Here is a 57,671-nt window from a genome sequence, read left to right as displayed (position 1 = left end):
GAAGCCGCTGCACAGTGACGCCTGTCTCGGGCCGACTCGTGCGGCCGCTCGGAGGGACCCGCCGCGCCGCGAAGACGGAAGCCGTTGCGAAGGCTCCTCGGGGCAAGACGCGGATGCGACGCTCAGCCGCCGGCCTTCCCGGCGTCGATGCGCCGACCACGCGAGGCATCCACCACGACGGTCTCCGATGCCGCGAGCGGCCGGCACCACGCGGGCGCCGTCGCGGACCAGGGCGACCGCCACGAGGGTGCCCTGGAGGTTCTCCAGAGGCATACTGAGTTCGCTGGCCGCGCGGACGTTGAGCAGGTACGAGGCGAATGGGAGCCGCTCATGGCCACCAGCGCCGTGTCGCGGGGCAGCACGTGCGTCGCGGAGTCCAGACCAGATCGTTCGAACGCGTTCAGCGTCATCTGGACGCGGGTGCCGAACACGGGCCCATCCGCCTCGCCGGGGGTGTCGGCACCCTGCGCCCCGATGGTTTCCACGGTCGTGCGTCGGATCCCTTCCTTGGGCTCGCCGTCCGTCGGTGTCCCACGGTTCAGTCGGTCATGAACCAGCCCCGTACCTGAGCCTCGTGGTCGGCATAGCGTTCGCCGGAGACGTCGACGACGACCTTGTCGATCGTGCCTCCCGTGAAGGGGAACGGTCCGTCGTAGCCGGGTGTGACCGGCGAGGCGTCGTCGCGGCCCACGCAGATCCCGTCGCCGACGACACAGAAGTTCCCGGGCTGGGTGACCAGGTCGTTGCGGCCCACCTCCTGGTCGTCGATGTACAGGGTGAGGGTGCCCGCGGCGCCGGGCATCGTGGGGTCCGTGCTGCGGCCGCGCGCCGCGAACTCGGCCGTGAGCACGTGCCTGCCCGGCGGGATCTCCCGGTCGCCGTCCACGACCTGGAGGTTGCTGCCGACCCAGTTGAACACGTAGTGCAGACGATGGTCCTTGACGTAGAGGCTGTGGCCCCCCGCCACACCACCGTGGGCGTACAGAACGCCCTCGGCGTCGGCGGAGTCGACGTCGACCCCGGCGGCGATGGTGTACGACCGTCCGCTGGTCACGACACCGGACTGCTCGGGCACCGAGGCGGTGTCGGGGTAGTAGACGTAACGGTCGCGCTCAGGGGTTCCGTGCGGGCGATCGGCCAGGACCTGTTCCAGGGCCGTGCGGTCGTCCAGCGGTAGCCCGTTGTAGATGCCCGCGTAGTAGTACCAGAGGCTCTTGAGGGTCTCCAGCCTGGCCGGTTCCCGCGCTGCCAGGTCCCTCGACTGCGCGCGGTCGGTATTGAGGTCGTACAGCTCCCACACGTCGTGCGTGAAGTCACCCCAACCGCTCATCGGCGGGTGAACCGTGCAGGCCAGCCAACCCTCGTGGTAGATGGAGCGCTGGCCCAGCATCGCGTAGAACTGCGTCTGCCGTCCCGGCGCCCCGGGGTCGGTGAGTGACCTCTCGAAGCTCTCCCCCTCGATCGGGTTCTGCGGATAGCCCTTGAGCACCTCGGGCGGCTCGACGCCGAGCAGGTCGTAGAGCGTGGGCACGACGTCCACCGCGTGGACGTACTGCTCGCGCACCTCCCCCCGGGCCTCGATCCCCGCGGGCCAGGCGACCAGGCACATGTCGGCCACGCCGCCCTCGTAACCAGCCCAGCGCTTCCAGTACGGGAACGGCGTGTCGAGTGCCCAGGCCCATCCGGTGTTGTAGTGGTTGTACGACGTCGGGCCGCCCAGCTCGTCGATGTGTTCCAGGGACAGTTCGGCCGGGGTGGGCAGGCCGTTGAAGAACCGCCACTCGTTGAACGTACCGTTCGGACCGCCCTCACCGCTCGCCCCGTTGTCGGAGACGGCCACGATGATCGTGTTGTCGAGCTCGCCCGAGGACTCCAGGAAGTCGAGCACCCGGCCCAGCTGGTCGTCGCTGTAGGAGACGTAACCGGCGAAGACCTCGGCCATCCGGACGAACAGCCGTCGCTCGTCGGCACTGAGTTCGTCCCAGGGCCGCACGGTGTCGAGCAGCGGCCACGGCTGGCCGTCCGGACCGCTCACCGTGGGCTCGCCGTGCGGGTTGATCGGGGAGAGCTCGGTGTTCTCGGGCAGCAGGCCGAGTTCCTTCTGGCGGCGCAGGATTCCCGGGCGGATCGCCTCGTAGCCCTCGTCGAAGACGCCCCTGTACCGGTCGGCCCACTCCTTGAAGACGTGGTGCGGTGCGTGGGCCGCGTCCAGGGAGAGGTACATGAAGAAGGGCTTGCCAGGGTCGACGACCTTGGCGTCCCGGATGAACTCGATGGCCTTGTCGGAGAAGTCCTTGGCGATGTGATAGCCCTCTTCGGGCGTGGCCGGCGGGTCGACCGGATGGTTGTCGTGGATCAGGTCCGGGTACCAGCAGCTCGACTCGCCGCCGAGAAAGCCGTAGAACCGGTCGAAGCCGCGTCCCAGGGGCCAGCGGCCCTTGTACGCGGCCATGTTGATCTCATCACCGGGGGTGAGGTGCCATTTGCCGACGCAGTACGTGTTGTAGCCGCGCTCGCCCAGGACCTCCGAGATGAAGCCGTTCTCGAACGGGATGCGGGTGGAGATCCCGGGAAAGCCCGCACTGAATTCGGCGATCGTCGCCATCCCGTTCGACGTCGCGTTCCGTCCCGTCATCAGCGAGGCCCTGGTCGGAGAGCACAGCGCTGTGGTGTGGAAGTTCGAGTAACGCAGGCCCATGTCGGCGATCCGCGACATGGCCGGCGTCTTCACCGGGCCGCCGAAACAGTCCATCGTCCCGTAGCCGACGTCGTCCCACACAATGAACAGCACGTTCGGGCTGTTCTCGGGCGCCCTGGGCGCGAGGAACGGAGCCCAGTCGGGCTGCGAGTCACGGACGTCGAGGGCGATCTTCCCCTTGAAGGGCTTGGTCATGACGTTCTCCTCGTTGCCCTGACTCCTGACCGGCCGCCTTCCACAGTGGCCACGGAAGACCTCTCCTGCCTCACCCGTTACGGGTGACACCGCTCAGGGCACGACACGCCGGCTCGCACCGTTGGCGTTCGGCGTCATCGCACGGTCATGCGCCGCCGTCGGCCGGCTTCGGGGACGGGCGCCGTCTCGCGCGGCTCCCGTCCCGTGGCCGTGGTCTCCTCGTGCCAGCGGCCGTACCGGCCGACGAGGGCGACGGCAGAGACACCGTGCGGGAGCACGCTCAGGCCGACGGTGACAGCGACTGCCCTGCCCAGCAGGGCCACACCGCAGACGTGCTCCTCCGGCAGCCGCCTCGGCGGTTCCCAGGGACACCCACACGACTCGGCCCGCGTCACCTTCCGCCACTGACGGCGTGATCGGGCTGCCGGGCTTGAGCCGACCGCCCAGCCGCCCTGTGCTCCCCCTCACAGAGCCGCCCGAGCCCTGCTTCTGAGGGCGTACCCGGCACAGGCAGGACGGGCTGGAGGGTCGACCGACCGGGGGAACTGCCCCTGCCGGCACCCGTGCCGGGGGGCGCGCCAAGCGGCCCGGGCGTCCATCCTGGGCCGATGAGCACAGTAGACCCGCCCGCCCCGACGGTGTGGCGCCGACCGTTCCATCTGCTGGCCAAGCCGGCCGGGGCGATCTGCAACCTGGACTGCACTTACTGCTTCTTCCTGTCCAAGGAGCTGCTGTACGAGGGCAGCAGATTCCGCATGGCGGACGAACTGCTCGACGCCTATGTGCGGCAGCTGATCGAGGCGCACGGTCCGGCGCCCGAGGTCACGGTGGCCTGGCAGGGCGGCGAGCCGACACTGATGGGTCTCGACTTCTTCCGGCGGTCCGTGAACTACGAGCGGCGGTACGCCCGTCCCGGCCAGCGCATCGTCAACACCATCCAGACCAACGGCACGCTCATCGACGCCGAATGGGCCCGCTTCTTCCGGGACAACGACTTCCTGGTCGGGCTCTCCGTCGACGGCCCTCGCGAGCTGCACGACGCCTACCGGGTCGACAAGGGCGGCAAGCCCACCTTCGACCGCGTCATGCTCGGGCTGGAGCACCTGCGCTCATACGGCGTGCAGTGGAACGCGCTGACCACCCTGCACGACGCCAACGCCGGGCACGGCCGCGAGGTCTACGCCTTTCTCCGCGACGACTGCGGCGCCACCCACATGCAGTTCATCCCGATCGTGGAACGCACCACCCCGCACGATCTGCCGCTGGCGAACGACGGCTGGGGCGTGCGCGCCACGGACCGGCCGCTGTACCAGCAGCAGGGCGACCGCGTCACCGACAGATCGGTGACCGCTCAGCAGTACGGGCGGTTCCTCATCGACATCTTCGAGGACTGGGTTCGCCATGACGTCGGCCGCGTCTACGTGCAGATGTTCGACGTGGCGCTGGCCAACTGGTACGGAGAGCAGCCTTCGCTCTGCGTCCATTCCCGGACCTGCGGCAGCGCCCTCGCCCTGGAACACAACGGCGACCTGTACTCCTGCGACCACTTCGTCGAGCCCGACCACCTGCTCGGCAACATCGGCGACCGGCACATGCTGGAACTGGTCGATTCACCGAAGCAGCGGAAGTTCGGCCAGGACAAGTACGACACTCTGCCCAGGCACTGTCTGGACTGCGACGTCCGCTTCGCCTGCCACGGCGGCTGTCCCAAGGACCGCTTCGACACCAGCCCGGACGGCGAACCGGGTCTGAACCACCTATGTGCCGGCTTCAAGGCGTTCTTCCATCACGTCGACCGTCCGATGCGCACGATGGCCGGACTGCTGCGACAGGGCCGGGCTCCCGCACTGATCATGCGCGAGTACGAGGCCGCCGACGCGGACCGGCCGCACAACGCGCCGTGCCCGTGCTGGGGCGGACGCAAGTGGGCGCGCTGCCATGGGCTGAGTTCGCCGTCGCGGTGAAGTCGGATGCGGAGGCAGTTCAAGGCGTCCCTGGCCGATGACGGTGTTGAGGTCGCCCATATCAGGATGCGCCCGTCGAGGCACGGTGCGCCTGTACACCTCCGAAGCGACCTGGCTGATGAGGAACAAGACCGTCCTGGCCTGGCTGTGGGACGACAACGCCGCGCTGACGCCATCCGACCAGCAGTTCGTGCGTGAGTAAGTGCCGTTACTGACTTCGGCTCGTCAGGGTGACGTAGGTGTGTACGTGTGTCGGACCTTGCCGGTAGCGGGCGGTCCGTGAGACTCGTCGCATGAGTGAGGAGAAGGCTTCCGGGGACTACCGGGAGAGGGCGGGGCACGTGATGCTGCTGGCGGTGGTGCTCGCGGTCCCGGCGCTCAAGCTGGCCTGGACACTTGGCGGCGGGGACGCGGCCAGGGAGGCACTGATCGCCATGGGGCCGGGCAACTGGGCCGACATCCCAATCGGCATGTTCCTGAACGAGGCCCTGTTGGCCACAGTGCTGGCCGTGGTCATCTCGCGCGCCACCTACGCCCACTTCGCAGCCAGGGGCGGCGCCCTCAGACATCGGGACACCCCCATGGCAGTGACCGCGGCCACTGCCGCCGTAGTTCCGGCCGCCCTGGGGTGGTCGTCGGTGCGTTCAACGGCCTGGGCTGGGGCCTGGCCACCGGCCTGGCCTCCTACGTACTGCGGGTGGGGGTGATGGTCGACTACAAGACCGGCCGCCGTGAGCACACCACGGGCCGCCGTACCGGCAACCGGGCCGAGACCGCCCCCCAGCGTGCCGCCGACGCCCTGTGGATCGCCGGACTGCTGCTCGGCGGCATCGTCCTGCCCGCCGTGGCGATCATCGCCGCCCTGGACGGACGCTCCTGGACCAGTGTCGAGACGTGCGACGTGAACACCGGCAGCGGAACCCACCGCGCCCGCCTGGTGGAACTGGCCCGGCAGGGCAACGGCATCGTCGGCTGGGACCTGGCCGGCTCAGAGGTCGTCCACGGCGTCAACTGCGCCGCCGACGACAACGAGACCATCCGACTCCCGTGGTGACGCGACGCCTGACAACAACTCATCCGGCTCCCGTCTGGACGTCGATGAACAGACCGGTCTCAGTGAGGCCCCTGTCTGTCAGAGGGAGGCCGGGGTGTCGAGGGTCAGGCCGGTACCGGCTATGAAGCCGTCGAGGGTGTCGGGCCGGTACTGGAGGCGTTTGAGGCGGTTGCGTACGAGCGTCTCGAGCCGGTCGAGGGCGACAACGGCGAGGTTGGCCAGGCTGCGCTTGACGTGCGCCCACACCCACTCCACCGGGTTCAGGTCAGAGTACGCGGGCAGCAGGAACACGGTCAGCCAGTCGCGCTCGGCGATCAGCTCACGCATGGCGTGGGAGATATGGGTGTTGAGCCGGTCCCACACCAGCACGATCGGTGCCTTGACGAGCTGATGGGTGCCGTCGATCAGCGCGATGAAGTCACGCTCGCCCATACTGCGGCGTCTGCCCTTGCCCGCGGGGTGGGTGCGCAGGCGGTGGCACAGCCGGGTGCGTGAGCCGGGACGCATCGCGATCAGCCCGGCTACCGACAGACGCCCCGAGCGCCTCCCGCTCACCGTCACTACCGGGGTGCGGCCGCGTCGGCCCCAGGTGCGTCCTGTGGGCGGTCGGCGGGTGAAGCCTGCCTCGTCCTCGAAGCAGATGTAGCCCCCGCAGGCCGCCCGGGCTCTTTTGCCTCCGACCAGGTCGCCTCCTTCCATGCCTTGACGGCCCGCTCGTCCCGCTCAGCCACCCGCCGTACGGGCACCTGCGGGCTGAAGCCGAGCCGGTGCATCAACCGGGTGGTACCCGAGACGCTGTAGGAGACGTGGAACTTCCGGCCGATCAATGTGACCACCCGCGCAGCGGTCCACACCTGGTCCTCCACCCAGCCGTGCGCGGCCGGCCCTTGTTCGAGATACGCGGCGAGTTTCTCCAGGCAGAACGGAGACAGACGGCACCGCGAACCGCTCGGACCACGGGACGCCAGGGCCCGCGCGCCGCCGTCGCGCCACATCTGATGCCACTGATAGGCCGATTTCCGGCTCACTCTCAGCCGACGGGCAACCTCCGACGGCTTGATCTTCTGCTCGAACAGTTCGGCCGCCTGCAGTCGTACCGACTCACGGCGCTGACGCCCTGCAGGGGTCAGCCCGCCTCCATCCGCATACCTCACACACCACGGAATAGGGCCACCACCCCGGCCTTGTCAGGGACTTCGCGAGAGATCACCCTCGAGCCGAAGTAGTAAGTGCACCAGTACGCCTGGGACGGCGGCTTCCACTCATCCGGTCCCTGGTCGCCCTGACGCACCCGCAGCTGCTGGCCGTCTCCGCTGCTTCCAACCGCAGCAAGCTCCTGCGTCCATGTGTTCGCCCCGGACCGCCAACCGTTCGCCAACGGCACCATGTGATCAATGTCAAGATCAGAGGCGTCCGTGAACGTTCTACGACTTTGGGAGCGATTGAGTTCGGGACGTATTGGCCTGGTGGGTTGGCTGGTGGGTGATCAGCAGGTGGCCCGGCGGGCGAGTACCAGTTCGGTGGCCGGCTTGCGGCGGGTTGCCCGCCGGGCGGATCGGTCGGAGACCAGTCCGGCGATGGCCTGGTGGGTCTCGGCGTAGGTTTCGCGGCGGCCGGTGAACCGCTGAAGGGGCCGCCATTGCTTGTATTCGGCGTTGGCGTGCTCCACGCAGATCCGCCGGGAGGACTGGCGTCGCCGTTGCTCACGCCAGGCACGGTGCTCGCCCAGCGGCGCGTCGCCCTTGAGCTTCTTCGGCGGGGCGCTGACCTGAGCGGGGAACTCGTTGGCCAGGCCCCGGTAGCCCTCGTCGACCTCCGCCTTGACCTTCGGGTGCCAGCGGAACTGTTCAGCGATGCTCTCGGTGCGTACGGCCGTCTGGTCGTGCATCCGGCCGGGCCGGACCACCCCGCTGAACAGGGTGCGGCCCTGCGCGTCGCTGAAGGTGGTGGTCTTGACCGTGTTCTGCTTCTTCTTGCCGGAGACGAACGCCTTGCGGCCGGGGCGACCCGCGCGTGGGCGGCGGACCTGCACCTCGGTCCCGTCGATCCGCAGGTCCACGCCTTCTGCCTCGGCGTAGGCGAACACGTCCTCCAGTGTGCGCAGCCGCAGCCCGGGCCGGTCAGGGACGGCGAAGCCGCGGGCCGCCAGCAGCGGGCGGACCTCACGGACCGCTGCGGAGACCGTGGAGCGGTCCACGCCGTAGAGCTGTGCCAGAGCGGCGTGCGGCAGCCCCAGCCGCAGGTGCACCAGCGTGACCAGGAGCCGGTCGACGAAGACCAGGCGTTGCTTGGGTCCGGCACCCACAGCCCGCTTGCGGTCCCCGCCCCGCCGCTCACGCAAGGCCGATTCACGGGCGGCCTGCCACTTGGGGGCGAGTTCTTCGAGCAACTCGCCGAAATATGCGCGGGAGAGCCCAAACAGGGCAGGATGGGAACAGGCCGCACGGGCCCAGGCTTGCGTCACAACTTGCCCAACCCGTGCGGACCTTGGCCTGTAACGGCCAAGGCGCCCGCCATGATCGTCATCATGGGGATGCAGATTGCACCGGCCGCGGTGGCCGACTTCCACCAGGTCCTGACTGATCACTCCCGTTACTGGGGCGAACGCGACCTTCGGTCGCTGCACCTTCTGGCCCTGGTACAGGAGTTCGGTTCCACCTGCTTGGTTGCCCGGACCGAGGACGGAATCCGTGGATACATCTTCGGGTTCGTCACCCCAGACGGCACCGGGTACGTGCATCTGATCGCCACGCGGGACGACGCCCGCGGCACCGGTCTCGGGCGTCGTCTGTACACGGCGTTCGCCGAGGCAGCGGAACGTCACGGTGCACGGAAGTTGAAGGCGATCACGTCAATCGAGAACACCGGCTCGATCGCCTTCCATCGCAGCCTCGGCTTCAGCGCGAAGATCGTCGACGACTACAACGGCGCCGGCCGGGCTATGGCCGTCTTCCACCGAGATCTGCCGTTCAACGTCTCGCGGCCCTGACCCACCAACCGTCACCGGTAATCGCTCCCCAGGTCGTAAGCGTCCTCACTGAACATGCCGGCCCGGCCCGCCTAGCGTGAAGGCTCCCGGGACATACCGTCCCCGTTTCGGTGAGGAGCAAGGCCATGCTGCGTGCGGTGTGGAACGGAAAGTTGATCGCGGAGGCTCCGCGCACGGTGATCGTCGAGGGCAGCCACTACTTCCCGCCCGAGTCGCTGCGCCGCGAGTACGTCACCGAGAGCGGCACCAGGTCGCTGTGCTTCTGGAAGGAAGTGGCCCGCTATTACAGCCTTGAGGTCGACGGGCTGACGAATCCGGGTGCCGCCTGGTACTACCCCAGGCCCAGCCCTCTGGCCCGGAAGATCAAGGACCATGTGGCGTTCTGGCAGGGCGTACGCGTGGAGGGCACGCCGGAGCCCGACGTGCCGGCGGACGGCAGGCAGTGACCGAGGCGGGTCAGCGGCGGGCCAGGTGCCGGAGGGCGATGACGGCCTGCAGGGCGGCGGCCGGACGCAGCAGGACGGGGCGGGGGCGGTCGGGCATGGCGCCGCGGCGCAGTGCGAGGCCGGTGACGGTGACGACGGGCAGCGTCCAGGCGGCGATGGCCGCCACCCGTACGGCGGGGTTGGGTTCGTGACGCAGGGTGAGCCACGTCCAGAACGCGGCGTCGGCGAAGGTGTCGGCGTAGTCGCCGAAGGGAGCTGTCGTGCCCTGGTGGCGGGCGAGGCGCCCGTCGGCGAGATCAAGGCCGACCGCCAGGACGCCGGAGGCGCGGCCGGTTCCGCCGGGCAGGGCGGGGAGGTTGGCGCGCAGCAGCGTCAGGATGTCTGCGGCGGTCAGGCGGGGGCGGTGTTCCAGCAGCCCCAGGTGCGAGGCGGCGAGGACCCAGCTGGCGGCCACCCAGCGCCGTCCGGGCCGCCTGCCCCGCGCCAGCCGGTACAGGACGGCGTGCACGGCGGTGAGCTCGGCCAATGCTCGGGGGCGGCGGGCGGCCTGGAGCAGCGACCGGTGTGCGGCCTGGCCGAGGAAGCACACGACGGCTTGCGGGGCGAGGCGGTCTTCTCGCAGCTCGGCCAGCAGCGCGTTCGTCGCGGCGCGGCTGTCAGCCATCGCGGATACGGGCTCCATGCTTTTGCGTCCTCCACCACTCGGGGTGGCGCTCAGGATAGGGGCCGACGCGCCGGGTGGGAGGTGAGCGCGCTCACTGATCGGCGGACAGACCCGGCCTAGCGTCGTACTGAGACAGGGACGGACGCATGGAGAGGTCGGGCGATGGCATGGATCGGTGCTCTGGGGGCGGTCACCGTGGCCGGCGTGGGCGCGGCGGCCGGATTTGTGGGGCTGGTGACCGGGGCACTGCCGCTGGATGTGGGGGTCGGGCGGCGCACGCGGCCGTTGGGGCCGCAGAGTGTCGACATCGCGGCGCCGCGTGAGGTGGTGTTCGACGTCATCGCCAGCCGTATCTAGGACGCGCTACCCGAACGATGCGCGAGAAGGTCACGGTGCTGGAACGGGGCAGTGACATGGTGCTCGCCGCCCATCGCACCCCTGTCGCGGGCGGGCGGCTGGCGGCGACGACGGTGGAGACGGTGCGGTTCACCCGCCCGGAAAGGGTCGACTTCCGCCTGGTACGCGGGCCGGTGCCCGCCGTCACCGAGTCGTTCACCCTCACCGAGCGGGAGTCTGGTACGCGGCTGGTCTACAAGGGCGAGCTCGCCACGGACCTGTGGCGTGCGGGACAGTGGTGGGGCGGCCTCGTCGCCCCACGGTGGGAAGCGACCGTCGCCACCTCCCTGGCCGCGGTCCGGCAAGAGGCGGAGCGGCGCTCGCGTCTGCGGTGAGCGGCTCGCCGGTACCGCACGGCGGGCCGACGGACGCGGTGGAGTGCGGGCGGCGTGTCTGTTCGCACCGCGAGGGAAGGCGGCGATGAGACATGGTGACGCGGCCCAGCGGACTGGCCCGGTGGGCCGGAACGCAGCAAGAGTTGAGACCGGCGCCGGACGGCGCGCCTGCGCCTGCGCCTGAGGAGGGGGCAACCTCCCGCGGTGCCCGGGGGCCGATGCGGGTGCGTGATCGAGTGGGCGACTGGCTGACCAGGGCGCTCACGCGGGCGGTGTTCTGCTGGCTGCCGCCTCCTCGCCGCTGACTCGGCCGAGGTCGTCCGCTCCGCTGTGGTGCGTCCGTGCCCCTGGGCGGTCAGGCGCCATGGACGAGGTCGGCGAGGGTGTCTTCCACGGCGCGGTGGAAGGTGGGGTAGGCGAACATCATGTGCCGCAGCCGGTCGTCCGGGATCTCCGTCTGCATGGCCGCGGCCAGTCCGTAGAGGATCTCACCGCCTGCCGGGCCGGCGGAGGTCGCCCCGATCAGGACGCCGCGGTCGGCGTCCTCGACAAGCTTGATCAGGCCGTCGTTGCCGCCTTGTGGATCCAGCCCCGTGCGGACGAGGGCACTCGCGCGGTGCCGGTGCGTACTCGCAGGCCCTGCTCGCGGGCGGCGTGCTCGGTCAGCCCGACGGAGCCGACCTCGGGGTCGGTGAAGGTGACCCGGGGCATCGCCCGGTACTCCGCGTCCGGTCCGGGCCGGCCGAGGATGTCGCGGACGGCGATCTCGGCCTGGTACATCGCGACATGCGTGAACAGGCCCCGTCCGGTCATGTCACCGACGCCCCAGACCCGTGGTGCGGCCCGCATCTGCCCGTCCACGGCCAGCGCGCGGGCCTGGGGGTCGAGCCCGACGCTCTCCAGGCCGAGCCCGGCCAGGTGCGGCCGGCGCCCGGTGGCCACCAGCAGGTGCTGCCCGGTGATCTCCTGTCCGCCCTCCAGGGTGAGCCGGAAGGCGTCGTCCGCGTGGTGGACGCCGGTGGCGCGGGCTGCGGTGCGTACGGTGATGCCCTCCTCTTCCAGCACGTCGGCCAGCAGGGTGCCGACGCCGGGTTCTTCCGCGGGGAGCAGGTGCTGCATCGCTTCGACGATGGTGACCGCGGTGCCGAAGCGGGCGAACGCCTGCGCCAGCTCCACGCCGATGGCCCCGCCACCGAGCACGAGCAGCGAGGCCGGAGGCTCCTTGACCGAGACCGCCTGCCGGTTGGTCCAGTACGGTGTCGCCTCCAGGCCGGGGACGGGCGGGATCTGCGGGCGGCTGCCGGTGGCCAGCACCACCGCGCGCCGGACACTGAACGCCTTTCCGTCGGCCTCCACGCGGCCGGGGCCGGCCAGGCGGGCACGGCCGCGGACGAAGTGGCCGCCCTTGCGGGTGAACCGGTCGACGGCCAGCTGTCGTTCCAGTCGTCGGTGGCCTCCTCCCGGATCCGGGACGCGACCGGCGCGAAGCTGGCGGCTACCTGGACGTCTCCGGCCATGCCGGGCACACGCCGAGCCTCGGCGAGCAGGTTGCCGGCGCGGATCATCATCTTGCTCGGGATGCACGCCCAGTACGGGCACTCCCCGCCGACCAGCTCCGCTTCCACCCCGACCACGTCCAGCCCCTCCTCGGCCAGACGCTCGGCGGCATGTTCACCGCCGACCCCCATGCCGATCACCACGGCATCGACTTCGTGCGGTACGTGCGCCATGAGGGACCTCCTTGAAGGACCGTGTTCGACGGTCACGGTCCGTGCGCATCGGGGACAGCGGGGTGTGTGGGTGCTGCCGCGTCGCCGGTGTGCCTCGCATGGCGCGGGCGCCGCGTGGTGCGGGCGGCCTGGGAGGTGCCCCAGACCAGCGTGCCGGTGAGCATCACCAGGGTGAGCGGGTAGAACACCGGGCGCAGGGAGATCAGGACCGGCAGGAGGGCGGCGGCGGTACTCGCACCGAGCACCAGCACGAAGGCCGGTACGCAGCAAGCGAGGCCGAGCAGGAATGACGGAAGCACGGCGAGGAGCCGGGTGTAGCGGGTGCGGCGGCAGGAGGCGTTCTGCCGGGCGGCGTGGGCGGTGACGGCGATGTTGCACCGACAAGTGCGGCCACGACCGCGCCGGGCAGCAGGTTGACCGGGCTGATGAAGACCGCGACGTGGCTGCTGGGGTGCCAGGAGAGGACCGGCTCGAACAGGTACGGCGCCCGCGCTGTGAACAGCTGATCCGGCGCGGCCCGCACGGCCGCGGCGCCGGTGAAGCGGCCCGAGCCCGATACCGCGAGGTCGCCGATGGAGAACAGGCAGACCACCAGGGTGAGGATCGCGGTGATCAGTGCCGCCCTGCGGTGGCGGCGAACGGCGAGGGAGGCACGCACCCGCCGGGGCGTGGCAGCGATCGCGGCAACGGTGCCGTCCCAGGCATCGCCGGTCTGGGCCAATGCGGTCAGCAGCCTGCTCATGTCCGCACCTGGCTGTTGGGGTAGAAGAAGTACCAGGCGAACCACATGGAGTCGAGGAAGTCCGCCGGCACCCACCGGTCCCCGTCGCGCTGCAGGACGAGGGCCGTGCCCAGCTTCTCGTCCCAGCGGGCCTCCACCTGCGTGCCGCCGACGTCCGTGCGCACGATGCGGTTCGCCCTCACGAGGTCCTTGTCGATGGCCAGGCGCCCGCCGCCGACGACCACGTGCTTGTCGTCGAAGCGGTCACTCGTGGCGAGAACGGGGAAAAGCGGGCCGCCCTTGACGTAGTAACCGCTGCGGCCCGGGTAGGAGCCGTAGGGGTCGCTGCCGTAGCTGCGCAGCGCACCGGTGTCGATGGACATCACCTCTGTGTCGGGGTGGGCGGTGCGCCACTGCTTCCACGTGGTCCACACCAGCGGCACGGTGTCCAGCTTCGTGCCCTTGAGCGGGCCGCTGACCGCGGTGGCGAGCAGCTGGGGCCACTCGGACCCGGTCTGCCGGTCGTACATCAGCAGATTGGAGTTGACCGTGCGACCGGTGGTGCCGAACGTCAGGCCCTGGACGCCGGACGGGGCGGAGAGTCCGATGACCGTGCCCGTCAGCGGGCAGTAGGTGACCGCGAGCGGCTCGCCGGCCACGGTGCCGTTGACGATCTCGTGCCGCACGAGGACCAGCTGCGGGTACGCCCTCACCTCGCCGCGATACTCAAGGCTGAAGACCGGATCGTCGTCGTCGAGGAACCCGGCCTTGTTCACCGGGACGAAGCGGGGCCTGTCGATGGAGGGGATGCCGTCCTTGCCCGGCCCGCCGGACACGGCGGCATCGGCACACCTCCACTGACGGGCCCTGGCCCGGCTGCACGGCCGTCACCGGATCCGGGCGGTCGGCGAGGGTCTACCAGCCGGTCACGCCCCCGCCCACGAGCAGGACGACGACTCCCCCGATCACGCCCGCGCCCTTGAGCACCTGCCGGTGCGGTGGGCGGGGAGACTGCTGACCGTTCGCCTGGCACCTCCCGATCCCCCGGGATGCGGGCTCGCGCGGCGGCGGACACCGCTGTCATCCCTTCGATCGTGCCGGGAGCGTGGATGGTGGTTCGGTGAGCGCGCTTGCAGTTCTCGCCGCGGCCCGGCGCATACGGTCGGATCATGCTGCTGAGGATCGTGCTCGGAACGGTGTACACGGCGATGGGCGTCGCCCAGCTCGCTTCCTTCGGGCACATGCCGCAGATTCTGTCCGCGTACGGGCTGGTGACCGGCAGCGCGGCAACCGTACTGGCCGTGGCGCTGATCGCCGGCGAGCTGGTGTGCGGGATCTGGTTCCTGGCCCGCCCCCGCTCGAAGGCCCTGGGACCGGTGTGGGTGTACACCGCCGTCTCGGTGGTGTGGACGGTGCTGGCCGTGCAGGCGTACGCACGGGGCCTGACCGTGGCCAACTGCGGCTGCTTCGGGATCTACCAGCCCCAGCGGCTCAGCTGGTTCGTCCTGTTCCAGGACGCCCTGACCCTGTGCTACGCCGCCGTGCTGTTCCGCTCCGCCCGCACCAGGCCCGCGCCCTCGCACGCCGACCGGGAGGCGGTGAGGGGCGGTGCCGGCATCCGGTGAGCGTTCCGGTCCCAGCAGCGTGGCGGTGACCGCGGGTGCCGGGCTGCTGATGGTGGCGTGCTGCGCGGGCCCCCTGCTCCTGGCCGGCGGAGCACTCGGCACGGTCGGCGGGCTTCTGGCCAACGGGTGGCTGATCACCGTCGGCGCGGTCATCCTCCTGGCCGGCACAGGCTACGCGCTGCGGTGCCGGGCCCGTCGCCGCCGGGGCGCCGGTCCGGATGACTGCTGCCCGACCGTCCCGGCCCGGCCCTCGCCGCAGGCGGGCGAGAAACCTGATCGTGACGACGCCCGGTAAGTGAAGGCAGGCCCATTCATGGAGGAGTTCCGCGTGCCCCAGGCACCCGCGCCCCGGCGCAAGACCGACCGCGACGAGGTGTTCGTGGAGTTCACCAAGTCCATCTGCCCCCTGTGCAAGGCGCCCGTCGACGCGCAGGTCAACATCCGCAACGACAAGGTCTACCTGCGCAAACGCTGCGGTGAGCACGGTGAGTTCGAGGCGCTGGTCTACGGAGACGCAGAGGAGTACCTGTCCTCGGCCCGTTTCAACAAGCCCGGCACGATTCCGCTCGTCTTCCAGACCGAGGTGAAGGACGGCTGCCCCAGTGACTGTGGGCTGTGCCCGGAGCACAAGCAGCACGCCTGTCTGGGCATCATCGAGGTCAACACGGGCTGCAACCTGGACTGCCCGGTCTGCTTCGCCGACTCCGGCCACCAGCCGGACGGCTACTCCATCACCCACGAGCAGTGCAAGCGGATGCTCGACTCCTTCGTGGAGTCCGAGGGGGAGGCGGAGGTGGTGATGTTCTCCGGCGGCGAGCCCACCATCCACAAGCACATCCTGGACTTCATCGACCTCGCCCAGACCCGCCCGATCAGGAACGTCAACCTCAACACCAACGGCATCCGCCTGGCCACCGACAAGAACTTCGCCGCCGAACTCGGCAGACGCAACCAGGTGCCGGGCCGGTCGGTGAACATCTACTTGCAGTTCGACGGCTTCGACGAGCGCACGCACCTGGAGATCCGGGGCCGGGATCTGCGCACGTTCAAGCAGCGGGCCCTGGACAACTGCGCCGAGGCAGGGCTGACCGTCACCCTCGTCGCGGCCGTCGAGCGCGGGCTGAACGAGCACGAGCTCGGGGCGATCATCGAGTACGGCATCGACCACCCCGCGGTCCGCTCGGTGGCGTTCCAGCCGGTCACCCACTCGGGCCGGCACGTGGAGTTCGACCCGCTGAACCGGCTCACCAACCCCGACGTCATCCGCCTCATCAACGCCCAACGCCCGGAATGGTTCCAGAAGGGCGACTTCTTCCCCGTCCCGTGCTGCTTCCCCACCTGCCGCTCCATCACCTACCTCCTCGTCGACGGCGAACCGGGCAACCGCACCGTCGTCCCCATCCCGCGGCTGCTGAACGTCGAGGACCACCTGGACTACGTCACCAACCGGGTCATGCCCGACGCCGGGATCCGCGAGGCCCTGGAGAAACTGTGGTCGGCCTCCGCGTTCATGGGCACCGCCACGACCGAGGAAAAACTGCGGGCCACCGCCGAGGCCCTGGACTGCGCGGACGCCTGCGGCATCGACCTCCCGGAAGCGGTGAAGAACCTGAACGACAAAGCGTTCATGATCGTCGTGCAGGACTTCCAGGACCCCTACACCCTCAACGTCAAGCAGCTGATGAAGTGCTGCGTCGAGGAGATCACCCCCGACGGGCGCCTCATCCCCTTCTGCGCGTACAACTCCGTCGGCTACCGCGAACAGGTGCGTGCGCAGATGTCCGGCGTGCCCGTAGCCGACGTCGTCCCCAACGCCCTGCCGCTCGCCGGCCGCCTCACGACGACACCGTACGGGTCGAAGACCGCGAACACTCCCGGCGCAGAAGGGAAGCTCCCGTAATGACCCAGCCGCCCACCGGAGAGGAGCTGAAGGCGTGCTGCGCCGCCGCGTACTCCTCCGACATCGTCGCCCTGCTCCTCGGGGAGTCCTACCATCCCGGCGGCACCGCCCTGACCCGCCGCCTCGCCGACGGCCTCGCTCTCACCCGAGGAGCGCGGGTCCTCGACGTCGCCTCCGGGCGCGGCACCACCGCCCTGCTGCTGGCCGACGCCTACGGCGCCGAGGTCGACGGGGTGGACTACGCGCCGGCGAACACCGCCCTCGCCCAGGGCTCCGCCCAGGCCGCCGGCCTCGCCGACCGGGCCCGGTTCACCACCGGGGACGCCGAACACCTGCCGTACCCGGATGGCGTCTTCGACGCCGTGGTGTGCGAGTGCGCCCTGTGCACCTTCCCCGGCAAGACGCGCGCCGCGGCCGAGTTCGCCCGCGTCCTGGGGCCCGGCGGCCGCCTCGGCATCACCGACGTCACCGTCGATCCGACCCGGCTTCCGCCCGAGCTCACCGGCCTCGGTGCCCAGATCGCCTGCATCGCCGACGCCCGTCCGTTGGAGGAGTACGCCGAGGTCCTGGCCGGGGCGGGCCTGCGCACGCTGCGTACCGAGCGCCACGACCAGGCGATGCTGCGGATGATCGACCAGATCGAGGCCCGGCTGAACATACTGCGGATCACTGCAGCTGCCCGCCTCACCGAGGCCGGCGTCGATCTCACGGCGGCCCCCGCCGTCCTGGAGGCGGCCCGCGCGGCGGTGGGGCACGAAGTGTTGGGGTACGCCTTGCTGATTGCGCAGAAGGACCCTCGGGGCGTCTGATCGAAGGGCTCCTCGCGTGCCCTGTGCGGGCGGGTCCTTCAGGGCCCGTCTGGGGCAGGCGTGTCATGCAGACGGCGTGCCTGGGTGTCGTAGTCGCGCAGGACGTGCCTGAGCTGTTCCAGCGACTCGGCGGGGATGTCGGAGGGAGGGGACTCGGCCACGAATCGGGCGGCGGCCACGAGCGCCGCGAACTCGAAGGGGTGAGCGGTCGCGCGCAGGATCCCGGGACGGGCCCACTCCAGGTGCATGGTCAGCCCTTCGATGCCAAGTAGTCCTTGATCTGCCCGAGTTCCTTCTCGAAGTCGTCGTAGTCCTCACGGATGCCGTTGAGGTAGGCGCTCCAGCCGAGGCTGTTCTTCGCGTAGTGGACGGCTTCCTGGATCTCCTCGTCCGTGGCCCCGAACAGCTTCGCAGCCTCGGTGTGGAAGAGCGTGCAGTAACGGCACTTCGTCTCCGAGTGCAACGCGATCCCGATCAGTTCCTTGTACTTGTTCGGGATCAGCGTCTCGCCGAGTTCGATCTTCTTGAAGATTTCCCACTCGTAATCCAGGAGGTCATCGGGGATGCGGGAGAAGAAATGGGGCACAAGGCCCAGGGTCTCCTTGATCTCCGCCTCGACCTCGCTGCGCGTGCGGCCCGCCATGGCGACCACTCCTCTCGGCCCTGCGAAACCGACACCCCTCCTTCCACACTAGATCCGGCCGAGAGCAGCGGCGACTCCTGCCTGCGCCGCCCTTCCACGTCATTTGGGCGGCAGGCTCGCCGCGAAGTCGTGCCCGTGGTCGATCCAGGCGGCCAGGGCCTGGTCCTCGGACACGGCGGAGGAGGCCACGACCACCCAGCCGCGCATCGGGCGCCCGGTGAAGTCGAAGGGCCGCGTCCCGGGCCGCTCCAGGGCAGCCTCGGTGGCGTCGGGGCCGACCCGGACCTTCAGCTCGTCCCCGGTCACCCCTACCGCCATATCGCCCTCTACAAGAACGCCAGCCCGCCGGACATCCGCTTCTCCGTGAAGCCCGGATCCGCACCCAGCCGGGCCCGGATGCGTTCCGCCAGTAATTCGTGGAACGCCATGACCCGCCCTCACCCTCCCGCTCGGCGGCTCACCTGCCGCTCCAGCTCCTGGAGGTCCTTGACCAGCGACGAGCGCACCTTGCGCCTCATCATCGGCCCCGCCATCCGGTACAGGCCAGAGGCGTCGCCGCGCACCCGGATCAGCGCGAGCGTGCCGCCGTCCGGGAGCACCTCGAAGGTGTAGGTCACGTGCATCGGCAGCGGGCCGGCAACCGAGACCATGTCCATCAGCCTCGGCGGCTCGAACGCGGCGACCCGCAGCACGTAGTCGATCCGCTTGCCCAGGAAGTACGCCGTCCGCGTCACCTCCGCCCCGACCCCGAACCCGCCCGCATCCGCCTGCCGCGTCAGCTGCGCCGTGCGGATGCCCTGGGTCCACTCCGCGTCGTGGCGCCAGTCCATCGCGTACGCCGCCACCTGCTCACACGGCAGCGGGATCACCCGCTCCACGCTCTCGTCGATACCCATCCGCTGCCCTCTCCCCCGGCGTCAGTTCCATGGACCCACCCGGGGCGGCCAGCGGCAAGCGGACGCCGCACGGGACTACCGGCGCGTAGGTAAGGACGGTCCCTGGCCAGCGTGCGGGAACGGCAGGTGCGGCACAGTGACGGCTTTCAGGCGGCGGATCCCGTCGCGGCCGTGGGCGGCGGTGCGGGTGCGGTCCATCAGCGGCACGTCCTGCCAGGGAAGATCCTTCACCAGCGTGTGCAGGGTCGGGTGGTTGCCCTTGAGCACAGCGATGTAGTGCGCGCTCTTGTCCTCGACCAGGAACTTCGCATGGTCGGTCTGGGTCAGCAATGCATCGAAGGTCACCACCGCGCCGGTCAGGTCCAGCGGCTCCAGCAGCGGCCGGAACGCGGTGATCTCATTGCTCTTGGCGTCGACCTCACGCTGGGCGAGCACGATGCCGTCGTCGCGCAGCGCGGACAGCAGATGGACGCGGCGGCCGTCGGCGCGGATCGCGCCGCGCAGGGACTTGCCGTCCACCGCGACCGCTGCCCGCACCGGGCCAGACGGCGGGTATTCGTCCTGGTCGGCGGCGCGAGAGGCGTCCACACGGGCGGTGAGCCAGCCCCCGACCGCTGCGTCGAGGGCGTCGCCGTCGACGCGTTGCAGTACCCGGCGCACGGTCGTCTCGCTGGGGGCCCGGTAGGGCCGGTCCGGATCGCGCAGCGCGGCCCCACAGTGGAGAAGGAGCTGGTCAGGGGCGTCGGCGGCCCACTCTGCGATAGCGGTGAGGGACTTGGCTCCGGCCAGGACCGCGCAGGCGGCCAGGGCCAGGACGTACGACAGCGGGTGGCGTCGGCCCCTCAGGCGGCGCGGGTCGGGCAGGCGGCGCAGCCTGTCCAGCAGGCCGGGCAGGTCATCGGGACGGGCCGGATCGGAACCGGCGAGTTGGCCCAGCCCGGCGGGGATGGGCGATGATGACGCGGCAGGCACGGTCTTCCGTTGTGGTGATCAGTGAATTCGACACTCCATGTTCACAGGGATCCGTGCCTGGGCGTCTGTTGTGGCCCTCAGCGGTAGTTGGCCACCGCAGTCTCGGCGGCTTCGGTGTCGAGTCCGGGCGAGGCGTGCTGTCAGTGCCCGGGTTCAGAGGCTGGTGAGCAGTTGCAGGCGCTCGGCGCTGGGTGAGCCCTGGTCGGCGTGGTAGACGACGAGGAGTTGCTGTGCCTCTGGCCTGAGGAGCTTCTCATAGTGCAGTTCCAGCTGCCCAACCAAGGGATGGTTGAACCGCGTGTAGCCGGCGGTGCGGCGACGCACTTCCCGTCTGGCCCACAGCGTGCGAAAGCGTTCGCTGGCGACCGTCAGCTCGCCGATGGTCTCCAGGAGTTCCGGATCGGCGTCGTCGATGCTGAGGGTCGTGCGAAGTCCGGAGACGGCTTTGGCGGTCACGTCATCCCACTGGGGATAGAGGCTGCGCATCTCGGGCTCGAGGAACACGGCTCGCAGGGGGTTACTCCCCACGGCGAAGAACGGACACAAGGCCACAGCCAGGCGGTTGGCGGCGACGACGCGGCCGACTGTCCCCTGAGCATAGGCGGGTGTGAGGGGCCAGCCGTCGAGCAGGGGCTGGAGGTCGGCTTGGCCCGTCTGAGAGCGGGGACGGCGTCGCCGGGCCGGGGGCGTGGGGTGGGCGAGGCGGTGCAGGTAGGCGACGGCGTCGTCGTCGAGTTGCAGCGCCGCAGCCAGGCTTTCGAGGATCTGGTCGGAGGGGTGCTGGTTGCGGCCCTGCTCGAGGCGCAGGTAGTACTCGGGGCTGATGCCGGCGAGGTGGGCGACCTCCTCACGGCGCAGCCCCGGGACGCGGCGGCGCCTGCCAGCGGGCAGGCCGGCCTGCTGGGGGCTGAGCTGTTCCCGCCGGGCCCGCAGGAAGTCGCCGAGAGTGTCCGCCATGTCGTGCATCCTTCGACGTTAGTCGGCGAGCAGACCGAGCCGCACCAGACTGCGTGCGCTGGCGACGACACCCTCTTCGTTCGAGCGCGGTGCCCAACCCAGCTGCTCGCGGGCCTTGGCGTTGCTGGCCCGGCGGACGACCCCCAGCTGCGGCACCGTCTCGCGCAGCTGCGGGCTGACCGTGGACAGCAGCCGCAGCAGCCAGGCGGGGGCCGACCGGGTGGGGGCCTTCGCAGCCGCTTCGCCCAGCTGGGAGCGAAGGGCGAGCGCGATCTGCTCGAAGGAGATCGGCTCGCCTGCCAGTGCCAGGTACCGCTGCCCGGCGGCAGCCGGCGAGGTCATCGCCTTGACGTGCAGGTCGGCGACATCCCGGACGTCGACGGTATTGGTCCAGATCGGCGGCGCGGCACGCATAGCACCGGTGAGCATCGCGTGGATGATGCGGATCGAGCTGGAGTAGTCGGAACCGAGTACCGGACCGAAGATCCCGACCGGGTTGATCGTGGTGAGTTCCAGACCGTTGCCCTCAGCAGCAATGAAATCCCACGCCGCGCGCTCGGCGACAGCCTTCGACTTGACGTATGGGGTCACGCCGGGCCCGTCCAGGCTCGTCCAGTCGGCTTCCGAGAAGACCCGGTCCGTCCGGCCGTGGCCGTAGCCGACCGCAGCGAACGAGGACGTCAGGACCACCCGCCTGACGTCGGCGTCCCGCGCGGCCCGCAGGACCCGCAGCGCACCGTCGCGCGCCGGGACAATCAGTTCGTTCTCGTCCTTCGGAAGGGAGCCGGGGAACGGCGAAGCGATGTGCAGAACATAGTCAGCCCCCGCTGCGGCCCGGTCCCAGCCGGCGTCGGAGGCCAGGTCCGCCTCGACGTAGGAGACCCCCTCCCGCCCCGGCACCTCAGCCACGGAGAGCATCTTTTCGACGTCAGGTTGCCGCTTCAGCGAGCGCAGCGTGGTCGTGACCTTGTGCCCCGACGCCAAGAGCCGCGCGATCGTGTGGGAGCCCAGGAAGCCGGTCCCACCAGTAACGAGTACGTGTGCCATGACGAAAGGATCACCGTGCACGACCGCTCGGTTCCAGATCCTGCTGTTACTGGTACCCGCAAGGACAGGCATGACGGCCGTGTCGTCAGTGCCCCCAACCAGTCAATGTGGCCAAGTAGCACTGCGAGCCACATCTGCCTGCCGTTCCATCACGAATCACCAACACGGCCGAGCTGGGGCATCAGGACCATTATCCGCCGTATCGGGCCCACCGCGAGAACGACTGAGCCCTGCGGATCAGTAGGAGAGCCTGGCGCTACCGATACGGAATGACGGGGAGCCAGGACGGCCAGATGCCAGGGCTGACGACTGTGTACGTGTTGAAGACGCTACCGCCAATGAACCATCCTTTTGAGAACCCCAGGCCGATGCCGTATGTGGCTTGACCGGCTGTGTTCTCGCTCCGGAACCCAGTGATCGGACCGATCGAGGCGCCCGCGTTGCGGCTGAATGCTCCGAAGGCTTCGGGTGTGGTGGCCTCTGTGACGAACCCCATCGCGCTGGCGCCGACGCCCGCCGACAGGCCCAGTGAGTATTGCCAGCCCGACGGGCGATCAAGTGCAAGAAAGTCGATGGCTTCCTTCGGGCCAGGCGTTACGCCAAGTACGGCGCCTCCGACGCTGCCGAAGAGATGGATGTCGCCGAAGAACCAGTCATTCGCTCCAGCGGGCGTCACCAGGTAGCCGGCCGACACGTCAGCGACCAGGAAGCAGAAGATGCCGCAGCCGTTCGCATTGACCTCGACCACATTGCCGATCGCCAGGCCGCTCACGCGCAGCGGAGCAAGCGCCTTCTGAAGCAGGGTCATCAGACGCCCCGAGTATGTCGCTTCGTCGGCGGTCTTCGGCGGCAGTGGGGTGATCTCGAACTCGATGGTGGGCATCAGCAGGGACTTGGCGGCCTTGACACTCAAGCTCGTCTGGCTGCGATAGGTGTCGGCCGTGGGCGTGCCGCCCGTCGTCGTGCCGCCAGATGTCGGCGGCTGTGCCTGTGCGAGAAGGCCGTGGACTCTGATGAGGTCCGGCATCATGTCCCGTTGGGGCGTGTAGTGGCCGGAAATACCCAAGCCGTCCGGATCGAGACCGAGCGGATCCACGTACGACAGCGGGTTGTTGTAGGCGTAGGCGTAGCGGTTGGCCGCCATGGGCTGGAACGTGCCGGGGATGATGGGGTCGGGGGAAATGAACTTGCCGATGGAGGGCGAGTAGTAGCGCGCGCCCATGTAGATCAGATCGTTGTCGGGATCCATCCGGTGCCCCGCGAAGCGGCGGTCCTGCGCGTTCGCCACAGGCGTTGTGCCCAGCGGCTGACCGAAGGGTGTGTAGTCGAACCGGGCGACCCGCGCCCCGGCCGCGTTGGTGGTGGCGCGGATCGAGCCGGTCTCGTCCGCGTGGTACCAGGTCCTTCCGCTCCCGTCCTTCTTGGCCAGAAGTAGATCGCCAACGAAGTAGAACTGCGTGCTGCGCTGATCGGGTTGGCCGACTGTGTAGTCGATGTCGACGTACGGGGCGAAGTAGAGGCTCACTTGGCCCGCCCGGTTCCGGTACACCCGCTGGCCGTTCTCGTCGTACCGCAGCTTGGTCTGCACGCCCTTGTCATCGGTGAAGGTGATGGGCTGCAGATCCTTGTTCCAGGCGATCGATTTGAGGTGCGGGAAGGCCGCAGAGCCGTTGGCGATCGAGGTGAGATTGCCGACCTTGTCATAGGTGAGCTCGGCGGCGCCCACGTGTTTCACCGCGTGCGGGCAGGCTATGGACGAGGCGGCGTCCCCGCAGCCGGCACCGCCTTGCGAAGGAGCGTCGTAGGTGTAGGTGCCGAGTTCGGAGTCGGTGGTCCTGTTGCCGGTGGCGTCGTACTGGAATTGCTGCGGTGAGTTCCCGGTGGTGTCGGTGAGCTGGCCCGCACGGTCATAGGTGTAGCCGAAGTTCGCCTGGTTCGTCGTCGAGGTGGTCGCCTTCACCGAGCCGTCGGGATAGCGGTCGTAGGTGAGGTCGAAAACGGTCTGACCGCCGCTGGTCACTTCGATTGCGTCGAGCCAGGAGCGTTCGCGGTCGTAGTGGTAGGTCTGGGTGGTGTTGTTGGCGAGTTGCAGTGCCGTGACCCGGCCCGCTGCGTCGTAGCGGATGTTGTCGGCGTAGCCGGACACTGACTTGACTCTGCCGGCCTCGTCGTAGTCGTAGGTGACGGTCTCCTTGTCGGGATAGGTCATGGTACGGACCCGGTCGAGCTTGTCGTAGGTGAAAGCGAAGCGGACGGTCTTACCGTCGACGCACTGCATCGTTTCCTGGATGCGCCCGTAGGAGTCGTAGAACAGCTCCTTGGTGACGTAACCGCCGAATCCGACCTTGAGCGGGCAGCCGCGCTCCTGGGTGTCGGTGACGGAGGTGACCTGGCCGGTCGCGCTGCCGTGTCCGGCCTCGCCGTAGTAGACCTTCATCTCGCGGTAGCTGGGCGCCGTCTTTCCCGAGAGTCGGCCGCTCTTGTCGTAGGCGAGCCGGGTCCAACCGCCGTTCGGGTCGACGATGGTCCGCACCCGTCCGGTCCGGTCGTAGTCTTCGAGGCCGACGGTGCCACCGTCCGGGTTGGTGATGCTGCGGACGTCGCCGCGCGCATCCCGGTCCACGGTGGTGATGCCGCCGGAGTCCGGCTTCTCGGCGATGGTCTTCAGCTGGTCCGCGGCGTCGTGGACGTAGCCGGTTTCCATGGTGCCTGTGCCCGTGGGCTGTTGGGACCCGACAGTGCGCCCGTAGGCGTCTCGGTGTGTGGTATCGAGATTGCCGACTTCGTCTGTGTGGTGCACCGAAGTGCGGACGGTGTCGTTGTCGTAGGACCAGGTCTCCTGCGCGCCGTCTGCGTGACGATGGCTCGTCGGCCTGGACAGGGCGTCGTAGGTGTAGTTTTCCAGGACCGGCTCGGCGCTCTCCGCGTGCCAGAAGGACTGTTGCGCAACCGCAGAGCCTGCGTCGACGTAGACGGTGTCGCGGACGTCCTTCGAGCCGGGTTCGCCGCCTTCGCGGATTTCGCGGTACGGGCGGCCGAGGCCGTCCAGATACGTCTCGGACCACAGCCCGTCCGCCGTGCCGTCGTCGGTGGCGATCCGCACTCGCTGGTGGCCCGGATCACCGAACCCGAGGTAGGCGTACTCGGTCTTCGCTCGGCCGGACGGGAGTACCTGCCGCAGCCTGCCGAAGGCGTCATAGGTCAGCTCGGTGAGGACGCCGTCCGCGTCAGTGAGGCTGGTCGTGCGGGAGAAGCCCGGGTCCCAACCCACCGTGGTGCACTGGGCGCTCGGGTCGCAGATCTGTTCGGGAAGGCGGTGGTAGGTGGTGTCGTAGGTCAGCGTCGTCTGGCGCCCTGCTGGGTCGGTGATGCTGTCGAGGTTCCCGTACTGGTCGTGGTGGTAGAGAGTCGTGTCGTACCAGCCGGTGGGGTTGACCACCTTCTTTGCCGTGAGCAAGCCCTTGGTGACGGTTCCGGCGCAACTGGTCTGCGCCGTGCCGTTGTCCCCGTCGTAGCAGAAGTAGGTGTGGCGCACGCCGGTGCCGACGGGCTGTGTTCCCTCGCTGAGTACCTGCTGATACGGCAGCCCCACGATGTAGGGGCCGGGCGCGGGCCGGTACAGCGTGGTGGTGGTGCGCTCGTCACTGTTCTTGGCCAAGTCGGCGCCGTACTGCGAGACTTCGGTGATGTTTCCGTAGTCGTCGTGCCGGTGGTAGGTGTAGACGTTCATGGCTTGGCCGGAGGCGTTGACGGTGATGTCGTCCACGTAGTTGGTCAGAGCGCAGGTATACGGTGCCGTGTCCCCTGCAGGCAGGGGCGAAGTGATCTTTCGCGTCAGTAACGCGCCCTGTCCGTCGTAGACATCGGTGGAGGCGGTCTGCGCGAAGCAGGCGTCGGAAAGTCGGAATCGGTGCTGGACCGTCTGTGCGGCCTGCGCGGCCGTGGCAGGGCGTTGGACGATCACACTGCGCCAGCCCAGGAAGGTGTGATGGGCGTATGACCACGTCGGGCAGGTGTAGTCGTAGGTCGCCGCCCCACCGGCCGCGCCAGGCCCGGCGCGGACACTGATCTTCCGGACGACGAGCGGCTGCACTTTGACGGGTACGTGGCACCTGGCCGTGGCAGAGCCGAGCGAGAGCTCCGCCCTCGTCGTGTAGTCGATGTCGGTGACCGCGCCTTGCGCGGACGTCACTCGGGTCACCACATCCCTGTTGAAACGCGCGCTCAGGGAGAGCAGCCGCATGCCCTGCGGCAGCACGTCGAAGCGGGTGAGGTCGTCCTGGCCGTTGCCGTCGATGTCAGCGACGACGAACTGGTTGCCCACCGTGGTCTGTGTGGTCTGCGTGATGTTCACGTCCGGGCTGCTGAGATACCAGGTGCCGTGGTGTGAGTACGTCAACGTGGTGACGACGACCCCAGGCGGTGCGGTGCGCACATGGACAAGGTCGGCTCGATGGTCGTTACTGACGTTCGCCATTCGCCACTGCAGCATGTCGCCGGTGACCAGGCCGTCCGGCTGGGCTCCGTTGCTGTCGGTGTATCCCCCGTCCCCGTGCCCAAGGAGCGTCAGCACACGTATCTTGAACGGCTCTTGAGGATCACGGTCGGTCGGTGAGATCGCGAAGACATCGCTGAGTCCGTCGGCGTTCACATCACCGACCGACCAGGAGCGACGGTCCGTGGCAAGGACGCCGTCATCTGCCTTCCTGGGCACGGTCGCTGGGTTGGTCGCAGACGCCTTCCAGGTGCCGTCGCCGGTACCGATGGCGGAGTGCACGTTGATCTCGTTGTGAGTGGCGGCGATGTACTGCAGATCGCTCCTGCCGTCGCCATTGACGTCAGTGATCCGGCGGTTCGTTGCGTCACCGCCCCACTGCGGCAGGGCCTTCTCCGGCACCTCGGTCCACGTGCCGTCGCCCTTTGAGAGGAGGCTCCAGGTGGCGAGCTCCGTACCGGTGTCGGACCGATCGACGTAGAGCAGATCAGAGGAACCGTCCGCGTTGAGGTCGGTCAACTGCCAGTTCAGCGTGTTCCGGTGGCGTTCGTCGAGTCCGCTGAGGACGGGGACGGTCTGTTGCTTCCAGCTGCCGTCGGTTTGGGACAGCCAACTGCCGACGTTCACACCTCTCTGGGTCGTCAGGTAGTCGAGGTAGACCAGGTCGTCAGTGCCGTCAGCATTGAGGTCTCCCACCCGCCAGCCGTCCTGGACGGTGAAGCGGGAGGTGCCCGGCACTGGACTGTGCGCGCGCTGCACATATCCGCCGCCGGGCTTGGCGATCATGCTGGCAATGAGGGGGCCGGTGGTGCTGTTGCGGATGAACACCCAGTCGCCGCGTCCGTCGCCGTTGAGTTCGGCGGGGCGCCAGTTGGGCACGTCCACCGCCGAGGACGCCGTCAGGTCGTCGCGCAGGGTGGTGAACTGGTCCCCCTCGGGCGCGACCGCGATGAGGAAGTCGGCAGTGTGGTCACCGTCCAGGTCTGCTGCCTGCGGTTCCACGGGTGTAAAGCCGATGTCGGCCCAGTCGATGTCGAGTTCTCGTGACCGGCTGCAGTCTTCCCAGGAGGAGGGCAGGGCGAAGGTGCCGTTGCCGCGGGACAGGACACGGTGCAGGTTGACATGCGTGCCGCTGAAGCCGGTGCCGCAACCGGGCTTGCCGTTCTCCTGCCGGCTCATGAGCAGCAGGTCGTCCTTGTTGTCGCCGTCGGCGTCGCCGATGGACACGGCGGGCGGGAACTTGGTCAGCTGCCCGGGCACCACCGACGCGGTGACGATCCAACGGCCCTCGAATCCGCGGTAGGCGGTCTGAATCGCGCCGGGGTCACCGGGCTTGGCGATGGTCTTGAAGACGACGTAGTCGCCCTTACCGTCACCGTTGATGTCTGCGGACATGAAGTTCGGCACGCCGTTGCGATCCCAGGCCGTCTGCTGTCGTTCGAACATCGCGTAATGGTCACCGGCTGACAGCGCGGTCACCAACTGGTACTGGACGGTGCACCCGGGCTGGCTGGCCGGGCAGTGCGGGAAGTCCAGGAACATCGGGTCGTAGAGTCCGTCTCCGTTGGTGTCGCCGACCGCGAGCAGCCTGGTCTCTCCTTGGACCGCGAAGGGTGCGGGTTCCTCGCGTACGGCGAAACTGCCGTCGCCAATCGATGTCGCGGTGCCCAGGTGGTGTGTGCCGTCCAGGCGCGTGAAGCTGCAGATGACGTCCTGGCGCGCATCGCCATCGACATCGCCCAAGAGGCAGTGGCTGACTCGATTGCCCGTTGCATCCCGAGTCTCCCACATCGTCTCGGTAAGGGCCGAACCCATCCAGGTGAAGTGGCCATTGCCGGTCGACCTGGCTGCCGCGATGCCGAGGTAGGCCGCGGCATGATTCGGATTGCCGCCTGGGATCGGCTCACGTCGCATAACGAAGACCAGATCTGACCGGCCGTCAGCGTCGATGTCACCCATCAGCGTGGTCTTGATCCGAGCCTTGCCGTACGGCCAGGCCAGTTCCTCCTGGGTGTAGACGGGCGCTGCGCGGCCGGCCACGGCCGCCGTGATCAGCACCCTGGTGTGCGCGTCCGTGGAATCATCCAGGTCAGCAGTGACCTGCACCCAGTCGGTGCGGCCGTTTCCGTCGATGTCGCCCAGGTTCGACGGCTGCCACCGTTCGTAGGGGTCCGTCACCGTGAAGGCCACGCCATCCAGGACACCCGACGGCCTATTGCCGTCCAAGGGGACGCCCCACTGGTCGTCCGAGACTTCCGTCAGCCCCCACGCGTCACGCGAGGACTCCTGCTGCTCGAACCGGGTCGGCGGCAGCGCGGAGGCGGTCGCCGCGTTGACCACCTCGCCGGCCCGGTTGAGTTCAGTGTCCGTGCCGAACTGCCGCATCTCCGCGAGCACCGAACGGCCGGTGTCCGGGTGGGTGCGGTACTGGAACTGGTAGACCCGCACCCGCTTGGCGCCCGCCTTGACGTCGACGGCCTTCAACAGGTTGCCGCTCGTGACCAGTGCGCGGCCGTCCCCGTAGGTCACCGGGTCGTCGCGCCCCTGGTAGTAGAAGTCGACCGACATCCCGCCGTACGAGATCCTCGAGGGGTAGGAACTGCTGCCGCCCGACTGCGCATCTTCGGTGCGATATTCGTAGCGGACGGTGTGGCCGCTGGTGTCCTGCACCTGCGTGAGGTCCCAAGCCGAGGGCACGGAGGACTGCCCCGCGCGTGGCTCATAGGTGTACGTCGTGCCGTCCTTCTGCCACACCTGCCAACTGCCGCCCACAGGGCGGGGGTCGAAGGCGTAACGCCGATAGTCGTCCGACCTGGCGGCATAGCCGACCAGTGGAGCTCCCACCTGGTGCGCGCAGCTCGGACCCGGCGTGCCGGTCTCACAACGCACCAATTCCGCCCCGTCCATGAAGTATGAGTCCGCAGCCGTGTGCGTCGGTACGCCCTGGCCAGGGCCGAGCCGCTGCACCGCCGAGAGCCCGTCCAACCGCCATCCCACTCCCAGCCAGCCGTCACCGGCACGCGAGTCGTAGCTCAGCCGCAAGGACGGCGTGATGGCGTAGTACGGCGGCACTTCGAGGGTGGCCGACTTCTGGTAGTCACCGGACGCCTTGGGACGCTCGGCCTGCGGCAGTCCGCCGACGGCGTTCGTGGACGGAGGCGCTGACCCTGAATGGGACACGTCCGTGGACGGGGCCGCGCGGGTGGACGACGGTCGCTCCCGGTCCGGCTCGTCAGCCGACGGCGGGTATGCCACGAGCGCCGGGGCAGTCAGGATTGCGGCACACCAGAGGCTCAGCCAGCGCCTACGGCGGTGTGTAGAGCGGCCGTCTGACCTCATGACGCCTCCTGTCGGGCGCGCGAATGGCCATGGCGCGACTGGTGCCGCAGGGCGGTCGGTGCGGCAGGGCCATGAGTGCGGGAGGGTGGCCAGCGCGTGGTGAACCGGAGCGGGTGCGCTACCAGAAGCAGAAGCCGCACCCGCTACGGGCCTGCTCACCGGGGCAGACCTCGATCCATGCGTACTGGAACCAGCCGCCGCAACACTGCTCGATGATCTCGGCGTCCGGTTCCTGACGTGCGGGCCCGGAGACGCACTGGCGCGACCCGAATCCGGTGCAGCGGCTCTGGAAGTACCAGCAATCACCCGCTGCGGCGGATCTGCGTAGGAAGCGGCGGCCTGACCGGATGCGGAAACGCACCCGCCGGTCGAGGGCCTCGGCCCGCATCAGGCAGCCTGAGCAAGCAGGGATGTGCAGCCGTGCCGTCAGGTAACGGATCACCGTCCCGAGCCCGATCTCCCCGGGCCCCACCGCGGGCTGCTGCGGCGCACCTTGCCCCATCACGCTCACGCCTACCAGCTCATTCCTCATAACAGATGTCGTCGATCCAGAGTTCCTGACCCCCGACCGCCAATTGCCCCAACCCGTTCTTCTGGTCCGCCATCGGTCCCTGAAATTCGATGATCCCCTTGTCGTTCCCCAAACCACCACTGAAGACGGTGATGCTCACGCCGCCCAGCACGGTGTTGTTGAGCCCCGAGAAGTTCTCGACGTTGGCGAGTTTGTTGTTCACAGAGATGTTGATGTTTCCGCCGTACTCACCGAACAAAAAGCGGACCTTCTGCAGCTCATGCCCGAATCCCCGGCTAATCGAGAGCGTGAGATTGTTGGCCGCGATCTCGACTCCCGACCCACCCGCCTTACCGGAGTTCTCGGTCTTCGCCTGGCCGGCTGTGGTCGTAGAGCCATTGGTCCATGTGAAGGGATGCGCGGCGATGTCCATCAGAGGCGGCTGGTAACTGTTCGTCGGCCGTGGGCCGATCTTGATCACCGTGCCGACAGCGAGGCTGTCCAGTGACTCGCAGTCGTTCGCCATAGACGTCGCTGCTGCGGACGACGTCGAGGTTGTCGGCGTGGGATCTGAACCATCCGGTTCGGCGTCGCAGGACGCCAGCGACGCGAAGATGGCCAGAAGTAGCACGACGGCCGGACCACCAACGGCCAATCCTTTAGCTCCGAAACCAGTAAATATCCATAATGATCCACTTCGTGCTGATAAGGCAGGACTAACAGTCAGGAACTTAGCACGTGACCACGAAACACATAGGGCACTTATCAGACAAAGCGACAAGTCGGAACAGGCCATGGTCCGTTGGTGCGCTCCTCATCGAGGAAGCGGATCAACTCCGACAGCATTAGGGACGGGCTTCCGGAACATTCAAAGCTGACAGTTCAGCTCCTGGATCACTGAGACCACGGTCCGGAGCCTCCATCAGTCAGCGGTTCAATCTGCACGTGTACCGGGCCCCGGTGAGCGGGGAGGAAATCGATGTCCACCTTGCCGGCGGCAGCCGTGCGCGTCCCCTGACCCTTGGCGTCACTGCCGGTCAAGCGGGCGATGCTTCGGCCTTCGAGGCCGTCATGAGAGGTATCCGTGTTCCGCGGAGCGGGCCGGGAAGACCGAGGACTCGCACGGACCCTGTCCTGGGGGACCGCGCGTATTCGTCCCGCGCGATCCGGAGCCATCTCCGTCGGCGCGGGATCCGTGCCGTCATCCCTCAGCCTTCGGACCAGGTCGGTCACCGCGATCGGCGCGGCCGTGCCGATGGCCGGCCGCCCGCCCGCCCTTGATGCCGAAGCGTACAAGCAGCGCAGCGCGGTCGAACGCTGCATCAATCGGCTCGAGCAACGGCGCGGCCTGGCGATGCGAGTCGACAAGCTCGCCATCGCTTACCAGGCCGCACTCCACCTTGCTGCCATCCTCATCTGGAGCCGCAGAGACCGAGGTCCCGACCTCTGTCCGTCACCTGCGCCTTGTCCGCGTGCAGACCCTTCTGGCCTTGGATGACCAGCAGGGCTGTGTGCTCTCCTACCGGTTGAGGATCTTCTCGATCGTGTCGGCCACCTGTTCGGCCTGGATGTCGCGGCCCTTCTCGTTGGGGTGCGCGTACCAGGGAATTTTGGTGCCGATGAGCTCGACCTGGGAGTCCTCCAGCAGGCCGCCGATTCCCCGGTCGGCACCGTCGCACGCCGTGTTGCCATCGGTGTTGGCGTAGAGGTCGACGAAGTCGGCGCGGCCTTCGGCGTCAGCGGTGGCCTCCTGCATGGCGTCGTTCAGCCGCTTCTGGATCTGGTCCAGGACCGGCAGGGTGTCCTGGGGGATGTCGGCGAGCGGTGGCTCCGTCTGACCGGGCGCCGGGGTCAGGCACTTGGCGGTGTCCTCGGGCACGAGCCTGGGGTAGCCGACCAGGACGCGCTTGGCGTCGGGGGCGAAGTCGTGGGTGAGTTCGAGCAGGAGCAGCAGCTCCCCGGCGACCTGCTCGAACTGTTCGTCCAGCCATTGCTTTCCGTCGCCGGATTCGAAGAACTCACCGCACTTGGCGGCCGGTTCGTCCCCGTTCACCGGCTCCCCTGGCAGCAGGGGGTGGTTCCGGAGTTTGACGGAACACTGCTTCAGGATGCGGTTGAAGCCCAGCGTATTGCCGCCCATGCTGCCCACAGCCAGCTGGGTGTCATATTTGAGCGCCTCCATCTGCGGCGGGACCGTCATGTTGAACGGCAGCTCCTGTTCTTGCCAGAAGTGGTGGACGAGGGCGCCTCCGCAAGAGACGTCCGACTGGACGTCGAGGGTGATGCCCTTGGCCGCGAGGCGCCGGGTGGCGACTGTGGGGTAGTTCTCCTTCGCCTGGAAGCAAAGGTCCCTCGTGCCGTCCTGGTTGAAGGGAGCGATGCCGAAGTTGGCAGTGTACGAGTCGCCGAAGATGACAGTCGGCACGGGGTCGGCGGGCGCCGCGCCAGCGCTTCCCGCCGGGCCGGCGAGCGCCAGGCAGCTGCCCAGCGCGACGGCCGCGGCAGCCAGCCGCCGCACCACCGGAGATTTCGTCGCCTTACGCATGACCGAAGACACAGAAGTGCCCTTTCGTCGAGGCTCCCAGTAGAGAGGCCACCGATCCGGAACACTGCGCATTCATTCATGTACAGAGCGCGATGATCCAGTAAGTGTGATCCAAACCAGGAGTTCCCGGACAACCTCTTACGAGGCTCCATCTCGCCTGCTCAGCAAGGGCGTTGAGGAGGCGAGGCCGACGAATCCGGATGTGATCGCGACCCGAAAGAGGAGGAGCCTGCCCGACGGCCGCGCGAACCCGGCAGCGTGGCCCTGCGTTGAAGGGGCAGAGGCGTCTGGCGCGACGCCGGCCATGCCGTACAGAAGGGCGGCTGTCGCAGGTGAGTTCCGACGCCGACACTGCTGCCCCCGCGTACTTGGCGAGAAGTTGACGGGCGGCGGCACGTGCGAGACACAGCGGCACCGAGCCGGACCACAGAAGACGAAGACACGCCTCCGCCAGGCGGCCGGCTCGCACCCGCCCGCCCAGCCTTGTCCATCACACCGGACTGGGGACTCGAACTGGGGATCAGCACGGCCGACTTCGCCGCCTGCGCGTTCACCTGCGACCCCGACAGCCTCAAAACCATCCGCCGCTTCATCCTCACGACCGTCAGCGCCTGGGGACTGCACGCACTCGCCGACGACCTGACGACCGTGATCAACGAGCTCACCACCAACGCCGTCCAGCACGCGCTGCCCAGCCCCGGCAACATACAGCCCAAGGGATGGCTCGGCATCGCCCGCACCGGCAGCACGGTGGTGTGCGCCGTCACCGACCCCAGCCCCACTCCCCCATCACGCCGCACCCTGTTCATTTCTGCGAGCCGTTCCTCTACGCTCGAAGGAGGTCATCAACTACCGCATGACATCTGCCCGGTGACGGAGTCGGCGTGAGGTGCGCGTCCCCGCTCCACGCCAATACTGGACGGCTTCAGGCGCAGCCACGGGTCGGCACATCCGGACGCCGACGACCCCGCATGGCGCGTCCCGCCGGGCACCGAAAGGGATGCCCCGTGCCCTCGGCGTCTGTGAACTACCGGACCCTGCTCCGCACCTCGGGTGCCGCGGCCTTCTTCCTCCCCTCCGTTATCGGGCGTGTAGGTATCGCCATGACGGGGATCGGCATCGTCTGGCTGGTGCACGCCCGCACCGGGTCGTACGCCGCCGCGGGTCTCGTCACCGGCGCCTTCGCTGTCGCGGACGCCGTCGCCGGGCCCCAGATCGGGCGCCTTGTCGACCGGTTCGGGCAGACGCGGGTACTTCCCTGGGCGCTGGGCGCGCATGCCGGGGCTGTGGCGCTGCTGCTCGTCGGCGCCGTTCCGGACCTCCTCGCCGGAGTGCTCGTCGGGGCAACGCTGCCCCAGCTCGCCGCACTGTCCGCCGCTCGCTGGTCCGCCCTGCTGTCCGGCGAACGGGCTGCCGCGCTGCCCACCGCCTTCGCCCTGGAGGCCCTCGCCAACGGCGTGTCCTACCTGGCCGGCCCGGCTCTGGTGAGCGTCCTCGGTGCGGCGGGCCACGCAGGCGCCGGGGTGCTACTCGCGGCCGCCCTCGTCGTCGGGGGCGGGCTCGCCCTCGCCGTCCAACGCCGCACCATGCCGCCCCTCACCGGCCGCGCCGAACGCCAGCACGCCGGACGCACCCTGATCCGCTCAGCATTCCTACGGCAGTTCGCGCTCGGCCTCGCGCTCGGGGTGTTCTTCGGTGCGATGCAGGTCTCCGTCACCGCGTACGCCGTCGGACGCGGCACACCGGACACGGCAGCACTGCTCTATTTTGCCTTCAACTGCACCAATTTAGTGGGCGGTTGGACCTACGGAGCATGGCGTCGTGGTGGCTCAAGCCGACGTCGCCAGGCCGCAGCCGCCGCATTCCTCACCCTCACGAGCCTCCCGCTGACTCTCTTCGATGCGCCCCTCGCGGTCGGCGCCGCCCTTGCCACGGCCGGACTCATCGTGCCGGTCCTGCTGATCCTTTCCTCTGTCCTCATAGAGTCAGCGGTCCCGCGCGCCGTCCTCACCCAGGCGTTCACCTGGGGCAACTCCGCAAACGCGGCAGGAACAGCGGGCGCCGCGGCGGTCGCAGGGCGAGTCGTGGACGCTGGCGGTCCGCACGGCGGCTTCGGTGTGGCGGCGGGGGCCGCGGTGGTGATGACGGTCCTGGCGCTCTGCGGTCTGCGTAACTCATCACCGTACGGGCCGAAGCCGTCCGCGCCCACGGAAACCACGGCGCGAACAGCTCTACCCCCAACCTGACCTGCACAATTCCGAACCTCTGGCCTGCCCAGCGAACTCACTCAGGAAGAGCTACACCCCAACCGGAATCGAAACAGCTGCCGTGACTACACCACCCAGCGGGACATGACCCTCTTCCGTCTTCGGCTCATGCCCCCGGAAATCACCATCGTCTGGGCCGACCGCGCCTACGCGGGCAAGCTGCTGACGTGGGCCCAACGCCATCTGAACCTCACGATCAAGACCGTGAGCCGTCCGAGCAGCACCTCTGGGTTCGTCGTCCTCCCGCGCCGTTGGGTCGTTGAGCGGAGTCTGGCGTGGATCATGCATGCCCGTCGGCATGCCAGGGACTACGAACGCCTGGTTCAGCACTCGGAGAGTCTGATCACCTGGGCTGCCATCACCCTCATGACCAGACGGCTCACACAAGGATGAGCCGCGATCGCTCCGTTACAAGGGCAGACTTACGGTTGTCCCTCAACAGCCCCAGGTAGAGACGCCGCACCAGCTGACTGGTCGTCATGACGCTCTGGACTGACAGCGAGCGGCAGATCGCGCCTCTTGCCCGCAGGGCTGAACGCGAGAAGCAGCCAGGTGAAAGCAAGGGGCGCCGTCAACACCCACATAGTGGGGCGAATACCGATGGCCGATCCGAGAACGCCGCCAAGAGCCGAACCGATCGCGATCGTACCTTGATTCGTGGCCATGGAAGCGGACGAAACCCGCCCCAGCAGGTGCGGCGGACAGTAGCTCTGGCGGAACGTACCCACAACGACGTTGCCCACAGACACCCCTACACCGAGCACGAAGGCTCCCGAGGCAAACAACAACAGGCCCAGACCGCGAGAAGCGAGGGGCAACAACAGTGCAAAGGGGCAGGCCAAGGCCTGAGTGAGCACCAGCGCTCGTGCGTTGCCCCACCGGCGGCAAAGCCGAGTCGCAAGCAACGCACCCAAGACTCCACCCAGGCTGGCACACATGACGAGCAGACCTACAGCGCCGACGCTGACACCGATCGTCCGGACCAGGAAAATGACCTGCACGGCCTGATAGCCCATCAGCAACAGATTCACAGTGGCGCCGTAGAACACGATGGGCCGCAGATACGGGTCACCGTTCAGGAAGCGCAGCCCCTCGGCAATCTCCCGGACCAGACTCGTCCCCCCTGCCCGACGAGAGGGCCTTTCCTCCCGTGTTCGGATGCCGAGCAGGCACACCGTGGAGACAAGGAAGGTGAGGGCATCCAGCAGAAGTCCCACCGTCGCGCCGAGCACCTGGGCCGTGAAGCCGGCCGCGCTCCTGCCCAGCACCCGGGTTCCTGCTTCGCTCACCTGCAGCTTTGCGTTTCCGTCCGCGAGATCCGGCTGTGCCAGGATGGCCGGAACGTACGCGTGGCAAGCCGTGTTGAAGAATACGGCCGAGGTGCCACAGACGAGTGCAACGATGAACAGATGCGTGAGCGTCAGCTGATCGAGCCAGCCCGCGATGGGCACACTCGCGTACATCGCGGCCGACAGGAGGTTGCAGACGATCATGATGGCGCGTCTGGGCAACCGGTCGACCCAGGCGCCCGCGGGTAACCCCACGATCAGCCACGGCAGCCACACTGCTGCGGCAAGAAGACCAACATCCAAAGCCGTGGCCTGCAAGGCGAGCACAGCCACAAGCGGCAGGGCCACCGTGGTGATGCCGTTTCCCAGGCCACTCGCAGTTTCACCGACCAACAGCAGACGGAAATCCCGCTGCGCCAGTACACCCCAACGGTCCCTCTTCGCAGGCACAAGCATCCCCTCCCCAGGTCAGAGCAACGCTACCCATGCCTGGGAACCACGCCCGACTGGCCGCACTGGCTCCGCCTGATCTCGCACACCGAGGCCCTGGACGCCTTCGTCGACTCGATCGGTGGTGTCCCGGAGCAAGCGGTCGCCGACCTCGCAGGAGCACTGCACGGAGTGGGGACGTTCATGCTGGCCCAGGGGTGGACCGGCCAGGCCCGTGAGTCTCTGACGCGTGCCGCCGAACGGCGGACGACCGCACTGGGAGAAGGGCACGCCGACACCCTCGCCTCCCGCCATCGTCTCGGAGAGGCGCTCCGCGCTCTCGGCAGCCTCGAAGAGGCGCTCGCCGTCCACTCCGCCACGCTGGACACCCGATTGAGGCTGTACTGCGCGGAGCACCGGCTCACCCTGCGGACACGGGAGGCGCTGGCCATCGCCTACAAGGCCATGGGGCGAACCGACGAAGCCATCGTCATTCCGGCCGCGACGGCCTTGGCGAGCTCCCGGTCGTCGACGCCGGAGGAACCGTGCAGTACGAGGGGTACGTCGAGTGCGGCCCTAAGCCGTGCGATGAGGTCGAAGTCGAGGACGGCGTCGCGGGTGAGCATGGCGTGCGAACTGCCCACGGCGACCGCCAGCGCGTCGGCGCACGTCGACGCGGCGAACGCACGGGCCTCTTCGGGGTCCGTGCGGACACCCGGGGCGTGCGCCCCGTCCTTGCCGCCGGCCTCGCCCAGCTCGGCCTCGACCTATACGTCGGCCCGGTGGCAGTGCTCGGTGACGTCCCGTGTCGCGGCGACGTTCGCCTCGTAAGGAAGCCTGGAGGCGTCGAACATCACCGAGGTGAAGCCGAGTTCGACGGCCTCGTGTACGAGTTCGACGGTCTCGGCGTGGTCGAGGTGGACCGACACGGGCACGGAGGCCGCCCAGGCTACCGCGAGGGACGCGAGACCGATCGGGGCGAGACCGCCGTGGTAGCGGACGGTGTTCTCGCTGTTCTGCAGGATGACCGGCAGCGCTGCCTGCTCGACCCCGGCGACGATGGCCTCTGCGTGCTCGATCTGCACGACGTTGAACGCCCCGACGCCGCAATTGCTGTCGCGGGCGGGACCGACGATGTCGTCCGTGTAAGTCAAAGGCATGCTTGTTCTCCACATCGCGAAGATGCCACTGGCGGACGCAGGCGCGGGACGCCGCCGGGCTGAGGGGGCCCGGCCGTCGAGCCGCCCGGAGCGCGAACGCCGGTCCGGGCAGGGAACGTCCGCCGCGGGCCTTGTTGTCAAGCCGTACCGAGAATGACCGACCGGGTGAGGTTGCGGGGGCGGTCGGGGTCGAAGCCGCGGGCTTCGGCGCGGAGCACGGCGAGGCGCTGAGCGAGGACCAGGTCGGCGAGCGGGTCCAGGCCGGCCGCCGCGTCCCCCGACCGGGAGACGAAGGTGCCACCGACCCGAGCGATGTCGTCGGCGAGGCCCTGTGGTGCCGGCCCGAACAGCCAGGCGACCCGACCGGGGCCGGTGATGCTGATCGGTCCGTGACGGTACTCCATGGCGGGGTACGCCTCGGTCCAGGCTCCGGCCGCCTCCCGCATCTTCAGGCCCGCTTCGAGCGCGAGGCCGTACGTCCATCCCGTCCCCAGGAACGTGATCTGCTCCGCGTCGACCGCCTCGGGACCGAGCGGCAGGTCGAGTGCACGCTGTGCGTCCTGGACGGCCCGCGTGAGCGGGCGTGTGCCGGCCGGCAGGGCGCCCTCGGACTCCAGGTGCGCTCGCAGCAGGGCCAGAGCGGTGGTCGCGAAGCGGGTCTGTACGACGTACTCCTCGTCGGCGAAGTCGAGGACGGCTACGGCGTCGGCGGCCCTCATCACGCCGGTGGCCGGATCGGCCGTCAGCGCCGAGGTGGCGACGGTGCCCTTGACCCTGGTGAGCAGGTCCAGGACCTCGGTGGTGGTGCCGGAGCGCGTGATGGCCACGATCCGGTCGTAGACACGCCCGTGCGGGAACTCGGAGGCCGCGAAGGCGTCGGTCTCGCCGTGGCCCCCGCTCTCACGCAACTCGGCGTACGCCTGGGCCATGAACCACGAGGTGCCGCAGCCGACCACGGCGACTCGTTCACCGCGCACGGGCAGCGCGGCGGCGTGGTTCGCCAGGCACTCGGTCGCTTGCTTCCAGGTCGCGGGCTGGGAGGCGATCTCGACCGAGGTGCGTGAGGTTTCGAAGGTGGTCACATGTCTTCCTTGCGCTCAGTGGTGCCTTGTCCGCAGCCGCACGCGCCGTCGCGTGAGCGTGCGGGCTGTCGGTGGGTGAGGGATCCGGTGCCCAGTCGCACGGTGCTCAGGGGCTCGCGTGCTGCAAAGAGTCGGCGGGTGCGGCTCGGCCCGGGTGCACCTGGGTGACGGCTACTTCCGGGAGGAACCGGCGGTAGGCGGCGATGTCGATGTCTCCGGCGGCCGGGCACGCGACAGCGGCGGCCGACTGAGCCACGGCCTCGCGCAGGACGTCGGGCCATGCGGAGCCGACACGCAGGCCCGCGGCGATCGCGGCCACGCAGGCGTCGCCGGCTCCCGTCGGGTTCCCGGCGAGCCGGTCGGGTGGTGTGGCGCGCCAGGCGCCGGTGGGTGTCACCGCGTACAGGCCGTCGGGGCCGGCAGAGACGACGACCGATCGCGCTCCTCGCGCGCGCAATGCGACGGCGGCCTCCATGAGGTCGTCGCATCCCGTCGCCGCCGAGATCTCGGAGGCGTTGGGCTTGATCACGTCGGGGTGGGCCTCCAGAGCCTCGACGAGGGCGGGCCCGCTGGTGTCGAGCACTGTGATCGCCCCGGCCGCCGCGGCTGTGCGGATCAGGCTCGCGTAGGCGTTGAAGGGCAGGCCCGGCGGGGTGCTGCCGCTCAGGACGACCACGCGCACGCCCGGGAGCAGGGAGGTGAAGCGCTGCGAGAAGTGCTCCCATTCGGCGGGGGTCACGTGTGGCCCGCGTCCGTTGAAGACGGTGGCGTCGCCGTCGTCGCGTGACACGACGGCGAGGGTCCGTCGTGAGTCGCCCGCCATCTCGACGAGGCAGTCGCGGATGCCGGTGGTGCGCAGGTCGTCGCGGATCAGTTGGCCGGTGCGTCCGCCGGCGAAGCCGGTCACCACCGGTGCGTGGCCGAGGAGTACGAGAACGCGGGCGACGTTGACGCCCTTGCCGCCCGCCCGTTCGTGCGCGGTGTCGACCCGGTGGGAGCTGTGCGGCGTCAGGCGGGCGACGCTCCATGTGACGTCGAGGGCGGCATTGAGGGTGACGGTGAGAATCATGGGGCATGGGTCCTGTCCGCAGGGCGTGCGTGGCGTGGCGGGCGGCGAGGTCCGTCGCGGGGACACCGGGCCTGTTCCTCCGGCGCTGTCCGGACGGGTGCCGGGCGGTGCCGCAAGGCGGGATGTTCGTCCGCCCCCGCCGGGTTCGAGCCGGGTCGGTCGGCCTCGGCGGGACCGCGGCTCGGGGTCGTCCCACGTTGGACGGCGGGTGGCGACGCAGTTCCCACACGGAGGATGGGGTTGCTTCCGTACATCAATATCAAGCACTTGAGATGCGTGCAAGTGCGTGTTTGCACTTAATATCGAGCACTTTCAAGCATCAGGAGGGTCTGTTAGTAGCCTTATGTCCCAAGTGCACGATGCGGCGCCTGGTTCGCTCGGCACCGTGCACCGTGCGCGGGCCGACCGGCCGGCCGGCGCTCCTCGTACCCCCTGTGCCCAGCACGGCAGCCGCAGGGCGCGGAGGGACGCGCCGCGGGTCGCAGCAGGAGCGGCGGCGCTGCCGAGGGCCGCGCCGGGCCGAGGTGCACGGTCGTCGCCGACATGCTGAACCGACCGTCAGATCGCACCTCCGCAGTTCAAGGCGGTGCCGGCCGGCGGTCCGGTGTGCACCCGGTCCCTGGGAGGGGTGCGCCTCCAGCAGTTCGTCGATCTGGGCTTCCACTGCCCGGCGTTGTGCGGGGAATCCGGAGAAGGCCGGGCGCTCACCACGGTGCTGAAGTCGAAGCCCCCAAGGCTCCTCACCCGGAGGCCGCGGGGCTCGTCGAGCGACGAGCCCGCCCGGGGCGGGGCGTCAGGCGTCCTCGGCCCATTCGACCCGCACGCCCGCGGCGCATATCCGGGCGACTTCGTCCGCGTCGGCCGCCGGGTCCGTGATCAGCGAGGTCACGGTGGCGATCGGGCAGATGCGGGCGAGGGTCGCCCGGCCGACCTTCGAATGGTCGGCGACCACCACGACCTGCGAACTCCGGTCTGCGAAAGCAGCGTTGGTGGCCGCCTCCAGCGGATCGTGCGTGGTGCAGCCGTGCGCCGCGCTGACGCCGTCGACCCCCAGGAACGCGATGTCCATGTGGTGCTCGCGCAGCGCGCGTTCAGCGCCGGGACCGACCAACTCGTAGGTCTGGCTGCGGGCGTGGCCACCGGTCATGATCAGCCGGACCTGGGGATGGGACGCCACTTCGGCGGCGACGTTGATCGCGTTGGTCACGATGGTGACAGGAACGCGGGCGGTGAGCAGCCGGGCGATCTCAAGCGTGGTGGTGCCGCCGGTGAGGCCGACCGCGGCCCCTTCGGGCACGAGCCGGACTGCGGTCCGCGCGATCGCGTGCTTCTGTGCCCGCAGACGGTCCGCCTTGCGCAGCAACGGCAGTTCGACACCGGCGTCGGCGGCCACCCCACCCCCGTGCGTACGCCGCAGGAGACCCTGCTCACTGAGGAAACGAAGGTCGCGCCGAACGGTGGCCTGGGACACGTCGAGCCAGGCCGACAGATCGAGCACGTGGGCGGCGCCCCGCTCGCTGACGTGCTCGAGAATGCGCAGGTGCCGCTCGCTCCTGGTCCTGCGCACCGTCTCCGCCTCGGCCCGCCGTTCCGTCATCAGGTCTCCCTCTGTCACGCGGCCTCGCCCTTGCACGGGCGGTACCGCGGCGCCTCTCAAGAGGCGCTGCGAGCAGCCTGCGGGCCGGGCAGTGAACCTGCTGAGGCAGCGACTGTTGCTCCACATGGTGCGCGAAGTTGATCGGAATGAACAGAGATTGCGTGTTTCCACTTCCTTGACGTGCCTGAATCTGGCCTGTTTACTCCCTTCCACGCTGAAGTCCGCGGGACTTCACGTCAGAGGTACGCCCAGCCGGTATGCCGTACGAGCAAGTCCGGCCCAAGTCGCCAGGCACCCCCGAGGGGTCGGCCGAGGCGGGGACGTGCCCTTGTGACACGGAGCTCTCCATGAAGCTTCTGCAGGAGCGGGCGCCGGACGTCCGCGTTCGTCACTGCTGGAGCAGTGACGACCTTCCAGGCACACCTCCAGACCGCCGATCCCGCCCGGCCGCCGGCGTGCGCCGACTCCGGCCACCGGACTGGCCGTCCCTGCCCACCGCACAGCCGCGAGCTCGGTCGGCGGGAACCGGAAGAAGGTGCCTTCCGGGCGTCACCAGGGCGACCGCCGGGTCGACGCCTGCCCACGGTCCGACGCGACGCGGGCCTGACCCTCGACCCGGCGAGCACGTGCGCCCCGCCCCGGCCGGTACGGCCACCAGCGCCGAAGACCACCGCTGTAAAAGAACACGGCGGAGCCCGCGCCGACGCACGCGGTACTCACGGCCTCGCATTCAGCGAGCGCACGGCAGCACCGATCACGCGATCGGGCTCCGGCCGGTGGGCGAGCCCGCCGGCACCGCCCGGCTCGGTTCACCACTTTCACCGTCCCGGCACGACGTCTCGCGCCCGCACACCCGCTAGCCCATATCCGACGGCCCATGCCCACCGGCCCGTGGCGCGCTGACCCCTGTGTCACGAGCGGTACGGAGACCGTGACCGGCGCGTCCTCGGCCCTCCCGGCAGCAGGTCACCGCCCACCCGCTCGTCACCCCGCCGCGCCCCTCACCGCCGTCCCCCGTAACCCGGCAACGTCTCGCCACGACCATCTGGAGGTACCCCATGACCGCGTCCCAGCTCCATCAGGACACGGACCCGACCCGTCGGCGGATACTGGCCGGCGGGGGAGCCTTCGCCCTCGCGACCCTGGCCGGACCTGCGCTGGCCGCCTGCGGCGCGCAGGACGGCGGCTCGGCCGACGGAACCGTGCGGATCGACATGTGGCACGGCCAGACCGACACCGGGCTCGCCGCGATCAAGGAACTGGTGGCCCGGTTCGAGAAGGAGAATCCCACCATCCGCGTCAACCTCGGCGGGGGCGTCATCGCGGACAACATGCTCCAGAAGGTGACGGCCGGTCTCGCCTCCGGATCGGTCCCGGACATCGCCTACATCTTCGGCTCCGACCTGGCGAGCGTGGCCCGTAGCCCCCAACTGGCGGACCTCACGCAGTTCGTCGGTGAGGGACCCGTGCCGTGGAAGCGGTACTGGCCGGCCGCGCGGGACGCGGTCTCGGTGGAGGGCAAGGTCCGCGCCACTCCGGCACTGGTGGATTCCCTGGCGGTGGTCTGCAACAAGAAGGTCTTCGAGGACGCGGGCGTCCCGCTGCCGAAGGCCGACTGGTCGTGGGACGAGTTCGTGGAGACGGCCCGTGAGCTGACCGACCCGAAGCGCAACGTGTTCGGCACGGGCTGGCCCGGCGCGGGCGACGAGGACACGGTGTGGCGCATCTGGCCACTGGTCTGGGGCCTCGGCGGCGACGTGCTCAGCAAGGACGGGCGCAGATCCGGCTTCTCCGGTGAGCCGGGGCTGCGGGCGCTGGAGACCGTCGCCGCGCTGGTGAAGGAGAAGAGCTGTTACATCGACCCCAAGCCGGGCGGCGAGCAGATGTACCAGGTCTTCGCGGGCGGCAGGATCGGCATGGTCGCCACCGGTCCCTGGCAGCTGCCCGACATCCGCCAGGCCGACATCGACTACCACGTGGTGCCGCTGCCCGGCTTCAACGGGAAGTCCGTCACCATCTCCGGCCCCGACACCTGGGCCGTCTTCGACAACGGCGCCGCCCGCCTCAAGGCGGCACAGACCCTGGTGGGCTGGCTCATGGAGCCGGAACAGGACGTCGTGTGGGACATCAAGGCGGGCAGCCTGCCGCTCAGCCCCGACGCGCAGCAACTCCCGCAGTGGGAAGAGCACGCGAAGACCGTCCCCGGGCTGTCGGTGTTCACCGAGGTCCTTCAGACCGCCCGGGTGCGCCCGGTGCACCCGGCGTACCCGCAGATATCCAAGGCGCTCGGCGAGGCGATCACCGCAGTACTGCTGGAACGCAGGAGCCCGGCCGCAGCCTTGCGGGCCTGCCTCGACGAGGCCGACGCGGCCCTCGCCGCGACGAACGGCTGACGCGTCATGGCACGGCCCGCTCCCCTCACCCTCGCCCCGCATGCCGCCCGGCGCCGCCGGTCCGCCCGGGTCCGTGAGTCGGCGACGGCCTGGGCGTTCGTCTCACCCGCGGCCCTCGTCATCATCGGCCTGAGCATCGTGCCGGTCGTCTGGTCGTTCCTGTTGTCGTTCCAGTCGTCCGACCTGCTCACGCCCAGCAGCTGGGTGGGTCTGGACAACTACCGCGGGCTCGCCGACGACCCGAAGTTCGCGGAAGCGGTCCGCAACACCCTGCTCTACACCGTGCTGTTCGTACCGCTCAGCATCGCCCTCGGGCTGATGCTGGCCCTCGCGCTCAACCGGCGCATCCGCTTCACCGGGCTGTACCGCACGCTGATGTTCGTGCCGTTCGTCGTGTCGGCCACCTCGCAGGGCGTCCTCTTCTCCTTCATCCTCGACCCCCAGTTCGGCGCCGCGAACTCGCTGCTCGACAGGATCGGCGTCGGCGCGCAGGGCTTCCTCACCGATCCCGGCCAGGCGCTGCTGGTACTGGTGGCGATCTCGGTGTGGAGCGGTACCGGCTTCTGCGTCGTCATCTTCCTCGCCGCCCTCCAGGACGTCCCGCGGGAACTCGTCGAGGCCGCCTGGCTCGACGGCGCCGGCCGCCACCACGTCCTGCGCCATGTGATCCTGCCCGCCCTGGTCCCGGTCGGTGTCTTCCTCGTCCTGTGGCAGACCCTCGCCGCCCTCCAGGTCTTCGACCTGGTCTACGTCACCACCAAGGGCGGCCCACTGGGCTCGACCACTCTCATCGTCTATTTCGTGTGGGAACAGGCGTTCAAGAACTTCACCGCCGGATACGGCGCGGCAGCCGCCTACCTCGTCGCCCTCGCCCTGCTGCTGGTGACGGCCGTCCCCGCGACGGTACGCCGGTTGCGGGCCCGCCGCCTGAAAGGAGCCGGGACATGACCCTCACCCACCACCGCCCGGCCGAGAAGACCGGAGCCCGCCACGCATCGGCCGCCCGGCCACGACCGAGACGCCGACGCCTGCTCCCCTTCGACCCCTGGCACCTGGTTCTGGCCCCGCTCGCCCTGCTCTTCGCCGCCCCACTGCTGTGGCTGCTGGTCAGCTCCGTGATGAGCAACGCGGAGATCAACCGGTTCCCGCCCGCCCTGTGGCCCTCGGAGGTCGACCTGGCCGGGTACCGCTTCGTCCTCAACAACGCGATGTTCCCGCGGTGGTTCGCGAACTCCCTCATCGTGTCCGCCGTGGCCGTCGTGTCCAACCTGGTGCTCGGCACACTCGGCGGTTACGCGTTCGCCCGGATGTCGTTTCGCGGGTCCCGGATCCTGCTGGCGACGATGCTGGCCACCATGGTGATCCCGTTCCAGCTCACCATGATCCCGACCTTCCTCGTCATGAAGCAGCTCGGGCTCATCGACACCCTGGGCGCGCTGATCGTCCCCTCTCTGGTGACCCCGTTCTCCGTCTTCCTGCTGCGGCAGTTCTTCCTCTCCCTCCCACGGGAACTGGAGGAGGCCGCCTGGATCGACGGCTGCGGCCGGCCGCGCATCATCCTGCGGATCGTGCTGCCGCTGTCGCGCCCCGCCCTGAGCACCGTGGCCGTCCTGACGTTCCTCACCACCTGGAACGACCTCTCCTGGCCCCTGATCGCGATCAACCACGAGACCACCTACACGCTGCCCCTCGGACTGACGACGTTCCAGGGACAGCACCACATTCAGTGGTCCGCGGTCATGGCGGGCAACGTCATCACCGTGCTGCCCGTACTGATCGCCTTCCTCGTCGCGCAGAAGACCTTCATCCGGTCCATCACCTCCACCGGCCTGAAGGGCTGACCGGCCGGGGCGGCGCCCCGTCCCGCACAGCCGACCGGTATCCGCCCCTCCTCACCCTGGACGCACCATGCCGCGCACCTTCGACCTGCTGGTCATCGGCGACGCCAACCCGGACGTCGTCATCGGCCCGCTCCGCACCCCGCTCGACTTCGGGCAGCGAGAACAACTCGTCGACCACGGCGTCATCACCCTCGGCGGCTCCGCCGCCATCACCGCCTGCGGCGCCGCCCGGCTCGGCCTGACCGTCGCGTTCGCCGGCCGGGTCGGCGACGACGACGCGGGCCACTACGTCCGTGACCGGCTCGCCGCCCGCGGCGTCGACGTCGACGCCCTCCACCTGGACGGCGCCCTCACCACCCCACTCACCGTCAGCATCACCCGGGGCGACGGCCGCGCCGTCGTCACCGCGCCGGGCAGCCTGAACACCGTCTGCGCCGCTGACGTCCCCGAGCGGCTGCTCACCGCCGCCCGGCACGTCCACTCCGCCTCGTTCTTCCTCATGCCCGCCCTCGCCGCCGATCTCGCGGACCTGTTCCGGGCCGCGCGGGCAGCGGGCGCCACCACCTCGCTCGACACCAACGACGACCCGGCCGGCCACTGGTCCCCGCCCTCGCTCGCCCAGGTCCTGTCCCAGACCGACCTGCTGCTGCCCAACGCGCAGGAGGCCCGGCGCCTGGCCGGCGTCCCCGAGAGCGCCGAACTCGCCGAGGCCGCACGGCTGCTGACCCTGCGAGGTCCCGCCGTGGCCGTCAAGGACGGTGCCGCGGGTGCCCTGCACCACGACGGCTGCACGGCGATCCGGATGCCCGCACCGGCCATGGCCGCCGTGCTCGACACAGTCGGCGCCGGAGACAGCTTCGACGCGGGGTTCATCGCCGCCCGGCTGCGCGGCCTGTCGCCGTCGCAGGCACTCGCCGCCGCCGGAGCCTGCGGCGCCCTGTCCACCCGCGGCCTCGGCGGCACCGACACCCAGCCCACCTGGGCCGAGGCCCTCGCCCTTCTCCCGACCACAGGAGCCCTTCCCTCATGACCGCCCCCAAGGTTGTCCTCATCGGCGCCGGCAGCGTTGTCTTCACCCAGGGCCTGCTCGCCGACCTGTTCTCCTTCCCAGAGCTCAGCACCGCGCGCATCGCACTGCACGACATCGCGCCCGAGCGGCTCGCCACCGCCGAGGCCGCCACCCGGTACATCGCCGACCGGCTCGGCGCCCACCCCGAGGTGACCGCGCACGCCGACCGCCGCCAGGCCCTCCAGGACGCGGACTTCGTCCTGAACCTCGTCCAGATCGGCATGCACGACGCCACCCGCACCGACTTCGAGATCCCGGCCCGCTACGGGCTCGCCCAGACCATCGGCGACACCCTCGGCGTCGGCGGCATCTTCCGGGCCCTGCGCACGTTCCCGTTCCTCAAGGCCCTCGGCGAGGACATCCGCGCCGTGTGCCCCGACGCCTGGCTGCTCAACTACACCAACCCCATGGCCATGAATGTCCAGTACCTCACCCAGGCGACCGGCCTGGAGCGGGTGGTCGGCCTCTGCCACTCGGTGCACTGGACCCTGCACGACCTGTGCAAGCTGGTCGGCGCGCCCTTCGACGAGGTCACCTACACCGCGGCCGGAGTGAATCACCAGGCCTGGGTGCTGCGCTTCGAGCACAACGGCGAGAACCTCTACCACCGGCTCGACGGGCTGATCGCCGACGATCCGCAGCTGCGCCGGCGCACCCGCATCGACATGTACCTACGGCTCGGCCACTACCCGACCGAGACCAGCGAGCACTCCGCCGAGTACGTCCCCTGGTACCTGGGCCACCCCGAGGAGATCGAACGGCTGCGGCTGCCGGTCGGCGCCTACCTCGACATCAGCGACCAGAACCTCACGGCCTACGCGAAGACCAGGGACGCCCTCGTCTCCGGTACGCCGCTGACCGTCGAGGGCACCATGGAGTACGCGCCGCAGATCATCCACAGCGTCGTCACCGGCCGCCCCCGCACGATCTACGGCAACGTGCCCAACCACGGTCTTATCGAGAACCTCCCCCACCACGGCATCGTCGAGGTGCCCTGCCTGGTGGACAGCACCGGGATCCGGCCCACCCGGGCCGGCCGGCTGCCCGCCCAGCTCGCCGCCCTCAACCGCGCCTACCTCAGCATGAACGACCTGGTGGTCCGGGCCGCGCTGGAGGACGAACCGCGGCACGTCCGGCACGCCGCCATGGTCGACCCGGCCACGGCCGCTGCCCTCCCGGTGGAGCGGATCTGGGAACTGTGCAACGAGATGGTCCAAGCGCACGCCTCATTCCTCCAGCCCGCCCTGCGCACACGTATCAGCGTCTGACGCGCACCCGGCCGCCCGGAGACAGGGAATGACACGGAATGATCCGGAATGGAGATGGAATCACTCTGCCGGTATTGCCGGTTGACGCCCTCAAGTGCCGAGCGGCTCTCATTTTCGCTGCGCGGTGGACGAAGTCGACACTCGACCCCGAAAAAGGCCGCAACGCACTGTCGAAAAGCGAAGCGGACAAGGAGCGCGTGACCGTGCGGACGTGATACGGGCGACGCCGAAGGACATGGACAAGGTCCGCCGTGACATCGAGGTGCGCGCCGGAATCACGAGACAGGCACCGGCGCGCACTTCGGTATGCCTGCGATCAGGGAACCCCACAGGGCAGGCACCCACGTCCACCCACGCTCCGATGACTGGAGAATTCCACTGACGTGTCGTCAATTTATTTTCGAAATACGGAACCAATTGACATGGCACAGTCCAGCCGCTTCACTGCAACATCACGCCAGAGGCTCTCTTCCTCTGCGCCGAAGAAGTGCGCCCAGCCGGTCGCCGATGGCCCTTCCATCCGAAGCCCGGCCCGAGTCGCCAGGATGCCCGCTGGCAATCCGAGGCGGGGACGCACTCACGATCTCGCGGAGATCCTGCATGCCCAACCACGCCATCACAGTTCTGTACAGGTGTCTTGTGCCGGCCATGCTCGTGGCCGTGGCATTCGCGACACCGCTGTCCCTCAAACCCGCCCAGGCGGCGGTGACCAAGACCCTGCCGCCGACCGCCGGCAGCTTCGACTACCAGATCGGCGGCCCCTACACCCCGGCCCCCGACGTCCAGATCGTCAGCCGGGACCACGGGGCGACACCCGCACCCGGCCTGTACAACATCTGCTATGTCAACGCCTTCCAGAGCCAGCCGGGGGCGAGCGCGGAGTGGGAGCAGAAGCTCCTGCTCCACGACTCGACCGGCGCGCTGGTGGAGGACCCCGACTGGCCGGGTGAGTACATGCTCGACGTACGCACCGAGGCCAACCGGCAGGCCATCTTCCAGAAGGTCAAGGTCTGGCTCGACGAATGCGCGTCCAAGGGCTTCGACGCGATCGAGCCAGACAACTACGACCACTACACCCGCTCCAACAATCTGATCGACCCGAGCGACTCCGAGAAGTACATGAAGCTGCTCGTGGACTACTCGCACCCGATGAACCTGGCGATCGCGCAGAAGAACACCCTCGAACTCGCCGGTGACGCCGCATCCCTCGGCATCGACTTCGCCGTCGTCGAGGAGTGCGGAGTGATCTGGCCCGGCGCCGACGGGCCGGAGTGCCCCGAGTACTACGCCGCGTTCGGCGACCGCATCATCAACATCGAGTACACCGACGCGGGCATGACCCGCGCCTGCGACGCGTACGCCGGGGTCTTCAGCATCGTGCAGCGCGACGTGGCCGTCACCCCCAACGGGCCCCGAAAGACCTGCTCCGCCGGTTCGTCCGGCGACACCCAGGCACCGACCGCCCCCTCCGGGCTCTCCGCCACGGGAGCGACCAGCAGCAGCGTGTCGCTGTCCTGGAACGCCTCGACCGACAACGTCCTCGTCACCGGTTACGACGTGTACCGCGGCGGCACCAAGGTGGGCACCGCGCCGGGCACCTCGTACACCGACTCCGGACTCACGGCGGCCACGACCTACCAATACCAGGTGAGGCGAAGGACGACGCCGGTAACGTCTCGGCCGCGTCCAACACCGTCACCGAGGCGACCCTGAGCGGTGGCTCCGGCTCGGCCGGCTGCACCGCCACCTTCGTCGTGACCGGCTCCTGGAGCGACGGCTTCGACGCCGAGGTCAGCGTGAAGAACACGGGCAGCGCGACGACCAGTTCCTGGCTGGTCACGTGGGACTGGCCCGGCAACCAGGAGGTCACCGATCACTGGGACACGGAGCTGACCCAGAGCGGATCGGCCGTCACGGCGACCAACGACGACTACAACGGGGCCATCGCCCCCGCAGCCACCACCGCGTTCGGTCTCATGGCCTCCGGCGATATCCCGGCGAACCTGCCGTCGGCGACCTGCACCGTGAGCTGAGCAAGGCTGCTCCCGCGGGGGAACAGAAGAGCGTACGTGCCCCCGGACCTTTTGTCCGGGGGCACGTTGCGCTGTCGTTACGTTGCAGGTGGGCCTTCGGCTGTCCTCGGTATCGGCGGTGGCGCATGCTGTTGCGCCGCGGGGTCACCGACGGCGACGAGGGGTGCAGGTCGGTGCGCAGGAGATGGAGCGGACGGTGCTTCGGCTGGACCAGGTGGTGGAGCAGGTCGTCGACGAGTTACCGGCGTCCCGTGCCGAGGTGGGTGTGTATCGAGCCCACAGTGGCGTGTGGGGATCCCGAGCTACTGGCCCAAGCGTTGCGCAATCTGATCGACAACGCACGCAAGCACGGGGCTGCTGCGGGCGGGAGTGCCCGGGTCGCGGTATGTGACCACGGCCCGGGAGTGGCCCCCGCCGTGCGGGAGCGGGCCTTGGACCGGCGGACGGCGGGGGCCAAGAGGGGGTACAGGGGCCGGGCTGGCCACCGTGCGGTGGGTGGCCGACCTGCACGGGGGCACCGCCCGTGTCAGGGACGCGCCCGGGGGGCCGTTGCCGAGTTGGCCAGCCCGGAGGAATCGGCTGATCCCCCGACGTGGCACCGCGGGTGGGCGGCTACTGACGATTCCCTCATCAAACCGATGGCAGTCTTCCGGTATGTTCCAGTCACGCAATAGCGCGATCACCCTGACCGTTGCCGGTGTCGCCACGGCCGTCTTTGCCGTCTCCTGCTTGCCGAAGTCGTCACCCGGGCGCTCGACTGCCGTTCCACCCACCCACTGCCGTTCTACGTGTGGACCAGGTCGGTTACACACCCGGCGAGGTCAAGCATGCCTACCTCATGACGTCCCGCCCTGTCGCCGAGGTGCCCTTCCGGGTGCTCGACTCCTCCGGCAAGGAGGTGTTGTCCGGGACGGCCGGGCCCTCCACAGGCAGATGGAGCAGCACCTACGAGTCGGTCCGTACCCTGGACCTCTCCCGTCTCACCGCTCCTGGCGACTACCGGGTGGAGGTGACCGACCCGGTGCCCGAGACCTCGCCCACGTTCCGCGTGGCGCGTGCCGGTGAGCTGTTCGGAAAGGTGGTCCAGGACAACGTCCGATTCTTCAGGGCCCAGCGCGACGGGGCGGACGTCGACGCCGCCGTGCTGCGTCGCAAGCCCTCGCATCTGGCCGACCGGCAGGCCACCGTGTACGACAGGCCCGCCTATGACGAAGATGCCGAACGCCTGCTCGAACCTCTCAAGCCTCTCAGCGGCCCGGTCGATGTCTCCGGGGGCTGGTTCGACGCCGGAGACTTCCTGAAGTTCACGCATACGGCTTCGTACTCCACCGCGAATCTCCTTCTGGCTCAGCGCACCACTTCCGACAGTGGTGAGGAGCTGGCCGAGGAGGCACGTCACGGTCTGGACTGGCTGGACAAGATGTGGGACGAGTCTTCCCGTACCCTCTACGCCCAGGTCGGCATAGGTGTTGGCGATACCGACGACGGTAGCGGCGATGTCCGTTCGGATCACGACGTATGGCGGCTGCCGGAGGCGGACGACGCGTTGGACGTCGAGTCCGGCGATCGCGACTACATGATCAAACACCGGCCGGTCTTCCGTGCGGCCCCTCCGGGCGAGCCCATCAGCCCCAACCTTGCAGGGCGAGTCGCCGCCGCCTTCGCGCTCGCCGCGCAACTGGACGCCGAGGACGATCCGGAGCGGGCCCGCGAGGAACTGGAGAAGGCCACGCAGGTCTACGCACTCGCCGACACCTCTCCGAAAGGGCAACTGGTGACCGCGTTCCCTCATGGTTTCTACCCCGGGTCCTCCTGGGAGGACGACATGGAGTACGGCGCCGCCGAGTTGGCTCTGGCCGGAGAGGCCCTGGGGGACGACCGGACACAGGAATGGTCGGAGCTGGCCGGCCACTGGGCCAAGCAGTATCTGTCCTCGGACAACCTCGGCACCTTGGGGCTGGGGGATGTGAGTGCCCTGGCGCATGCCGATCTGGCAGAAGTGATCGACGACGGCAAGTCGAGCGGTGAGGTGAGCCGCGATCAGCTTGTCGCCGACCTGGAGCGGCAGCTCGAACTCGGCAAGGCTCGCGCCGAGCGCGATCCGTTCCGAGCAGGAGCCGTCTACACGGACTTCGACTCCGTGCCCCACGCCTTCGGCCTGGCCGCCACCGCACAGCTGTACCGCCGGGTCACCGGCGACTCCGATTACGACGCCTTCGCCACCCAGCAGCGCAACTGGGCGCTGGGCGCCAACGCCTGGGGGTCCTCTTTCGTCATCGGTGAAGGCTCCACTTTCCCGCACTGTCCCGAGCATCAGGCCGTCAACCTCGCGGGCAGCCTGAACGGCAAGGGCGACGTTCTTGTCGGGGGTGTGGTCAACGGGCCCAATGCGTCGGCAAAGCTCAAGGAACCCAACTCCCTCCCGAACATGCGCACATGTCCGGTTGAGAAGGGCAATCCCTTCTCTGTCTTCGACGGGCACGGGGGCGGCTACACGGACGACGTCGGCGCCTGGCAGACCGTCGAGCCCGCCGATGATTTCACGGCCACCGCGTTGTTGTCCTTCAGCCTGTCCGCAGCAGTCGAGGACACCGGTTCCAGCGCCTCATAGTGAGCCTTTCCGACCTGGCGCTCTGATCCTCCAGTTGGGCTGAGCAGGGTCGGGACTGGCGCGGTGGCTTCCGCTCCGCTTCCAGCCCCCGCCGCTTCAAACCGTGCATGCAGTTCTCCCGCACACGGCTTTCCGGCATCGTTCACCGCCTGGCATGCGTCGTCGCACTGTGCACGTGTCCGGTGAGGCTCGTGTCCACACTCCGGGGGACGCCTCAGTTTGAAGCCTCCCCCTGCAGGGCGACTCCGGAGGACCTACCTCCATCTCCTGCACTCGACCTGCTCCTCAAGGACCCCGACGCCGCGGAACGCGCCCGCGGCCTGATGGCCGAGGTTCCCCCGCTGGACGGGCAACTGGTCATGCGGGCCGCCGACGGCGCCGCGGATCTGCATCTCCCCCTGCCCGTGGCGAACATGACCGGTGGTGGCGGCCTCGGCCCCAGCCAGATCATCTGCACCGCGGCCAGCACCCGGGCGGCAGACGCCGGACAGCCTTCCGAGGTGGACGTACGGGTCTACGAGGAGGGCTTCGAAACGCCGTGGACCGTCCGCTGCAACGAGGCGGGAAAGGTAGTTCCCGCGCCCGGACCTGCCACGAGTCACCGCACCTGTCAGGGTCGTTCGTGCAGCCGGGTCTGGTTCACGCCAGTGAGTCGATCCACTCCTGGAGTCGGCGTACGTGGTCACTCAGGAGGACCGGGTCACGCAAGGCGTGGGCCAGGACCGCGCCGCCCTGCACGCCGGCGAGGAGGCCGACAGCGCACTCGCGCGGGTCGGCGGCGTTCATCCGGCGGAACTGGTCTTGCGCCCAATTCAGGATCAGATCCATCAACTGCCCGGCCTCGCGGTCGAGGCCGTCGTCCCGATGGCCGAGTTCCTCGCTGAGGGTGCCCAGCGGGCAGCCATGGCGGGCGACGAGGTCGCGCATCTCGTGCCACTGGCCCGCCAGCGCCTTGAGCCGGGCGCGGGGATCGGCGTGCGCGTCGAGCGAGTGGAGCATGGCCCGGACTTCGCCGACCCGTGCCTCGACGACCGCGCGCAGCAGGTCGTCTTTGGTCTTGAAGTAGTAGTACACGTTGCCCGGCGGAACGCTCGCCGCCTCGGCGACCTGCGCGAGCGTGACGCCCAGGACGCCCTGGCGGTGTACGAGATCGCTGGCGCCGGCGACGAGGCGCTCCCTTTTGCCTGGGTCCCGCTTGCTTGAGTCAGTCATCTCACTCAGAGGATAGCGCGGACGGCGTGCCTGCTGCTAGCGTCGAGTTAGTCAGTCAACTCACTAACAAAATGTATCTGGCCGAACCATCGCTCATGCGGATCCACTGGAGGTCTCCCGCCATGGCGCCGACCGCTTCCCAACCGTCGTTCTCCGAACCGTCCTTCCTCGCCACCCGCCGCGGTGTGTCCACGCTGCTGCTCCTGTGTGCGGTCCAGTTCCTGGACATCGTCGACTCCTCCATCGTGAATGTCGCCCTGCCGTCCATCAGGCGCGACCTCGGCTTCTCTCAGCAGAACCTGCAGTGGGTGATCAGCGGTTACGTCCTCACGTTCGGCGGCTTCCTGCTACTCGGCGGCCGCGCGGCGGACCTGCTCGGACGGCGCCGAATGCTCGTCCTCGGCACATCCCTGTTCGCCGTGTGCTCGCTGGTCGGTGGGCTGGCCCCGGACAGCGGCACGCTGATCGGGGCCCGGATCGTCCAGGGGATCGGCGCGGCGATGATGGCTCCGGCCGGGCTGTCGATCCTGACCACCACGTTCACCGAGGGCCGCGAGAGGGCCAGGGCACTCGGCGTGTGGGGAGCGGTCAGCGGGCTCGCCGCCGCCACAGGCGTCTTCCTGGGGGGCGTGCTCTCGGAAGGACCTGGCTGGCGCTGGGTACTGTTCGTGAACATCCCCGTGTGCGTGTACGTGCTGGTCGCGGCCTTCCGTCTCATACCGGGCGACCAGCGCCGTGCCCGCCCGACGTCGTTCGACCTGCCGGGTACGATGCTCATCACCGGCGGAATGCTGCTGCTCGTCTACGCGCTCGTACGGGCGCCCGAAGTCGGCTGGGACAACGCCCACACCATCGGTGAACTCGCCACCGCCGGCATTCTCCTCGCCGCCTTCGTACTCAACGAACGACGCGCCCGCACCCCCCTGTTCCCCTTCTCCATCCTCCGCGTCAAGGGGCTGGCCGCTGCCGACGCCACCCAGCTGATCGCGTTCGCCGGGTTCATCTCACTGTTCTTCTTCCTCACCCTGTACATGCAGAACGTGCTCGGCTACTCCCCGGTCCAGGCCGGCTCCGCCTACCTTCCCGTCACGGTCGGCATCGGCATCGCGGCGGGGGTGTCCGCCCAGCTCATCCCGCGGATCGGCACCCGACCCGTGATCGTCGTCGGCGCGCTCGTCGCGGCCGGCGGCATGTACGCCCTCTCGCGCGTCCCCGTCGACGGCTCCTACCTTGCCGATCTGCTGCCCGGCCTCGCGATCATGTCGCTCGGACTGGGCGCGATCTTCACCACCGTCACCGCCGCCGCCAACGCGGGAGTGCCCGCGGACAAGGCCGGACTCGCCGCCGGCCTGCTCAACACCTCGCTGCAGATCGGTGCCGCGCTCGGGCTGGCTGTCTTCTCCGCCATCGCCACCGCGCGCACCGACGACCTGCTCTCCGCACACATCGCGCCAGCCGAAGCGCTCACCTCGGGATTCCACCGGGCGATCCTCGCGGCGAGCCTCTCCCTGCTCCTAGCCTCCCTGATCGCCCTGGGCGTCACCAACACCCGCGGCCAGGAGCCCCCGACCGCTTCCGGGCCCGTTCCCACCAAGACCTCTCGCCGTACCCCCGCGACGGCCGACACCGAGCCGGAATCGGCCCCGTAGGCTCCGTCCGGACGAGCACCACCAACGCCGAGGATCGCTGTCCGGCGACGGCAGGGCGCGGCTACCCCTGCCTCGATCGAGACGCCTGCAAGATCCAGGTCGTTTGAGAACACCGGCCACCGGCGTTCTCAAACGACCTGACACCCTAATCCGGAGTTAAGAGCGGTCCGGAGGGGACACGAGCCCAGCCGACTGTTCGAGTGGTGGTGGTCGTGCGGGCGCCGGGATGATGCCTACTCACACCCCGTTCCCGCTGAGGACTGCTGTGAGACCGAGCACGCCCTGGCGCCTCCCCGGCCACCACCACGCTGCCCTTACGGGTGGTGGCACTCACGGGTGCCGGACGGACACCCAACAGCATCCTGGCCGCGATGCCTCGCTGGAGACTGGTGGCGTCCGGCGCCTCCGTGGCAGCCGCCGCTGGACCGCGCGAGGGCACGGTGGCGGCGGTCCTGTGGGTACCTGACGGATGCCTGCTTCCCGCCGGGGACTCGACGCCTTCCGTCAGACAGTGCGGCATCCGGGACCTTCACGGCCGTCACCACCAGCGGTAATGCAGGTGTTGGCGCCCGTCGGCGCTGGACGGACGCTTGACGTCCCACCGGGCACGCGATGCCTACCGAAAGATCGGCGTCGTCCAGCGCGAACGCACGACGTCGCCCTGGTCAACGACAGTGGCCAGTTACTGGCCAAGCGGCACATCACCGACGACGCGGCCGGCTACAAGATCCTGCTGGATCTGCTCGCCGAGTACGGCGACACCGAGGAGAACCTGATCCCCGTCGCGATCGAGACCTCCCGCGGACTGCTGGTCGCGGTGCTGCGGACCGGCAAACGGCAGGTGTTCGCGATCAACCCGATGGCCGCCTCCGCTACCGGGACCGGCACAGCGTCTCCCGCAAGAAGTCCGACCCTGGTGACGCCCTGGTCCTGGCCAACATTCCGCGCACCGACATGCACGCCCACCGGCCGTTGCCGCAGGACAGCGACCTGGCCCGCGCGGTCGCCGTGCTCGCACGCGCCCAGCAGGACGCCACCTGGAACCGGTAGCAGATCTCCAACCAGCTGTGCTCGCTGCGGCGGGAGTACTACCCCTCCGCGCTGGCCGCCTTCGAGTCCTGGCGCAATGGTCTGTGCAGGCCGGAGGCCCACGAACTCCGCAAGGCGGCTCCGACACCGACGCGAGCCGCGCAGCTGACGCGCACGCAGATGCAGGCGGCTCTGAGGCGAGCCGGCCGCCAACGCGGCACCACAGCCGAGGCCGAACGGCTCCGGGCGGTTTTCCGTGCCGACTGGGCACACCAGCCGTCGCGGGTCGAGGACGCGCTCGGCAAGCGGATGCTCACGCTCCTGGTCCAGCTCCAGGCAGCCTGCACCGCCGCCGCCGACGACCTGGCCAAGGCGGTCGAAGAGGCTTTTCCTCAGCATCCGGACGCTGAGATCATCCTCAGCTTTCCCGGCCTCGGCGTCCAGATCGGTGCCCGGGGTGCTCGCCGAGATCGGAGACGACCGCACCCGGTTCGCCGACGCTCGCGGCCTGAAGGCATACGCCGGTGCCTCACCCATCACCAGGGCTTCCGGCAAGAAGTCGAGCATCACCCGCCGGTGGGTGAAGAACGACCGCCTGAACCACGCCGGCTACTTATGGGCCTTCTCCGCCATCACCACCTCACCAGGCGCCAAGACCCACTACCGCAGGCGCCGCGACAACCACGGAGACTGGCACGCGGCCGCGCAGAGAAACCTCTTCAACCGCATGCTCGGACAGCTC

General features: G+C 69.0%; 47 protein-coding genes and 8 pseudogenes. 28 read left to right on the top strand and 27 right to left on the bottom strand.

Annotation, left to right across the window (positions count from 1 at the left end; genetic code table 11):
• Positions 1-538: 538 nt before the first annotated feature.
• Positions 539-2,893, bottom strand: a complete 2,355-nt coding sequence (locus tag AC3ETA_RS33150) for a sulfatase-like hydrolase/transferase (protein ID WP_432196592.1) — start codon at positions 2,891-2,893, stop codon at positions 539-541.
• A gap of 134 nt (positions 2,894-3,027) precedes the next feature.
• On the bottom strand, positions 3,028-3,216 hold the full coding sequence (locus tag AC3ETA_RS33145; protein WP_432196591.1) for a hypothetical protein: 189 nt from the start codon (positions 3,214-3,216) through the stop codon (positions 3,028-3,030).
• A 285-nt stretch (positions 3,217-3,501) separates the two neighbouring features.
• Between AC3ETA_RS33145 and AC3ETA_RS33140 the strand changes: the two genes are divergently transcribed.
• From AC3ETA_RS33140 to AC3ETA_RS33130, 3 genes are all read left to right on the top strand, one after another.
• Entirely contained in the window at positions 3,502-4,857 is a 1,356-nt protein-coding gene (locus AC3ETA_RS33140) for an anaerobic sulfatase maturase (RefSeq protein WP_432196590.1), read from the top strand.
• A gap of 293 nt (positions 4,858-5,150) precedes the next feature.
• Complete coding sequence (locus tag AC3ETA_RS33135) at positions 5,151-5,564, top strand: hypothetical protein (RefSeq protein ID WP_432196589.1); 414 nt, start codon at positions 5,151-5,153, stop codon at positions 5,562-5,564.
• Complete coding sequence (locus AC3ETA_RS33130) at positions 5,486-5,911, top strand: hypothetical protein (protein WP_432196588.1); 426 nt, start codon at positions 5,486-5,488, stop codon at positions 5,909-5,911. The genes AC3ETA_RS33135 and AC3ETA_RS33130 overlap by 79 nt, the downstream gene beginning before the upstream one ends.
• Positions 5,912-5,989: 78 nt before the next feature.
• Here the strand turns inward: AC3ETA_RS33130 and AC3ETA_RS33125 are convergent.
• Positions 5,990-7,065, bottom strand: a protein-coding gene (locus tag AC3ETA_RS33125) for an IS630 family transposase (protein ID WP_432196587.1) whose coding sequence is annotated in 2 segments (ribosomal slippage) — positions 5,990-6,564 and positions 6,564-7,065 — 1,077 coding nt in all. Because the reading frame shifts where the segments join, the coding sequence is not laid out codon by codon here.
• A 332-nt stretch (positions 7,066-7,397) separates the two neighbouring features.
• The gene (locus AC3ETA_RS33120) at positions 7,398-8,300 is read right to left on the bottom strand and encodes a transposase family protein (RefSeq protein WP_432196586.1); all 903 of its coding nucleotides are present in this window, start codon (positions 8,298-8,300) and stop codon (positions 7,398-7,400) included.
• 126 nt (positions 8,301-8,426) lie between these two features.
• On the opposite strand from AC3ETA_RS33120, the gene AC3ETA_RS33115 reads away from it, so the two are divergent.
• Positions 8,427-8,900 carry a GNAT family N-acetyltransferase gene (locus tag AC3ETA_RS33115; RefSeq protein WP_432196585.1) on the top strand — a complete coding sequence of 158 codons (474 nt, stop codon included), beginning with the start codon at positions 8,427-8,429 and terminating at the stop codon, positions 8,898-8,900.
• Positions 8,901-9,025: 125 nt separating this feature from the next.
• Positions 9,026-9,346 carry a DUF427 domain-containing protein gene (locus AC3ETA_RS33110; protein WP_432196584.1) on the top strand — a complete coding sequence of 107 codons (321 nt, stop codon included), beginning with the start codon at positions 9,026-9,028 and terminating at the stop codon, positions 9,344-9,346.
• Positions 9,347-9,356: 10 nt separating this feature from the next.
• On the opposite strand, the gene AC3ETA_RS33105 is transcribed toward AC3ETA_RS33110, so the two are convergent.
• Positions 9,357-10,010: a CDP-alcohol phosphatidyltransferase family protein gene (locus tag AC3ETA_RS33105; protein WP_432196583.1), complete on the bottom strand. Its 654-nt coding sequence runs from the start codon at positions 10,008-10,010 to the stop codon at positions 9,357-9,359.
• 162 nt (positions 10,011-10,172) lie between these two features.
• Between AC3ETA_RS33105 and AC3ETA_RS33100 the strand changes: the two genes are divergently transcribed.
• The gene (locus AC3ETA_RS33100; RefSeq protein WP_432196582.1) at positions 10,173-10,367 is read left to right on the top strand and encodes a hypothetical protein; all 195 of its coding nucleotides are present in this window, start codon (positions 10,173-10,175) and stop codon (positions 10,365-10,367) included.
• A gap of 17 nt (positions 10,368-10,384) precedes the next feature.
• Positions 10,385-10,741: an SRPBCC family protein gene (locus tag AC3ETA_RS33095; protein WP_432196581.1), complete on the top strand. Its 357-nt coding sequence runs from the start codon at positions 10,385-10,387 to the stop codon at positions 10,739-10,741.
• A gap of 355 nt (positions 10,742-11,096) precedes the next feature.
• Here AC3ETA_RS33095 and AC3ETA_RS33090 read toward each other — a convergent pair.
• The 5 genes and pseudogenes from AC3ETA_RS33090 to AC3ETA_RS33070 all read right to left on the bottom strand — a co-directional run bounded on the left by AC3ETA_RS33090 (position 11,097) and on the right by AC3ETA_RS33070 (position 14,028).
• Positions 11,097-12,097, bottom strand: a pseudogene (locus AC3ETA_RS33090) (dihydrolipoyl dehydrogenase family protein).
• 242 nt (positions 12,098-12,339) lie between these two features.
• A pseudogene (locus AC3ETA_RS33085) lies at positions 12,340-12,429 on the bottom strand (hypothetical protein); the annotation flags it as partial.
• Between the two features lie 74 nt (positions 12,430-12,503).
• Entirely contained in the window at positions 12,504-12,716 is a 213-nt protein-coding gene (locus tag AC3ETA_RS33080; RefSeq protein ID WP_432196580.1) for a hypothetical protein, read from the bottom strand.
• On the bottom strand, positions 12,674-13,213 hold the full coding sequence (locus AC3ETA_RS33075; protein WP_432196579.1) for a hypothetical protein: 540 nt from the start codon (positions 13,211-13,213) through the stop codon (positions 12,674-12,676). The genes AC3ETA_RS33080 and AC3ETA_RS33075 overlap by 43 nt, the downstream gene beginning before the upstream one ends.
• The gene (locus AC3ETA_RS33070; protein ID WP_432196578.1) at positions 13,210-14,028 is read right to left on the bottom strand and encodes a DUF3179 domain-containing protein; all 819 of its coding nucleotides are present in this window, start codon (positions 14,026-14,028) and stop codon (positions 13,210-13,212) included. The genes AC3ETA_RS33075 and AC3ETA_RS33070 overlap by 4 nt, the downstream gene beginning before the upstream one ends.
• A 333-nt stretch (positions 14,029-14,361) precedes the next feature.
• Here AC3ETA_RS33070 and AC3ETA_RS33065 point away from each other — a divergent pair, with 333 nt between their 5' ends.
• From AC3ETA_RS33065 to AC3ETA_RS33050, 4 genes are read left to right on the top strand one after another with little or no spacing between them, the layout of a single operon-like run.
• Positions 14,362-14,817, top strand: a complete 456-nt coding sequence (locus tag AC3ETA_RS33065) for a MauE/DoxX family redox-associated membrane protein (protein WP_432196577.1) — start codon at positions 14,362-14,364, stop codon at positions 14,815-14,817.
• Positions 14,801-15,112 (top strand): mercury transporter, encoded by a 312-nt coding sequence (locus AC3ETA_RS33060; RefSeq protein ID WP_432196576.1) that lies wholly within the window; start codon positions 14,801-14,803, stop codon positions 15,110-15,112. The genes AC3ETA_RS33065 and AC3ETA_RS33060 overlap by 17 nt, the downstream gene beginning before the upstream one ends.
• Positions 15,113-15,145: 33 nt before the next feature.
• Complete coding sequence (locus tag AC3ETA_RS33055) at positions 15,146-16,717, top strand: radical SAM protein (RefSeq protein ID WP_432196575.1); 1,572 nt, start codon at positions 15,146-15,148, stop codon at positions 16,715-16,717.
• Positions 16,717-17,526 (top strand): class I SAM-dependent methyltransferase, encoded by an 810-nt coding sequence (locus AC3ETA_RS33050; protein ID WP_432196574.1) that lies wholly within the window; start codon positions 16,717-16,719, stop codon positions 17,524-17,526. Before AC3ETA_RS33055 ends, AC3ETA_RS33050 begins: the two co-directional genes overlap by 1 nt.
• Positions 17,527-17,564: 38 nt before the next feature.
• Here the strand turns inward: AC3ETA_RS33050 and AC3ETA_RS33045 are convergent, their stop codons facing one another.
• The 10 genes from AC3ETA_RS33045 to AC3ETA_RS33000 all read right to left on the bottom strand — a co-directional run bounded on the left by AC3ETA_RS33045 (position 17,565) and on the right by AC3ETA_RS33000 (position 31,017).
• Complete coding sequence (locus AC3ETA_RS33045) at positions 17,565-17,774, bottom strand: hypothetical protein (protein WP_432196573.1); 210 nt, start codon at positions 17,772-17,774, stop codon at positions 17,565-17,567.
• Positions 17,775-17,776: 2 nt separating this feature from the next.
• Positions 17,777-18,169, bottom strand: a complete 393-nt coding sequence (locus tag AC3ETA_RS33040) for a carboxymuconolactone decarboxylase family protein (RefSeq protein WP_150958848.1) — start codon at positions 18,167-18,169, stop codon at positions 17,777-17,779.
• Positions 18,170-18,268: 99 nt separating this feature from the next.
• Positions 18,269-18,475, bottom strand: coding sequence for a hypothetical protein (locus tag AC3ETA_RS33035; protein ID WP_432196572.1), 207 nt, complete (start codon positions 18,473-18,475; stop codon positions 18,269-18,271).
• Between the two features lie 131 nt (positions 18,476-18,606).
• Positions 18,607-19,065: an SRPBCC family protein gene (locus AC3ETA_RS33030; RefSeq protein WP_432196571.1), complete on the bottom strand. Its 459-nt coding sequence runs from the start codon at positions 19,063-19,065 to the stop codon at positions 18,607-18,609.
• Between the two features lie 75 nt (positions 19,066-19,140).
• Positions 19,141-20,037 carry an ISAs1 family transposase gene (locus AC3ETA_RS33025; RefSeq protein WP_432196570.1) on the bottom strand — a complete coding sequence of 299 codons (897 nt, stop codon included), beginning with the start codon at positions 20,035-20,037 and terminating at the stop codon, positions 19,141-19,143.
• Positions 20,038-20,190: 153 nt separating this feature from the next.
• Positions 20,191-20,994, bottom strand: coding sequence for a helix-turn-helix transcriptional regulator (locus tag AC3ETA_RS33020; RefSeq protein ID WP_432196569.1), 804 nt, complete (start codon positions 20,992-20,994; stop codon positions 20,191-20,193).
• Between the two features lie 18 nt (positions 20,995-21,012).
• Positions 21,013-22,041, bottom strand: coding sequence for an SDR family oxidoreductase (locus tag AC3ETA_RS33015; protein WP_432196568.1), 1,029 nt, complete (start codon positions 22,039-22,041; stop codon positions 21,013-21,015).
• A 256-nt stretch (positions 22,042-22,297) separates the two neighbouring features.
• A complete protein-coding gene (locus AC3ETA_RS33010) occupies positions 22,298-29,716 on the bottom strand; it encodes an FG-GAP-like repeat-containing protein (RefSeq protein WP_432196567.1) in 7,419 nt (2,472 codons plus the stop codon).
• 277 nt (positions 29,717-29,993) lie between these two features.
• Positions 29,994-30,386 carry a hypothetical protein gene (locus AC3ETA_RS33005; protein WP_432196566.1) on the bottom strand — a complete coding sequence of 131 codons (393 nt, stop codon included), beginning with the start codon at positions 30,384-30,386 and terminating at the stop codon, positions 29,994-29,996.
• Positions 30,387-30,396: 10 nt separating this feature from the next.
• The gene (locus tag AC3ETA_RS33000; protein WP_432196565.1) at positions 30,397-31,017 is read right to left on the bottom strand and encodes a hypothetical protein; all 621 of its coding nucleotides are present in this window, start codon (positions 31,015-31,017) and stop codon (positions 30,397-30,399) included.
• A 335-nt stretch (positions 31,018-31,352) separates the two neighbouring features.
• Between AC3ETA_RS33000 and AC3ETA_RS32995 the strand changes: the two are divergent.
• Positions 31,353-31,884 (top strand): annotated as a pseudogene (locus tag AC3ETA_RS32995) (transposase); the annotation flags it as partial.
• Positions 31,885-31,905: 21 nt separating this feature from the next.
• On the opposite strand, the gene AC3ETA_RS32990 reads toward AC3ETA_RS32995, so the two are convergent.
• Positions 31,906-32,931 carry an SGNH/GDSL hydrolase family protein gene (locus AC3ETA_RS32990; protein ID WP_432196564.1) on the bottom strand — a complete coding sequence of 342 codons (1,026 nt, stop codon included), beginning with the start codon at positions 32,929-32,931 and terminating at the stop codon, positions 31,906-31,908.
• Positions 32,932-33,414: 483 nt separating this feature from the next.
• Between AC3ETA_RS32990 and AC3ETA_RS32985 the strand changes: the two genes are divergently transcribed.
• From AC3ETA_RS32985 to AC3ETA_RS32975, 3 genes and pseudogenes are all read left to right on the top strand, one after another.
• Positions 33,415-33,819, top strand: coding sequence for an ATP-binding protein (locus AC3ETA_RS32985; RefSeq protein WP_432196563.1), 405 nt, complete (start codon positions 33,415-33,417; stop codon positions 33,817-33,819).
• Positions 33,820-34,034: 215 nt separating this feature from the next.
• Entirely contained in the window at positions 34,035-35,177 is a 1,143-nt protein-coding gene (locus tag AC3ETA_RS32980) for an MFS transporter (RefSeq protein ID WP_432196562.1), read from the top strand.
• 111 nt (positions 35,178-35,288) lie between these two features.
• Positions 35,289-35,585 (top strand): annotated as a pseudogene (locus AC3ETA_RS32975) (transposase); the annotation flags it as partial.
• Positions 35,586-35,620: 35 nt separating this feature from the next.
• Here the strand turns inward: AC3ETA_RS32975 and AC3ETA_RS32970 are convergent.
• Positions 35,621-36,937: an MFS transporter gene (locus AC3ETA_RS32970; RefSeq protein WP_432196561.1), complete on the bottom strand. Its 1,317-nt coding sequence runs from the start codon at positions 36,935-36,937 to the stop codon at positions 35,621-35,623.
• Here AC3ETA_RS32970 and AC3ETA_RS32965 point away from each other — a divergent pair.
• A pseudogene (locus AC3ETA_RS32965) lies at positions 36,893-37,345 on the top strand (tetratricopeptide repeat protein); the annotation flags it as partial. The gene AC3ETA_RS32970 and the pseudogene AC3ETA_RS32965 sit on opposite strands and share 45 nt — an antisense overlap.
• 59 nt (positions 37,346-37,404) lie before the next feature.
• On the opposite strand, the pseudogene AC3ETA_RS32960 reads toward AC3ETA_RS32965, so the two are convergent.
• From AC3ETA_RS32960 to AC3ETA_RS32945, 4 genes and pseudogenes are all read right to left on the bottom strand, one after another.
• A pseudogene (locus tag AC3ETA_RS32960) lies at positions 37,405-38,076 on the bottom strand (class II fructose-bisphosphate aldolase); the annotation flags it as partial.
• Positions 38,077-38,213: 137 nt separating this feature from the next.
• Entirely contained in the window at positions 38,214-39,158 is a 945-nt protein-coding gene (locus tag AC3ETA_RS32955) for an SIS domain-containing protein (RefSeq protein ID WP_432196560.1), read from the bottom strand.
• Between the two features lie 106 nt (positions 39,159-39,264).
• Positions 39,265-40,227: a 1-phosphofructokinase family hexose kinase gene (locus tag AC3ETA_RS32950; RefSeq protein ID WP_432196559.1), complete on the bottom strand. Its 963-nt coding sequence runs from the start codon at positions 40,225-40,227 to the stop codon at positions 39,265-39,267.
• 793 nt (positions 40,228-41,020) lie between these two features.
• Complete coding sequence (locus AC3ETA_RS32945; protein ID WP_432196558.1) at positions 41,021-41,824, bottom strand: DeoR/GlpR family DNA-binding transcription regulator; 804 nt, start codon at positions 41,822-41,824, stop codon at positions 41,021-41,023.
• A 1,058-nt stretch (positions 41,825-42,882) separates the two neighbouring features.
• On the opposite strand from AC3ETA_RS32945, the gene AC3ETA_RS32940 reads away from it, so the two are divergent.
• The 9 genes and pseudogenes from AC3ETA_RS32940 (at position 42,883) to AC3ETA_RS32900 (ending at position 53,039) form a co-directional block, all read left to right on the top strand.
• On the top strand, positions 42,883-44,217 hold the full coding sequence (locus tag AC3ETA_RS32940) for an ABC transporter substrate-binding protein (protein ID WP_432196557.1): 1,335 nt from the start codon (positions 42,883-42,885) through the stop codon (positions 44,215-44,217).
• Between the two features lie 6 nt (positions 44,218-44,223).
• Positions 44,224-45,165: a carbohydrate ABC transporter permease gene (locus AC3ETA_RS32935; protein WP_432196556.1), complete on the top strand. Its 942-nt coding sequence runs from the start codon at positions 44,224-44,226 to the stop codon at positions 45,163-45,165.
• Entirely contained in the window at positions 45,162-46,058 is an 897-nt protein-coding gene (locus AC3ETA_RS32930) for a carbohydrate ABC transporter permease (RefSeq protein WP_432196555.1), read from the top strand. Before AC3ETA_RS32935 ends, AC3ETA_RS32930 begins: the two co-directional genes overlap by 4 nt.
• A 67-nt stretch (positions 46,059-46,125) precedes the next feature.
• Positions 46,126-47,088, top strand: coding sequence for a carbohydrate kinase family protein (locus AC3ETA_RS32925; protein ID WP_432196554.1), 963 nt, complete (start codon positions 46,126-46,128; stop codon positions 47,086-47,088).
• Entirely contained in the window at positions 47,085-48,395 is a 1,311-nt protein-coding gene (melA, locus tag AC3ETA_RS32920; RefSeq protein ID WP_432196553.1) for an alpha-glucosidase/alpha-galactosidase, read from the top strand. The genes AC3ETA_RS32925 and melA overlap by 4 nt, the downstream gene beginning before the upstream one ends.
• Before the next feature lie 660 nt (positions 48,396-49,055).
• Positions 49,056-50,108 carry an endo alpha-1,4 polygalactosaminidase gene (locus AC3ETA_RS32915; protein WP_432196552.1) on the top strand — a complete coding sequence of 351 codons (1,053 nt, stop codon included), beginning with the start codon at positions 49,056-49,058 and terminating at the stop codon, positions 50,106-50,108.
• Positions 50,036-50,428: a cellulose binding domain-containing protein gene (locus AC3ETA_RS32910; protein WP_432196626.1), complete on the top strand. Its 393-nt coding sequence runs from the start codon at positions 50,036-50,038 to the stop codon at positions 50,426-50,428. Before AC3ETA_RS32915 ends, AC3ETA_RS32910 begins: the two co-directional genes overlap by 73 nt.
• An 838-nt stretch (positions 50,429-51,266) precedes the next feature.
• Positions 51,267-51,386, top strand: a pseudogene (locus AC3ETA_RS32905) (hypothetical protein); the annotation flags it as partial.
• 51 nt (positions 51,387-51,437) lie between these two features.
• Positions 51,438-53,039 carry a glycoside hydrolase family 9 protein gene (locus tag AC3ETA_RS32900; protein WP_432196625.1) on the top strand — a complete coding sequence of 534 codons (1,602 nt, stop codon included), beginning with the start codon at positions 51,438-51,440 and terminating at the stop codon, positions 53,037-53,039.
• A 639-nt stretch (positions 53,040-53,678) separates the two neighbouring features.
• Here the strand turns inward: AC3ETA_RS32900 and AC3ETA_RS32895 are convergent.
• Positions 53,679-54,251, bottom strand: coding sequence for a TetR/AcrR family transcriptional regulator (locus tag AC3ETA_RS32895; protein WP_432196551.1), 573 nt, complete (start codon positions 54,249-54,251; stop codon positions 53,679-53,681).
• Positions 54,252-54,373: 122 nt separating this feature from the next.
• Here AC3ETA_RS32895 and AC3ETA_RS32890 point away from each other — a divergent pair, with 122 nt between their 5' ends.
• From AC3ETA_RS32890 to AC3ETA_RS32880, 3 genes and pseudogenes are all read left to right on the top strand, one after another.
• Positions 54,374-55,900, top strand: a complete 1,527-nt coding sequence (locus AC3ETA_RS32890) for an MFS transporter (protein WP_432196550.1) — start codon at positions 54,374-54,376, stop codon at positions 55,898-55,900.
• A gap of 469 nt (positions 55,901-56,369) precedes the next feature.
• Positions 56,370-56,950 (top strand): annotated as a pseudogene (locus tag AC3ETA_RS32885) (IS110 family transposase).
• Between the two features lie 235 nt (positions 56,951-57,185).
• A partial coding sequence (locus tag AC3ETA_RS32880; protein WP_432196549.1) for a transposase occupies positions 57,186-57,671 on the top strand: 486 nt, incomplete at its 3' end.

Source organism: Streptomyces sp. bgisy027, assembly GCF_057710365.1.
This window is presented reverse-complemented; position numbering and strand designations above follow the sequence as displayed.

Bases quoted from the DNA above. Each gene is read 5' to 3' on its own strand.
- AC3ETA_RS33075 (WP_432196579.1), bottom strand. From the start codon at position 13,213: ATGAGCAGGCTGCTGACCGCATTGGCCCAGACCGGCGATGCCTGGGAC.
- AC3ETA_RS32990 (WP_432196564.1), bottom strand. From the start codon at position 32,931: ATGCGTAAGGCGACGAAATCTCCGGTGGTGCGGCGGCTGGCTGCCGCG.
- melA (WP_432196553.1), top strand. From the start codon at position 47,085: ATGACCGCCCCCAAGGTTGTCCTCATCGGCGCCGGCAGCGTTGTCTTC.
- AC3ETA_RS32935 (WP_432196556.1), top strand. From the start codon at position 44,224: ATGGCACGGCCCGCTCCCCTCACCCTCGCCCCGCATGCCGCCCGGCGC.
- AC3ETA_RS32890 (WP_432196550.1), top strand. From the start codon at position 54,374: ATGGCGCCGACCGCTTCCCAACCGTCGTTCTCCGAACCGTCCTTCCTC.
- AC3ETA_RS33105 (WP_432196583.1), bottom strand. From the start codon at position 10,010: ATGGCTGACAGCCGCGCCGCGACGAACGCGCTGCTGGCCGAGCTGCGA.
- AC3ETA_RS33040 (WP_150958848.1), bottom strand. From the start codon at position 18,169: ATGGCGGGCCGCACGCGCAGCGAGGTCGAGGCGGAGATCAAGGAGACC.
- AC3ETA_RS33030 (WP_432196571.1), bottom strand. From the start codon at position 19,065: ATGGGTATCGACGAGAGCGTGGAGCGGGTGATCCCGCTGCCGTGTGAG.
- AC3ETA_RS33050 (WP_432196574.1), top strand. From the start codon at position 16,717: ATGACCCAGCCGCCCACCGGAGAGGAGCTGAAGGCGTGCTGCGCCGCC.
- AC3ETA_RS33115 (WP_432196585.1), top strand. From the start codon at position 8,427: ATGATCGTCATCATGGGGATGCAGATTGCACCGGCCGCGGTGGCCGAC.
- AC3ETA_RS32980 (WP_432196562.1), top strand. From the start codon at position 34,035: ATGACGGGGATCGGCATCGTCTGGCTGGTGCACGCCCGCACCGGGTCG.
- AC3ETA_RS33015 (WP_432196568.1), bottom strand. From the start codon at position 22,041: ATGGCACACGTACTCGTTACTGGTGGGACCGGCTTCCTGGGCTCCCAC.
- AC3ETA_RS33095 (WP_432196581.1), top strand. From the start codon at position 10,385: ATGCGCGAGAAGGTCACGGTGCTGGAACGGGGCAGTGACATGGTGCTC.
- AC3ETA_RS33135 (WP_432196589.1), top strand. From the start codon at position 5,151: ATGAGTGAGGAGAAGGCTTCCGGGGACTACCGGGAGAGGGCGGGGCAC.
- AC3ETA_RS33100 (WP_432196582.1), top strand. From the start codon at position 10,173: ATGGCATGGATCGGTGCTCTGGGGGCGGTCACCGTGGCCGGCGTGGGC.
- AC3ETA_RS32950 (WP_432196559.1), bottom strand. From the start codon at position 40,227: ATGATTCTCACCGTCACCCTCAATGCCGCCCTCGACGTCACATGGAGC.
- AC3ETA_RS32895 (WP_432196551.1), bottom strand. From the start codon at position 54,251: ATGACTGACTCAAGCAAGCGGGACCCAGGCAAAAGGGAGCGCCTCGTC.
- AC3ETA_RS32930 (WP_432196555.1), top strand. From the start codon at position 45,162: ATGACCCTCACCCACCACCGCCCGGCCGAGAAGACCGGAGCCCGCCAC.
- AC3ETA_RS32945 (WP_432196558.1), bottom strand. From the start codon at position 41,824: ATGACGGAACGGCGGGCCGAGGCGGAGACGGTGCGCAGGACCAGGAGC.
- AC3ETA_RS33020 (WP_432196569.1), bottom strand. From the start codon at position 20,994: ATGGCGGACACTCTCGGCGACTTCCTGCGGGCCCGGCGGGAACAGCTC.
- AC3ETA_RS32940 (WP_432196557.1), top strand. From the start codon at position 42,883: ATGACCGCGTCCCAGCTCCATCAGGACACGGACCCGACCCGTCGGCGG.
- AC3ETA_RS33110 (WP_432196584.1), top strand. From the start codon at position 9,026: ATGCTGCGTGCGGTGTGGAACGGAAAGTTGATCGCGGAGGCTCCGCGC.
- AC3ETA_RS33140 (WP_432196590.1), top strand. From the start codon at position 3,502: ATGAGCACAGTAGACCCGCCCGCCCCGACGGTGTGGCGCCGACCGTTC.
- AC3ETA_RS33150 (WP_432196592.1), bottom strand. From the start codon at position 2,893: ATGACCAAGCCCTTCAAGGGGAAGATCGCCCTCGACGTCCGTGACTCG.
- AC3ETA_RS32925 (WP_432196554.1), top strand. From the start codon at position 46,126: ATGCCGCGCACCTTCGACCTGCTGGTCATCGGCGACGCCAACCCGGAC.
- AC3ETA_RS33065 (WP_432196577.1), top strand. From the start codon at position 14,362: ATGCTGCTGAGGATCGTGCTCGGAACGGTGTACACGGCGATGGGCGTC.
- AC3ETA_RS33045 (WP_432196573.1), bottom strand. From the start codon at position 17,774: ATGCACCTGGAGTGGGCCCGTCCCGGGATCCTGCGCGCGACCGCTCAC.